Origin of the sequence: Nocardia sp. 852002-20019_SCH5090214 (assembly GCF_001665865.1) — a bacterium.
Lineage (GTDB): Bacteria > Actinomycetota > Actinomycetes > Mycobacteriales > Mycobacteriaceae > Nocardia > Nocardia nova.
In genome coordinates, this window is sequence record NZ_LZMK01000194.1 from 1 (window position 1) to 53,022 (window position 53,022).

The window sequence follows — 53,022 nt, forward strand, 5'->3', positions numbered from 1 at the left end:
GGCGGGGGAGCGGGCGGATCGGCTGCCGGGGACCGGGGCGGTCACCGACGCACCGGCGCTGCCCGGGATGAGCGAACTGGAAATGGCGGCCGCCGGTCGAGACCGTGGCCCGATGCGGACTCGATGCTGCCGAGCGCACCCGCGGTGGCCAGGGCCTCGGCCTGCGGCACCGTCAACTCGACCCGCCCGGTCAAATCCAGAAACGATCGATAGGGACCGGAAGACCGTGCGGCGACGATCTTTTCGGCCACGTCGTCACCGATGTGCCGGACCGCGGACAAGCCCAGTCGCACCTGGGTTCCGCACTGCTCGAGCGTCGCCCCGGCCAGGCTGTGATTGATATCCGGCCCGTGCACCACCACCCCGTGCCGGCGGGCGTCGGCCACCAGCGACTGCGGAGAGTAGAAACCCATCGGCTGCGCGTTCAGCAGCCCCGCGCAGAACGCCGCGGGATGATGCAGTTTGAACCAGGCCGAATAGAACACCAGCGCGGCGAAACTCTGCGAATGACTTTCCGGGAAACCGAAATTCGCGAAGGCGTAGATCTTCTCGTAGATGCGATCGGCCAGCTCTCCGGTGATTCCGTGCAGATCACGCATGCCCTGATAGAAGCGGCCGCGCAGCCGCTCCATGCGCTGCGGTGACCGTTTCGATCCCATCGCGCGGCGCAACTGGTCCGCCTCGGCGGCGGTGAAACCCGCGATATCGATCGCCATCTGCATGAGTTGTTCCTGGAACAGCGGAATTCCGAGGGTGCGGGCCAGCGAACTCTCGAGCGCCGGATGGTCGAGCGTCACCTCCTCCCGGCCGTTGCGCCGGCGGATATAGGGATGCACCGAACCGCCCTGAATGGGGCCGGGCCGGATCAGCGCGACCTCCACGACGAGATCGTAGAAGGCACGCGGGCGCAGCCGCGGCAGTGTCGCCATCTGGGCGCGCGACTCGACCTGGAACACTCCCACCGAATCCGCGCGCGCCAGCATCTCGTAGACGGCGGATTCGGTGAGATCGAGGGCGTGCAATTCCACGACCTCACCTTTGTGCTCGCGCACCAGATCGATCATGTAGTGCAGGGCCGAGAGCATGCCCAGACCGAGCAGATCGAATTTCACCAGACCCGCTGCGGCACAATCGTCCTTGTCCCACTGCAGCACACTGCGCCCGGGCATGCGCGCCCACTCCACCGGGCAGACGTCGGCGATCGGCCGATCACAGATCACCATGCCGCCGGAATGAATACCGAGATGTCGCGGCAGGCCCTCGATCTCACCCGCCAGTTCCAGGACCCGGTCCGGAATATCGGTATGCGTTTCGGATGCCACCCCGGTCCATCGGCTCACCTGTTTACTGAACGCGTCCTGCTGGCCGGGCGAGAAACCCAGCGCGCGAGCAGCATCGCGCACCGCGGACTTGCCGCGATAGGTGATCACATTGGCCACCTGGGCGGCGTATTCGCGACCGTACTTCCGGTAGACGTGCTGGATCGCCTCCTCCCGGCGATCGGATTCGATATCGAGATCGATATCGGGCGGGCCGTCACGTTCGGGCGCCAGGAAACGTTCGAACAGCAGATCGTTGGCGACCGGATCCACATTGGTGATGCCGATCGCGTAGCAGACCGCGGAATTGGCCGCCGACCCCCGGCCCTGGCACAGGATGTCGTTCTGCTTGCAGAAGTGGACGATATCGTGCACGACCAGGAAGTAGCCGGGGAAATTCAGTTCGGTGATAATCCGTAGTTCGTGTTCGATCTGCCGGTACGCCTTGGGATTCCCCTCCGGCGGGCCGTAACGATCGCGCGCTCCGGCGAGGGTGAGTTCCCACAGCCAGGAATTCTCGTCGTGGCCGGGCGGCACGTCGAACGGCGGTAATTCGGGGGCGATCAAGCGCAGATCGAAGGCGCATGCGCGAGCCAGATCGACCGCCCCGGCCACCGCCTGCGGGTATTCGGCGAAGAGCCGGGCCATTTCCGCACCCGAGCGCAGATGCGCGCCACCGGTGGGCGGCAGCCAGCCGTCGATGTCGTCCAGACTGCACCGTGCCCGGATGGCCGCCAGCGCCATCGCCCGGCGCCCCTGCGCCGGGGTGGCGAAATGCGCTGCGGTCGTGGCGATCACCGGCACGTCCAACCGGGTGGCGAGGGCGATCAACCGGGCATTGCGTTCGTCGTCGTCGGGCACTCCGTGGTGGGTGAGTTCGACGCTCACCCGGTCGCGGCCGAACAGATCCATCAGCCGGCGCAGCGCCGCCTCCGCCTCGGCGTCACCCCGCTCCAGCGCCCGGCGCACATGACCTTTGCGGCAGCCGGTGAGAATATGCCAGTGCCCGTCGGCGGCGGCGGCGAGCCGGTCCAGGTCGTAGCGCAGGATTCCCTTCTCACCGGCCACCATATGTGCCGCCGACATCTCCCGCGACAGCCGCCGATATCCCTCCTGCCCGCGCGCCAGCACCAGCAGATGCGGCCCGGACGGGTCCGGTTCCCCCGTGCGCGGTTGCGAATCGTCCATCGGAGCGGAGCCGAATATCGTTGTCGCGTCGCGAATTTCACCCAGCGACAATTCGGCGCCGAACACCGTCGGCAGCCCCCATTCGGCGGCGGCCTCGGCGAAACGCACCACCCCGTAGAAGCCGTTGTGATCGGTGAGCGCCAGGGCCTCGAGCCCCAGGCGCACCGCCTCCTCCACCAACTCCTCGGGTTGGCAGGCGCCGTCGAGAAAGCTGTAGGCCGAATGCGTATGCAATTCCGCATACGGCACCAGCGGACCGCTCGGCTCCGGCCGCGACCCCGCCCGGTATTCGCCGCGTGTATGCGACCACGCCGGGCTGTCTCCGCCGTCACGGGGCGGGGCGGCCCCGCGCCCAGGCAGACCGGAGAGCACCCGCTCCATTTCCGCCCAGGTGGGCGGGCCGTTTCCCCAGCCCATATCGGCACGCACCTTCGTAGATTCGAACGTATATTCGATACCGATGCTAACTCGTGGGCGCAACGTTCGGAAGGCGGCCCCGCTGCGATCAGCGGGTCCGGACGAATATCCCGCCGACCACCGCGGCGGCGAGCAGTGCGAGGACGGCGATCACCAGCGACGTCCGCAGGCCGCCGAGGAAGTCACCGGCCACCAGCGTGCCGAATACCGCGACCCCGACCGCGCCGCCGACCTGCCGCGCCGTGTTGAGCTGCGCGGACGCCACCCCTGCCCGGGCGGCCGGCACGCTCTCCAGCACCGCACTGGTCATCGCCGGCACGACCGTTCCCGCACCGAAGCCGACCGGGACGGTCGCCACCCAGATCATCCACAGCGGAGCATCCGCACCGGCCAGAACGAGCAGCAGCAGACCACCCGCGAAGGCGAGCTGCCCACCGACGATCGGCGAGCGCGGGCCGACCGCGGCGGTGATCCGGCCTCCGAGCAGATTCGCGGTCAGCGCGGCCAGGCTCATCGGCAGGAATACCAGCCCGGTCACCAGCGCCGAATCACCGCGCTGCTCCTGCAGAAACAGCGACAGCAGGAAGACGATGCCGTAGTAGGCGAAGTTCTGCACGAAGCCGACGACCGAGGCGGCCGAGAAGGCCGGGTGCGCGAACAGATCCAACGGCAACATCGGGTCCGCCACCCGGCGCTCCCACCGGACGAAGAAGACCGCACCGGCCGCCGCCGCGATCAATCCGGTCAGCACCGGCGCCGAGCTCCAGCCCCGGTGGCCACCCTCGATCAAGCCGTGGGTCGAACCGCACAGCACCACAACCACGGTGAGCTGTCCGACCGGATCCATGCCACGGCCGGTGCTCGCGGGCGTCGCCGCCGACCGGGTGGTGGCCAGCAGTCCGCAGGCGCCGATCACCAGATTGACCAGGAACAGCGACCGCCAGCCGAGCGTCGCCAGCAATACGCCGCCGATCACCGGTCCGGCTGCCACCGCCGCCCCGCCGGCCGCTGCCCACAGCCCGACCGCCCGCGCGCGCCGCCCGGGGTCGGCATAGGCGTGCCGGACCATCGCCAACGAGGCCGGCAGCTGGATCGCGGCTCCGAGGCCCTGCGCGAACCGGGCGGCGATCAACATCGCCGGCGTCGTCGCCAGCCCGCAGGCCAGCGAAGCCGCGACGAACACCGTGAGACCCGCGACGAACGCCCGCCGCGCCCCGATCCGATCGGACAGCGTGCCGCCGATCAGCTGGAAGGCGGCGAATACCAGCGTGTAGCCGTCCACCACCCACTGCAGCTGACTCAGGCCGGCATCGAGCCGGTGCCCGAGCGTGGGCAGCGCGACGTTCACGATGGTGGCGTCCAGGCTGACCATCAGGAATCCGAAGGAGGCCGCGAACAGCGTCCACCGGGCCCGCCCGGGCGCCTCGGTGATCTCGATGCCGGAAATCGGCTGGGTGACAGGTGTGCTCACGTCGTCAGCATCGATCCCGGGGCGACCGCCCGACAAGGGCCGAGGGTGCACCTGTCAGGGCTACCCTGAGCGAGGCGTGATGGTAGGAGGAACGGTGGCAGACACACAGGCGAGCGAGTTGGCTTCGTTCCTGCGCTCGCGCCGGACCGCGCTCGCGCCCGAGGCGGTCGGTATCCGCGTCGAGGGCGTGCGGCGCACGGCAGGGCTGCGCCGCGCGGAGCTGGCCCGGCTCGCGGGGGTCAGCCCGGGCTACTACACGCGGCTGGAGCAGGGGCGTGCCCCGCATCCGTCACCGAGTGTGCTTGCCGCGCTGGCGAATGCGCTGCGGCTGTCCGCCGACGAGCGCGAGCATCTGTTCGCGCTCGGCGGCGATGTGCGGCTGCAGCCGGCCGAGCCGGGCGAACTGTCGCTCGGCGCCCGCCGGATGCTGGAGCTGCTGTCGGAGCCGACGGCCGCGTATGTGATCGACCGCTACAGCGACGTTCTCGCATGGAATGCCGGCGCCGCCGCGCTCTTCGGCCACCTGGTCGAGGGCTCCGGCCATCCGAACAACGTCCGCTATGTCTTCACCGACCCTGAGGCGAGGCAACGCTTTTCGGACTGGGACGAGATAGCCGCCGACTCGGTGGCACATCTGCGTGCGGCCACCGGTCGGCGGCCGGACGATCCGACGCTGCGCCGGCTGGTGGCCGACCTGCACGCCCGGAGCGCTCCTTTCCGGGAACTGTGGGTCGATCACGAACTGCGGCACAAGGTCAGCGGGCACAAACGGCTGTACCACCCACTCGTCGGCGCCTTCACGCTCGACTACGTGGTGCTGGCCGTTCCGAATGTGCCGGGGCAGCGGTTGGTGGCCTACAGCGCCGAACCCGGCACGACCGCGTACGACGCGCTGGTACGGCTGGCGGCGGCTGCGCCCCGGGCATCCACTGTCGCGGGCTGACCAGGGAAGCGGTCGGCCCTAGGGGCAGAACAGGCCGCCGCTGGAATCTCGCTGATTCGAATCTTCTTCGCGAATATCGGCTCGCCCTAATGTCACTGGGCGAATCGACGGCGGGAAGGAAAGGGACCCCATGTCTGTCCTGGAGTCCGCGCCGGCGAGTACGCGCGCCGCGGGGCTCACCCCTGAGCCCGCTCATCCGCCGGTGTACAGGGCGCGACGCCGGCGCCGCGCACGCCGGACCGCCTGTTCCGCCGCGGCGGCGGCCTCTCCTTCGGATGCCCCCGCTGCGATCACCTTCGCCCGGGCGTCGGCCCCGGCCTTCTCGTCCCTGGCCGCCCTTCGCCGGCGCAACGCTGTCCACAGACTCACCGTCGTCTCCTCCCGCACCGATATCCGAACACCCAGCATGACGCGGGAGCGCCGGGCCGGCATCGCCCGTCGGAATGACCGGTACGGGGCCGATGTAGTCCTCGCGACCTACCCGGCTCCCCCGCGCCGATGTGCGCAGCCCCCTTGGCAGCGGAACTTACTTTGGAGTAAGTTCGGAGGAAATCGACCTGCAAGGGAGCAGCGATGTCGGATAACCACGCGGCCGAACACGGCTATCTGGCCCGTCGGCGGGCACGCCGGGATCTCGCCGGTAAACATGTCGTCATCACGGGCGCCTCCTCCGGTATCGGGCGGGCGGCGGCGACTGCGGTCGCCGCCAAGGGGGCCGTGGTGCTGCTGCTGGCACGGCGTGGCGAAGAACTGAACGCCGTGGTCGAGGAGATCACCGCCGCGGGCGGGCGGGCCTACGCCTACCAGTGCGACGTCACCGATTCCGACTCGGTGGACCGGACCGTGAAGTCGATTCTCGACACCCACGGCCACGTCGACATGCTGGTCAACAATGCCGGCCGCTCCATCCGGCGCGCCGTGCACCGATCCACCGACCGGCTGCACGACTTCGAACGGACCATGGCGGTCAACTACTTCGGTGCGGTGCGGATGACGCTGGCACTGCTGCCCCAGATGCGGGAGCGCAAATTCGGCCACATCGTGAACATCTCGAGCGCGGGTGTTCAGGTCGCCACACCGCGGTTCGCCGCCTATCTCGCCAGTAAGGCCGCCCTGGACAAGTTCGCGGAGGTCACGGCGGCCGAGATGCTCTCCGACAACATCACTTTCACAACCATCCACATGCCGCTGGTGCGGACGCCGATGATCGCGCCCAGCGGTAAACAGGGCCCGTCGGAATCTCCCGAATGGGCGGCGGCCACCATCGTGCGCGCGCTGAGCGAGCGGCCGCGGCGCATCGATGTGCCGGTGGGCACCCTGGCCGAATACGGGACGCTGTTCGCACCAGGAATCAAGGATCGGGTCATGCACCGGTACTACCGGGCGCTGCCGGACTCCCCCGCCGCCAAGGGCGAACTGCCGGTCGAGGACGAACCGGAGTCGGAAGTGCCCGCGCTGCAGGCGAAACCACAGCGCAAGCCGTCGGCGGCGGAGCGGGTTACCCGCTCGACACTGCGCCGCGCCGCCCGGTTGGTTCCCGGCACCTACTGGTAGACGCGGCTGCAGCCTCCACCCGCGTCGCTCCGTTGCCTCGCTCCCGCCGCCGGTCACCCGCGGCGAAATGTCACGTGGTCTCGTGGATTTCGTCCACGACGATCGCCGACGCCGGTTTCGGGGCGGCGCCGCAGCTCGCCTGGCGGGGCGGATAGCCGACGGTTCGCGTGGTGACCAGCCACCGGCGGCCGTCGGTATGGGTCACCTCGGCGGCGCCGGCGAAGGTCGCCGGATCCGAGATCGGGATGTTCGGCTCGACAGCCGTCACCGTCAACTGGTCGAGGGCGGCCGGCACCCGTTCCCGCACCGCGATCTCCGCCACCTGCTCGACCGGCGACAGGCCGCTTCGCCCACGAAACCCCTTCAGCGACAGGTGGTTACGCCGCACCTGCGCCACCGCTCGGACCGCGTCCTCGCCGTCGACCCGGCCGTAGGTCAACCCCTCGGGCAGGATCACCATGGCGGGCGCGAACCGGTGCCCGCCGGTATGCGAGCACTCCCAGACCTGATCCGGATATTCGGCCGCCAGCCGGGCCGCGATCGGACGTCCCAGCCGGGCGCAACACTGATCGCGCTTACCGTGTGCGCACACCAGGGTCAGCGGATCGGTCACGCGTTCACCGATTCCCGGCGCGGGACCGTTCAGCACGTGCAGATCGATATCGAGAAGTTGTTCCAGACCGGTGACGGTCAGACGTTCGCACCACGAATTCTGTGGCCGGGAGGCGGCGAGCAGAACCGTTCGCACACCGGTGAATTCGCCGCGACCGGGACGCCGGATGAGGGTGGGACGGACGCGCGCGGCCTTGGTGCGGGCGGCCAGTTCGGCGGTGAGCTCGGCACCGAGGACCGCATCGCCGATCACATCGCGGCCCCAGGCGCCGGGTTGTTCGATGCACAGCCAGCCGCTCACCCGGGTCGCGCTGCCCGGCAGGGGAATATCGGCCGCTGCCGCCGAACACGGCAGCCCGTCGAAATTGCTCGCGGGCGCCTGCGAGGTGGGTGGTGCGGAACGGGAATCGGCCCCCACGTTCAGCGCTCCAGGAACGGCAGCACCACCGAAGCGAACTCCCGATACCGGTCGCGGTGGATGCTGTGCCCGCAGGTGAAGGCCTCGACCCGGCAGTCCGGGACGCTGGCGCGGAAGATCTCCAACTTCTCCGGATCGACCATGCCGCCGGGACCGCCGCGCAACAACACCGTGGCTGCGGTGATATCCGCCAGCCGCTCCCACCATTCCGGATGCGGTTTGCGGAACTGCTCGAGCGCCGGAGTGGTCATCGACCGGTCGAAGGCCAGAACCGCACGCGGATGACGCAGCAGACTGGTGGTGGCATGCCACAGTTCCGGCACGGACGGCAGCCGCCGGGTGAGAGTGAGTTGTTCGTCACCGGAACGCAGCGGCAGCGGCTGTTCCTCGAGAACCAGCCGCCGGACCAGGGCCGGCCGTTCGATGGCCACCCACGAGCAGGCGTATCCGCCGAGCGAATGCCCGACCAGATCGACGGTGGCCAGTTCCAGCCGATCGCACAGGCGCAGCAGATCCGTGCCGAAATCCTCGAACCGGTAGGAGGCGGTGTGTTCGCTGCGGCCGTGTCCGCGCAGATCGGGAATGATCACCCGGCGTCCGGATCGGATCAGCGCGGTGGCGAAGCGATCCCAGGTGTGGCCGTCGCCACCCATCCCGTGCACCAGCACCACCGGGACCTCCGAGAGCGGATGCGGCGTCGGCGCGCTGCCCGAATCCCGATAGGCGATCTGCACCCCCGCCAGGGGCACCCGGATGACGTTCGACTCCACGATCAGCCAGGGTACGTCGCCGCGGGCGCCGTCGCCGCAGCCTGTGGGGTGTTCCATAGCCCGCGCCCAGGGGCATCGGCGGCGCCGGCGCTATTCGTAGAGTCCCTCCACGTGCCAGATGTGGTCGTAGCCGAGCAACAGTAGAGCACGCTCCTCCGTGTCGAGCAGGATCTGCGTGCGGACGGCGCCTCCGGAATCGCCGGTGGCCCACCAGCGTTCGTCCAGCAGCCAGGGACCGGCCCAGCCCGCGACCCGCCACGACTTGCTGCCCCAGTGCAATTCGGCCGGTTCGGCGGTGAACATGCCGCGGTCGGTGAGCCAGATCGGGCTGCCGTCGCCGGACTCCAGCCGGACCTCGGGATGGTTGACCAGCACCACCGCGGGAGCCGGTTGCGGCAGCCGGCCCGGCCACGGCAGGCCGGGATCGGCGGCGGGAACCGCTTCCTCACCGAAGGTGATCAAGGTGACGCGTTCGACGGGACCGCGGCCGCCGCTGAGGACACCGATCCGCACCGCCTCACCGCCCAGCAGACCCTGCACCCGGGTCAGGGCGCGGCGGGCGCGCTGATCCTCCTCGCCGACCCCGCCCCAGAGCCCGAGCTGCAGCGCACCGGCCGCAACCACCTCGACCGGCTCCAGGCGCAGCAGCGTGATCGGAGCGGACGGTGGCGGTTCGGAATCGCCCGTCCGCCCGCGTTTTCCGTTGGTCAGGGCGCGATGGGTGAGCCAGCCGTCCAGCTGCCAGCGCACCCGGTCCGCGGTGGTCTCCGGAGTGAGCGGCTGGGCACAGCGCCAGATTCTCGACAGCTGTTCCCCGGCCGCGGTTTCGGCGTGGACCGCCAGCCGGGTGCAGGCCACCGAGGCCGCCGCCAGGCGTTCGTGCAGCCGGGTGGCGAGCATGCGACCGGCGAAGGCGGCGGCATCGACCCGCTCGATCGGCGGATCGCACCGGTACTCCACCATCAGGTCCGGGGCGGGCGGGGCCGCCGAGGGCGGGCGCTCCGGTTCGGCACGGGCACACCGGTGCGCCCGGATCGCGTCGGCGCCGAACCGGGAGGCGACCTCGGCGGGCGTGAGGGCCGCGAAATCGCCGATTCGGCGTAAACCCAAGCGGTGCAACAGATCCACCAGTTCGGCACGCTCCGGTGGAGCCAGGCTCGGCTCCACGGCCAGTTCCCCCACCGGCAGCGGCGCCAGGAAATTCGCGGCGGCGCCCGGCGCGACGATCTGCGCCCGGCGCGCGGCTGTCACCGCGGCCGACAGTTCGTCGGCGATGCCGATCCGGCATTCCACACCGAGTGCGGCGACCGCGTCGACCAGGCGTTCGGCGGCCTCCTCCTCGGACCCGAAGTAACGAGCGGCGCCGCGGGCGGCGAGTACCAGCAGGCCGGGACGCAAGACCTCCACTCCCGGCACCGTCGCGTCCACGGCCGTCGCCACCGGTTCGAACAGACGCGCATCGCGGTCCGGATCCGCCTGCGCCACATGGAGGTCCGGGCAGCGCGCCTGCGCCTCGCGCCGGGTCAGACCGCGCCGCACCCCCGCATCGCGAGCCACCGCCGAACAGGCCACCACCCGATTCGCGTGCAGCACCACCACCGGTCGCAACGGTGAGAGGTCGGCCACTGCGGCCGCCGCCGCGGCCGGCCAGTCCGGACACCACACCGCCAAGACGCGGAACCCGGGTCGCTTCATCACGCCCCCACTGCCGACAGCGCGGTAGGCGGCGAATCCGATTCCGGTACAAGCCATTCGACCCGGCCGTCGCGCGGGCACAGGTCGAGCGTGCCGGTGCGCTCCGGTGCGGACCGGCCGCGCACGCAGACGTTCAAGCGCACCGATCGCAACCGGCCGCGACCACGCCCCAGGCCCGAATAGCCCGCGACCCGGGTGTCGATCCGCAGCGTCGGACCGCTCCAGGCGCCACCGGTCACCACGAGCGTGGCCCCTTTGCTGCGGGCGCGGGCGGCGAGAATTCGAGTTCGGCTGGGCGGCACCGATATACCGGCCAGGCCGACCACCACCAGATCAAGACCATCCAGCAACACTGCGGCGACCTCCACCGGGTCCGGGCCGGGTTCGGTCACCACGGCCAGCCGGCCCAGATCGGCACCCATCTCCGCGGCGGCGAGCAATCCGAGCCGCGGCAAGCCGACGGCCGCGGCGTAGCCCCCGCCGCCGGTCACCGCGGCCAGCAGGCCGGTCAGCAGCGAACCCGCGCCCGAGTAGGCCACCACCGCCCCCTTCGGCATCCCGCCCTCGGGCAGCAGCCCGGCCAGCGCGGGCGGTACGGGAAGAAGCTCTCTGCGCAGTTCAGCGCTTGTCGGCGGGCGTTCCACGACCTCGACCCCACGGGCCGGAACCGCGGCCATCCGCCGCCGCAGCTCCGCCAGCTGCACGGCCCGCGCGTCACCAGCCGAACCCATCTCGCCGACCACCTATCTCTCACCGAACGGACTCCACCGCACTCGATGCACCGCACCGCGGCATCGACTACATACCGCACCTCCTCCGCCTCACCCACCTGCGCCGGGGCTCGCATCCCCCGACAACGTCGGAAGCACCACCGAGTGGATTCAGCACCGATTCAGCTATCGATCGTAATCGAATATACGTTCGATCCGATGATCAGTAGAACCTTCCGACCGGTCTCCGTCAAGCCGCACCGGCCCAGGTGTCACATCAGTCCCACTGCGACTGTTCCGTCACCGGTCGCGGCTGTTGTCCCCACCACTCATCGGGGCCGTCCGGCGGGCCGCCCGCCGGGTTGTGACCGCCGCCAACCCCGGTCCGAAGCAGGCCGGTCGCCCTGGTTTTCGGCTATCCTCGCGCCGTGACCGAACGCGCCCGCCCCATCGTCGGCCCCGACTATCTCGTCGCCGGCCGTTACCGCCTGCAGTCCAAACTCGGAGGCGGCGGTATGGGTGCGGTATGGCTCGCCACCGATCGGCTGCTCAACCGCGAGGTCGCCATCAAACAGGTGCTCACCACCGCCGGGCTCAGCGAGGCCGAGGCGACCGAGGTGCGCAACCGGATCGTGCACGAGGGCCGGGTCGCGGCCAAGCTCTCGCACGAACACGCGATCGCCGTCTACGACGTGGTGCTCGAGGCGGGCGAACCGTGGCTGGTGATGGAGTATCTGCCCTCGCGCAGCGTCGCCAAGGCACTCGCGCTGGCCGACACCCTCTCCCCCATCGAGGTCGCGCAGATCGGCGCGCAGGTGGCCGACGCCCTGGCCACCGCCCATGCCGCCGGAATCGTGCATCGCGACATCAAACCGGGCAACATCCTCGTCGCCGATCGAGGCTCCGAGGTGGGGATGGCCAAACTCAGCGACTTCGGTATCTCCAGTGCGGGTGAGGCTTTCGACGAACCGGAAGACGTGATCACCGGCACCCCGTCCTATCTGCCGCCGGAGGTGGCGCGCGGTGCTCAGCCGGGCCCGGCCAGCGACGTATTCTCCCTCGGCGCGACGCTCTACACCGCGATCGAGGGACATCCGCCGTACGGATTCGACGACGACAACGACGTCATCGTCACGCGCGCGGCGATGGCACAGATCATTCCGCCCACCCGCAGCGGACCGCTCACCCAGGTGCTGCTGCACATGATGGAACCGGCGCCGCAGCGTCGCCCCACCATGGCCGAGGCCCGCGAGGAAATCCTCACCGCCGCCTTCGGTCCCGGCACCGGGCCTTATATTCTCGGCGCTCCGATCCGCACCGAGGACGGCACCATTCCGGCCTGGGCGGCCCGCAATTCGGCCGCCGGACTGCGCAGTCCGCATTCCGCGCCGCTGCCCCGCCCGCCGCGGGTCGCCGCGGCCGGTGCCGTTGCGCAGCAACCGAAATTGGGGAAATCGAAGCTCGTCGACATCGACTTCACGAAGTTCGGGCCCAATGCGGCGCCGCTCGCGATCGCGGTGGGCCTGCTGATCGGACTGCTCATCCTGATCGTGATCCTCGTCGCCGCGATGTAGGCGCGACTCAGTCGATGCGCCGGCGGTGCGCCCAGCGAGTCAGCGCATTGCGGTTGGACTGCTGGGTTTTTCGCAGCACGTTGGAGGCGTGGGTTTCCACGGTTTTCACCGAGATGAACAGGGTTTCGGCGATTTCGCGATAGGTGTAGCCGCGCGCCAGCAGGCGCAGCACCTCCAGTTCGCGCGGGGTCAGCGAATCCAGTTCCGGATCCAGCGGGGGTTCGGGGGCCGGTGAGCGCCCGGTGAACGAGTCCAGCACGAAACCGGCCAGCCGCGGACTGAACACCGCGTCGCCGCCCGCGACGCGCCGAATGCCTTCGGCCAGTTCGGAACCGGAGATGGTCTTGGTGACGTAACCGCGCGCGCCCGCGCGAATCACCGCGATCACATCCTCGGCGGCATCGGAGACGCTCAGCGCCAGGCATACCGGGCCGTTACCCGACGCCGAACCGTTCGGACGATCGTCGATGCCCTGCAGGACCGCGACACCGCCGCCGTCGGGCATGTGCACATCCAGCAACACCACATCGGGTCGCGCGGCGTCGATTCCGGCCACGGCCTCGGCCACGGTGCCCGCTTCCCCGACGACATCCATATCGGCTTCGCGGCTCAACTCCGCCCGCACCCCGGACCGGAACACGGCGTGGTCGTCGACCAGAAAGACCCGGATCGTCACAGTTCTCCTCACCTCGAGCCGGCCCGCTGCCGGGCGCGGCAGCGCCGAACTCCTCATCGGTACCACATCGGTGGCCGGGGTGCCGGAAACCGCATCGCGGTGGGCAGGGCCGGTACCGCTGCCGATGTGCCCGCCTCCCCCATCTCCGCACGCTCCGCCCGCTACCGCGACCTGCCCGGGCCGGTATCCGCGGTTTCCCCTCGCGGTTCGGTCGTCGCGGCGCTGTGCGAATCACCGGCGCGGCTCGCGTCGGCGGCCTCGGCCGCCGTGCCGGAGCGGTGTCCCTCCGCACTCGCGGACTCGGCATCCCCGGACTCTGCACGGTCGACGCCGGCTGCGGCGAATTCCTCTTGGCCCTCGGAATCCTTGCGAGGCATCATGATTCGCACCTCGGTGCCGCGGCCGGGTGCGGTCTGAACCTCGACGGTGCCGCCGCGGCGTTCGATCCGGGCGTGAATGGATTTCGCCAGGCCCTGCCGGTCCGCCGGTACCGAGGCGGGATCGAACCCGGTGCCGCGATCGCGCACGAAGATGCTGACCTGATGCGGTTCCACCTCGGCGAAGACGTCGATGGTCGGCACACCGGCATGTTTGGCGGCGTTGACCAGCGCCTCCCGGGTGGCGCCGAGCAGGGCGGTGAAATGTTCCTTCGGCAGGCCGAATCCGGTATCGCCGACATCCATCGAGACGTCGCCGACGGTCACCGGAGTCACCTGCACCCCGTACTGGTCCTCCACCTCACCGGCGATCGTGCGCAGTGCGGCGGCCAGGCTCGACTGCGCGGGCATGGAATCCTCGAACAACCATTTCCGCAGCTCCCGCTCCTGGCTGCGGGCCAGCCGGGCGACCTCCTGCGGATCGTCGGCCTGCCGCTGGATCAGCGCCAGGGTCTGCAGCACCGAATCGTGCAGATGTGAGGCGATCTCCTCGCGTTCCTCGTTGCGGATGCGGGCCGAGCGTTCGGCATTGAGGGCGCGCATCATGCGCAACCACAGCGGCACCGTCAGCAGTCCGACGCCGATCAGCGTGACCGCGACCGCGATCAGTGCCGAACCCAGCGAACTCAGGTTGATGCGGGCCAGCACCACCACGCCCAGCCCGACCACGATCAGCGTCGCCCCGGCCAGAATGCGCGTCCAGGTGAGCACGGTCGGCCGGGCGGGCAGGCCGAGAATGGAACGTGGCCCCTCGGCATCGAATTCGCGCCACACCAGCGCCGCACCGACGGCGACCACGATGATCGGCGCGACCACCCGCGCGGCGGTCCCGTTGAACAGCCACGCCATCGAGACCGACAGCGCCAGCCCGAGCAGCACCAGCCCGACGGCCTGCCGCCGCTCGGACGCCGTGGGCGGCGGCCCGTCCGCACCCGAGGACGTGAAGATCCACAGCAGCCCGTAGGCCACGATCCCCGCCCCCATCAAGGCCGACAGCAGGACGAACGCCATCCGCACCTTGAAGACGTCGACACCCAGATGGTCGGCGATACCGCCCGCGACCCCGCCGACGACCCGGCCACCGGATCGCCGCAGCAAACGCGGCTGTTCGAGCACCGGATCGGCGCCCCGGCCGTCCGGCCCGAGACCGTCCACACCGGCGCGAGGTTCGAACCCCACGCGACCGTCGAACCCCGAACGCGCGTCGAATGCGGGCATGGAGGGGTACATGCCTTCGATACTGGCACGTCACCCCGACAACCGACCATCGGGAAATACCCGGATTCCCGATCTCGGGGTCGCCGACGGCGCCGTGTTATCCGAGGCGGCGAGCACGCACCAGCGAGAGGCTACCCAGAACCACGCCACCCAGCCCGAGCACCACCGCGGCGATCGCGCCGGCCAGCCCGTTGCCGGTACCGAAACCACCGGCGGCATCGGCCCCGTGGATGGCGCCGACGACCGCGGCGACCGCTCCCAGCGCCAGCGCCGTGACGGCCCGGGACCGGCGGGTGCCGACGCGGTGGCCGCGGGCCGAGACCGCCGCCCCACCGGCGATCACGCTGATCAAGCCCAGGACGGCCGCGATGGTGGGAACGGTCCGGCCGACGCCGACCTCGTACCCGGCGGCCACGACTGAGAGGCGGGTGGTCGAGAGCGCGGCGAACACATCGAGTGCGGGCATCGCGAATCCTTTCGGTCGAGCGGCAGCCGGCTGCCGTGCGGGTCGCACGGACTCGGAATCGGCTGCGGACGCGACGATCGTCGCGCCGCGACCCGCTCGCGGGCATCGGCCCGGGATCGACGACGAATACGCCGTTCGGCGTAGCCGACCGCGCACCGCGACGTACGAAGTCGCGCGCTCGGCACGACGTCCCAGGCCGCCTCGGGCTCCTATGATCGCCACATGCCGGACCGCGTCACACCGCTGCGCCTGCCGGGCTGGTCTCAGGATCTGCTGTTGGCGGTATTCATCACCGTGATGCAGGTCCAGGGCACCGTCGTCCGCAACAGCGGCCGGCCCGAGGAGGTGCTGCGCCCGCTCTCGGACTTCGGATATCTCGGCTACCTCCTCTTGATCATCGCGGGCACCGTCCTGGTCCTGCGGCGCCGATATCCGGTCGCGGTATTCGCCGTCACCGCGCTCACCAGTGCGATCTACTACGCCCTCGACTTCCCGGACGGACCCGGATGGCTGGCACTGTTCGTAGCGCTCTACACCCTCACCGCACACGGTGACGGGCGGCGCTCGCTGGTGGTGGCCGGAGTGGGGATCGCCGTCCTTACCGCGATCTGGCTTCCCGCCGCATCGGACGTCCAACCGCCGGCCGCGATCGGCTGGGTCTATTTCCGGATAGGCGCCGCGGTGATGAGCGCCGCGCTCGGCGAGAGTGTCCGCTCGCGGAAAGTCATTGCGGCACAGGCGTTGGAGCGCGCCGAGCTGGCGGAACGAACTCGCGAGGAGGAGGCCCGCGCCCGGGTCGACGCGGAACGTCTCCGCATCGCCCGCGAAGTGCACGATACGGTCGCGCACGCCATCGCCGTCATCAACGTCCAGTCCGGTGTCACCGCGCACGTGCTGGACAAACGGCCCGAACAAGCGCGTGAGACCCTGAAGATCATCGAGCGGACCAGCTCTCGGGCGTTGTCGGAAATGCGGGCGGTCCTCGGAGTTCTCGACGACCGCGCCCCACATCCGGGTCTCGGGCAGATCCGGGAACTCGCCGCCGCGGCCCGCGACGCCGGGCTCGAGGTCGAATTCGGCACGCCCGCACCGCCTCCCGAGATACCCGGCGCGGTCGGCACCGCGATATACCGGATACTGCAGGAATCGATCACCAATGTGATTCGCCATGCCGGCGCGACGCGAGTCTCGGTCGAGGTGAACTACGGTGCCGACACGGTCGACATCAGGGTCACCGACGACGGGCGGCAGTCACCCGCCGCATCTTTCGCAGGTCCAGCGCGTACCGCCGGGCGCGGCATCCTCGGTATGCGTGAGCGATGCCGGCTCCTGGGAGGTGATCTGGACGCGGGCCCGCTTCCGCACGGAGGATTCGCGGTCACGGCCCGGCTGCCCCTGGCCACGACGGAAACGGTGAACCTGTGAGCAGTACGGCAGACTCGGACGGTGGCACCCCGATCCGGGTTCTGCTCGTCGACGACGAGCAGTTGGTGCGGTCGGGCTTTCGGCTCTTGCTCGATATCGAGGACGACATCACGGTCGTCGGAGAGGCCGCCAACGGCGCCGAAGCCGTGCGGAAAGCTCGTGCGCTGCGTCCGGATGTCGTACTGATGGATATCCGCATGCCGACGATGGACGGCATTCAGGCCACCCGCGAGATCGCCGCGACGACCGGGCTGCAGGATGTCCGGATCCTCATCCTGACCACCTACGACACCGATGCCTATGTCTTCGAGGGACTGCAGGCCGGCGCCGGCGGTTTTCTGCTCAAGGATGCCGGTCCGGCCGAGCTGCTGCACGCTATCCGCGTGGTCGCCGCCGGTGAGGCTCTGCTCGCGCCCCGGATCACTCGCCGGCTCATAGCCCAGTTCACGGCTCGCCGCGCCGCCGACCAGGCCGCCGAACAGCGGCTCGCGGTACTGACCGACCGTGAGCGGGAGGTGCTGGCCCTGGTCGGCCAGGGCATGAGCAATGCCGAGATCGGCGCCGAACTGTTCCTCAGTCCGGCGACCGCCCGCACCCACGTCAGCCGGGCAATGGTCAAACTCGGCGCGCGCGACCGCGCGCAATTGGTCGTCATCGCCTATCGAACGGGCCTGGTGGCACCGTAGATCGAACTTGTCCGACCGTGCCCCGAGCCGCCGTCGTCTGGCGGCCCGAGTCGAGTCGATTCCGTCCGGATGTAGTTCAGGTTCGTTTTCAGGGTGAACCCCGATGCCATTCGATGCTGCTCACGGCCACCATTGAGCTATGACCACAGCGAGCGGCGGGACCGGCGGCACGAGCCGGACGGGATTCAGCGAACAGCTCCAGCACCTGTGGCGGACGCGTCCGACACGGTTGCCGGGACAGAGTCCGGTCGCCGGCGTGGCGTCCGGATTCGGCCGGCGCTACGGCGTGGACCCGGTACTGATCCGGGTCGCGTTCGTGGTGTCGACGATCTTCGGTGGTGCGGGCATCGTGTTGTATCTGGCGGCATGGCTGCTGCTGCCTCCGGCGGGTGATGCGGTCTCACCCGCGGAGGGCCTGATCAGCCGCGGACGCAGTTCGCAGTCGTCGACCAAGACCATCGTGCTGATCGTCGCTCTGGCGATCGCGGTCACCACGATGGGCCCGGTGGGTGTCGGACTCGGCGGCTCGGGGGTGATCAGTTTCGCGCTGATGGTGGCCGGTTGGTGGTTGCTGTACATGCGGCAGCCGGAACCGCCGATCGACGGCTCCTATCCGCTGACGGCCGAGGGCGGGATCGCGGCGACGGGATATCCGGGGGCGAGCTTCCCGGGCGGGTCGCCGTGGAGCGGAAGCCAGTACGGACCCTTCACCAAGCTGCCCGACCACTACGAACCGGACCCGAATGCCTTTGCCGGCGGCCAGGTTCCGACCACACCGACACCGGCCTCGAACGACGCTGTTTCGACGGCGGACAACGCGTCGACGGCAACCGAACCGATCGTCGCAGCCGCCGCCACCGCCCCACTGCGGGTCGATCCGGCCACCGGGACGCCGGAAAGTGATCCTGGCGAAGCCTGCACCGCATCGCCGGACAGCACGAGCTCGGCACCCGAAGCGACCGAACCGACTGCGACCGAAAGCTCTGCCGCAGAAGGTGTTCCGACGGAAAATGCGTCCGAACGGCAGGCCGATTCGGACGCCGCGACCGATCCCGGTACCTCCGAACACGCTGCCACCGAGCCGGACTCGCTCACCGACGAAGCGCCGGCCGACGACCGACCCACGGTCGCGCTGACCCGGCCACTCACCGCCGAATCCGAATCGGCGGCACCCTCCGACGAACACCCGGCCGAGGACGAGTCCGGCCCCGACGATTCGCCCGGGCCCGGCGGGAGCACACCTCCTCGCCCGACGCCTCCTCCCGGCCCACGGCCGACCGGCAACCGTCCGATCCCGAACCCGGCGCATGTCGGCCCGACTGCGGCCGGCTGGGATCCGCTCGGCGTGGCGCCCATGGCCTGGGATCTGCCCACCCCGACGCAGCAACGCCCGGTCGCGGTCGTCCCCGCACAGCGGCCGCGCTCCCGGCTCACGCCGGTGGTGATCGGTCTGGCCGTCCTGGCGGCAGCGGCGGCGGGCGCGGTGGCCGCGGCCGGGGCGGACTGGATGACACCCGCGCGGATCGGCGCGGTCGCCCTGGCGGTGGTCGGCCTGGGCCTGATCGTCGGCGCGTTCCTGCGACGCGGCTACGGCTTGATGGTGGTGCTGGCGCCGCTGGCGGGATTCGTCATCCTCGCCTCGATGGTCGGTCCCGTCGAATTCGACCGCGGAGCCATGGGCGACCACGTCTGGACCCCGGCCACAACCGCCGATCTGGCCTCGGAATACCGGATCACCATGGGATCGGGCACGCTCGATCTGCGCCGACTGCCCCTCACCGAGAATCGCACGGTGCACGTGAACGTCCAGATGGGCGACTTCCGGGTGCTGGTGCCGGACTCGATGCGGCTACACGCGACCTGCAACGCCAGTATGGGCGACGTGTCGTGCCCGCAGGGGCCCACCGGACCGGCCGACGGGCCGATTCTCACTCTCGACGTCGATGTCCACGCCGGAAACGCGGAGGTGAAACGTGGCTGACAACGAAACGGCCGACACTCGGACCGAAACTGGGCGCGGACCGTCGTTCTCGCTGCTGCTGGCCGGGATACTCGCCCTGCTGGTCAGCGTCTGGGCCTTCATCGGCCCCACGTCCTGGCCCTTCCACAGTGCGGTGCCGGTGGGCTGGATCGTGGTGGGTGTGGCGGTGGTCGTGGGCATCGCCCTGGTGATCTCGCCGCGAAGGAAGAAATAGCCTCCGGAAGAGGCCGCAACAGAAAGAAGGGGCCTTCCAGCCGATGCTGGAAGGCCCCTTCTCCGCTATCCGTGACGACAGCCGCTCATTCCCATTCGATGGTGCCCGGCGGCTTGCTGGTCACATCGAGCACCACGCGATTGACCTCGGCCACCTCGTTGGTAATCCGGGTGGAGATGCGTTCGAGCACCTCGTAGGGCAGGCGGGTCCAGTCCGCGGTCATGGCGTCCTCACTCGACACCGGCCGCAGGACGATCGGATGTCCGTAGGTGCGGCCGTCGCCCTGCACGCCGACACTGCGCACATCGGCCAGCAGGACCACCGGGCACTGCCAGATCTGCGCGTCCAGACCGGCGGCGGTCAGTTCCTCGCGGGCGATCGCGTCGGCCTGCCGCAGGGTTTCCAGCCGGTCCGGCGTGACCTCGCCGATGATCCGGATCGCCAGGCCCGGCCCCGGGAAGGGCTGGCGCGCAACGATTTCCTCGGGCAGCCCGACCTCGCGGCCGACCGCGCGCACCTCGTCCTTGAACAGCAGCCGCAGCGGTTCGACCAGCTCGAATTCCAGATCCTCGGGCAGCCCGCCGACGTTGTGGTGGCTCTTGATGTTGGCGGTGCCGGAGCCGCCACCGGATTCGACCACGTCCGGGTACAGGGTGCCCTGCACCAGATATTCGACCGCGGGTCCGCCATCGCCGTCCTCGGTGCCGGTGGACTTCACGACCTCGGCGACCGCATCCTCGAAGGACCGGATGAACTCCCGGCCGATGATCTTGCGCTTCTCCTCCGGATCGGTGACGCCTTTCAGCTCACCGAGGAACTTCTCCACCGCGTCGACCGTCACCAGCTTGGCCCCGGTGGCGGCGACGAAGTCGCGCTGAACCTGTTCGCGCTCCCCGGCCCGGAGCAGGCCGTGGTCGACGAAGACACAGGTCAGCCGGTCTCCGATGGCCCGCTGCACCAGCGCGGCCGCCACCGCGGAATCCACGCCACCGGAAAGGCCGCAGATCGCGTGTCCGTCGCCGATCTGCTCGCGCACCTGCTCGACCAGCGCATCGGCGATATTGGCCGGGGTCCAGGACGCGGGGATGCCGGCGAGTTCGTGCAGGAACCGGCTCAGCACCTGCTGGCCGTGCGGCGAGTGCAGAACCTCCGGGTGGTACTGCACACCGGCCAGCCGCCGGGCGCGATTTTCGAAGGCGGCGACCGGCGCACCGGCCGTCGTCCCCGTGACCTCGAAGCCGGCCGGCGCGTCGGTGACCGCGTCGCCGTGGCTCATCCACACGGGTTGCACCGTCGGCAGTCCGCCGTGCAGCACGCCGCCGTCGATGTTCAGCTCGGTGCGGCCGTACTCACGGGTGCCGGTGTGCGCGACCGTGCCGCCGAGCGCCTGCGCCATCGCCTGGAATCCGTAGCAGATACCGAAGACCGGAATGTCGAGATCGAACAACCGCGGATCGAGCTGCGGCGCGCCCTCGGCGTACACGCTGGACGGCCCGCCGGACAGGATCACCGCCAGCGGCTGCCGATCGGCGATCTCCTCCACGGTCGCGGTATGCGGTACCACCTCCGAGTAGACGCTGGATTCGCGCACGCGCCGCGCGATCAACTGCGCGTACTGCGCCCCGAAGTCGACGACGAGAACTGGTCGCTGGGTTTCTGCCACCCGCACAGTTTAGTGAGGGCATCGGCGCACCTCGAGGGCGGGCGAGCCTGCGACTCGAGGCCGTGATCGCCCCCACTCCACCGGTTCGATGCCGGTCGTATCGGCCGGTGCCGGCCGGGCTTGCGAAACGGCCTATCCGCCAGCACATATCCATGCCCGCCTTCCTCCGCGGCGATCACGAAGGCGGAGCAGCGGCACTCGGCGACGGCTATCCTCGTGCTCGTGCCATTCGCCCGTGCGATCGATGCCGAAATCCATTACGAGGATTCCGGTGGCCGTGGCCCGGTGGTACTGCTGGGGCACGAATTCTTCATGGATCGAACGATGTTCGCATCGCAGGCGGCCGCATTGGCACCGGAGTTCCGCATCGTCACCTGGGATGCGCGCGGACACGGCCGCACCCGCGACGAGGGGCTGCCCTTCACCTATTGGACGGCGGCCCGCGACGCGCTGACCGTGCTGGATCAGCTCGGCGTCGAACGCGCGGTGGTCGGCGGCACCTCACAGGGCGGGTTCAGCGCCATGCGCACCGCCCTGCTCGCTCCCGAACGGGTGGAGGCGCTGATCTTGATCTCGACCGAGGCGCACAGCCCGACCCCGCAGGAACTCGTGACCTCGCGCCGCTTCCTGGACCACTGGCGGGAGCCGAATATCCGGCACGCCCTCGCCGAGCACATGGCGCACTGGCTGATCGGAGACGACGCCTGGTACCGGGCGGTGTGGACCAAGCGGTGGCTGGCGCGCGATCCGCACGAGCTCGAGGCCGCGGCCGGATGTCTGCTGGCCCGCGACTCGATCCTGGATCGGCTGTGCGAAATCACCTGTCCCGCATTGGTCATCCACCCGACGCGGGCCGGCATCCCGCGCGCGCACGCGCTGGAGATGGCACGGCGACTGGTCGGATCGCGATTCTGCGAAATCGAGGGCGCCCGTCAGGCGGTCAACATGACCCACCCCGAGCAGGTCAACGCCGCGATTCGCGACTTCCTGCGCGGGGAGGTGCTGACCCGGCTCAACTGAGCCGGGCCGCGGCGTGCGATCTCAGGCCCGCACGCTGAGACCGACCCGCTGGAATTCCTTCAGATCGCAGTATCCGGCCTTGGCCATCGAACGACGCAGGCCGCCAACGAGATTCACCGAGCCCCACGGATCGCTGGACGGTCCGTACAGCACCTTCTCCAGCGCCGGCTGCTCGTCCGGCTCGGCGAACTGCAGCAGCGCGCCGCGCGGGACCGACGGATGCGCGGCCGCCGAGGGCCAGTACCAGCCGTGGCCGGGCGCCTCCTGGGCCAGCGCGAGCGGCACACCCAGCATCGCCGCGTCGGCACCACAGGCGATGGCCTTGGCCAGCTGGCCGGAGGAGACGATGTCGCCGTCGGCGATCACGTGGACGTAGCGACCGCCGGTCTCGTCGAGGTAGTCGCGGCGGGCCGCGGCGGCATCGGCGATCGCGGTCGCCATCGGGACGCCGATACCGAGCACCTCACCGGTGGTGGTGGCGCCGGGCATCGAGCCGTAACCGACGATCACGCCGGCGGCGCCGGTGCGCATCAGATGCAGGGCGGTGCGGTGATCGCTGACGCCACCGGCCACGACCGGCACGTCCAGTTCGGCGATGAAGGTCTTGAGGTTCAGCGGTTCCACCGACGAGCCGGCATCTTCGACGGGCACCGCGCTCGCGCCGCCGACGTGTTCGGCGGAGATGATGGTGCCGTGGACAACCAGCAGGTCGATCCCGGCCTGCACCAGACTCGGGGTCAGGGCGCGCGCGTTCTGGGGGCTCACCCGCACCGCGACCGTCACTCCGGCGGCGCGCACCTGCGCGACCGCGGCGGCCAGCAGGTCGGGCTGCATCGGCGCGGCGTGCAGTTCCTGCAGCAGTTCGACCGCGGCCTCGGGACCCTTGTGCTCGGCCACCTCGACCAACTGCTCGATGCGTGCGCTCACATCGGCGTGCCGGGCCCACAGTCCCTCGCCGTTGATGACGCCCAGTCCGCCGAGGCGGCCCAATTCGATCGCGAATTCCGGCGACACCAGCGCATCGGTCGGATGCGCGACCACGGGGATGTCGAATCGGTAGGCATCCAGCTGCCATGCCAGCGACACCTGCTTCGACGACCGGGTGCGCCGCGAGGGGACGATGTCGACATCGTCCAGCTCATAGGTACGCCGGGCGGTCCGACCCATCCCGATCTCGACCATGTCCCGCACTGATGTCTCTCCTTAGTGTGTTCTGCCACGCCGGTGTGTGCGACGAACTCGCGCGCCGGCGCCACGACGTCGCGGCGATCTCACGCCGACGCGCGTCCATCCTCCCAGCTCCCGGCGTACGCCATACGCCGGGGGCGGTCCGTGTCGGACCGTGAGCATCGGGACGGGCCGGGCGCGGTCACACATCGACACGACCGACCGGTATCCCGGGACCGCGTTGGGCCGACGCGTCGCGATGACATGCCTTGTCCCGGAAGCATTTCCGTCACCCGCGACACAGCGGCGAGCCAACCGTGTCGCCGTGGCGAGGACTCGTCGCCCTCGCCCCGGCTCCTACTTGCCGCGGCCGGTGTAGTTCGGTGCCTCGACCGTCATGGTGATGTCGTGCGGGTGGCTCTCCTTGAGACCCGCCGCAGTGATCTGCACGAACTGCGCCTGCTGCAGGTCGGCGATCGACTGGGAACCGGTGTAGCCCATGGCCGCCCGCAGACCGCCCACCAACTGGTGGATGACCTGATTCACCGGACCGCGGAAGGGCACCCGCCCCTCGATGCCCTCGGGCACCAGCTTGTCCTCGGCCAGCACGTCGTCCTGGAAGTAGCGGTCCTTGGAGTAGGACTTGCCCTGCCCGCGTCCCTGCATGGCGCCCAGCGAACCCATGCCGCGGTAGCTCTTGAACTGCTTGCCGCCCACCAGGATCAGTTCGCCCGGGGATTCGGCGGTACCGGCGAGCAGCGAGCCGAGCATGACCGTCGACGCACCGGCGGCGATGGCCTTGGCCACGTCACCGGAGAACTGGATACCGCCGTCGGCGATCACCGGCACGTCGGCCGCGCGGCACGCGGCCACGGCCTCGAGAATCGCGGTGATCTGCGGGGCGCCGACGCCGGCGACCACGCGAGTGGTGCAGATCGAGCCGGGACCGACACCCACCTTGACCGCGTCGGCGCCGGCCTCGACCAGCGCCGCCGCACCCTCGCGGGTGGCGATATTGCCGCCGACGACCTGGATCCGGTCGCCGACCTCGTTCTTGACCTTGGCGACCATCTGCAGCACCTGGGCCTGATGGCCGTGCGCGGTATCGACGATCAGCACGTCGACCCCGGCATCTGCCAGGCTCATCGCGCGCGACCAGGAGTCCTCGCCGACACCCACCGCGGCGCCGACCAGCAGGCGGCCGTCGCGATCCTTGGTCGCGTTCGGGTACTGGTCGGTCTTGACGAAGTCCTTGACGGTGATCAGCCCGCGCAGGCGGCCGTTGCCGTCGACGATCGGCAGCTTCTCGATCTTGTGCCGGCGCAGCAGACCCAGCGCGGCCTCGGCGGTGACGCCCTCCTGGGCGGTGATCAGCGGCGCCTTGGTCATCACGTCGGCGACCCGGCGGTTCTGGTCGACCTCGAAACGCATGTCCCGGTTGGTGATGATGCCGACCAGCGCACCGGTCTCGTCCACCACGGGCAGACCCGAGATCCGGAACCGCGCGCACATCGCGTCGACCTCGGCGAGGGTGTCGGTCGGGCGGCAGGTGACCGGATCGGTGACCATTCCGGCCTCGGACCGTTTCACCGTCTCCACCTGCGCGGCCTGATCGGCGGCCGACAGATTGCGGTGCAAGACGCCCATACCTCCGGCGCGGGCCATGGCGATCGCCATCCGCGCCTCGGTGACGGTATCCATCGCCGAACTCACCAGCGGGGTGCGCAGCGTGATCTCGCGCGTCAACCGGCTGGAGGTCTCGACCGAGCTGGGGATCAGATCGGAAGCGGCCGGCAGCAACAGCACGTCGTCGAACGTGAGGCCGAGCATGGCGATCTTGTTCGGATCGTCACCACCCGTATGCGGGCGGACGGCTCGTTCGCCCATCACGGGACTACTCATCTGATCGACCCCTCCTGGACCTCGAAAGCACCGATACGGCACTTCGGCCCGGCATTCCGGGACCTCGGTACCGATCGAGAACAGCTGATGGATGGTGGAGCCGAAGCGTGCGACCCGGCGCCTGTGTATCCATGGTATCGGCCGCCTGTGGGGGCGACCTCGTCGCCTCCGACACAGTGGTGGACGAGGGTGACAGCCGCGCAACAAGCGCGTCAAAATGCCTTCAGCGCTGGCGCGGAGGGGGTGGTTCTGCGTACCGTGGGATTGTGCGTGACCATCTACCACCTGGCCTGCCGCCGGACCCCTTCGCCGGAGATCCCTCCGACCCGTCGGCCGCGCTCGATGCCATTGAGCCTGGGGAGCCGCTGGACCCCCATGAGCGCCTAGCGGTCGAAGAGGATCTCGCCGATCTCGCGGTGTACGAGGCGCTACTGTCCCACCGGGGCATCCGCGGTCTCGTGGTGAGCTGTGAGGATTGCCGGCAGGACCACTACCACGATTGGGACATGCTGCGCGCCAACCTGCTGCAACTGCTGGTCGACGGCACGGTCCGCCCGCACGAGCCCGCATACGATCCGACGCCGGAGGCCTACGTGACGTGGGACTACTGCCGCGGATATGCGGATGCCTCGATGAACGAAGCCCTGCACGGCGACGGATTCGACGGTTTCGACGCCTGACCCCTCAGCCGCGTAGCGCTCGGCTCGGCACAGCCGCGCGCGCTTTCGGCGTGTGAATTTCCACACTTCCGCCGCGACGTACCGCGCGCACTTCCCCCTGAAAACCCCTGAAAAACACGAATCCGACCGCCGGGATCGGCGATCGGTTCTCGTATTGAATATGTGGTTCTAGTTGATGCCGGTGTGCAATCCCCCACCGGCCGGCGGCACGACCACCGTCGGCACCGAGGGCACCGACGGATGGACCGGGGCCACCGTCTGCTGCGGCTGCGTCGGCGGGACCACCGCCCCTCCGCCGATGGTGGTCGGCGGATTGGCGGTGGGCTGGTTCGTCGGCGGCTGTTCGTGTGTGGGTGGCTGTTCGTTGGTCGGCGGCTGCTGCTGAGTCGGCGGCTGGTTCGTCGGCGGCTCGGCAGTCGTCGGCGGTTGCTGCTGCTGGTTCGTCGGCGGCTTGGAACCACTTCCCGGCTCGGTGCCCGGCGTTCCCGGTCCGGAACCGCTCGCACCGGTTTCGGGCGCGGTCTGGCTGCGCATGATCTCCGGGCCCGGGGTGCTCGGCTTGGAGCCGGTGCTCTCGTGCTGCCCTGGATTGGCAGACTGTCCCGGCGTCGTCGGCGCGACCACTGTCGGGGTGGCCGGCGTCGTATTCGCCTTCGGCTCCAGCGACTCCAGCGCGGCGGCCACCTCGGGTGCGGTGGTCTTCAGCTGATCCAGCATGTGCTGCCAGCGCACCTGCAGATCCTGCTTGCGCGAGTTGTCGTCGACCTGAGTCGTGTTGGTGGAAGCGCTCTCCAACAGTGCCTTGGCCTGTTCGGGGTGTCCCTGGTCGATCAGCGCCTGCGCCTTGGTCATATCGTCGTCGGCGCGCTGGGCGATCGTGGTCTGCGCCTGCTGGCTGAACACGACCTCCTTCACCCGCCACAACGGATCACCCGGCTGCGCGCCGTAGGAGAAGGCCGTCGTCCCGCCGGCGATCACCGCGACCGCGGCCGCGGCGCCCATCAGCGGACGTACCAATCGCAATCTGCCGCGGCGATGGGCGTTGACCCTCGCCTCCCGCGCTCCGATCTCCTGGTTGACGGCCGCTACCACGGCGTCCAGATCGGGACCGGCCGGCATCGGAGTGTCGACGATATCGGCTCGCCAATTCGCGAGCAGGCTCGCGAGTTGATACTCCTCGGCACTGTCGGTCGCTACGGGACCGTCGCCTGCGATGGCGTCGATCAGCGCATCGTCGCGTCGGACCGCTGCGATATCCACCGGCCCGGCGTCACCGGACTCCCCGGATGCCTCGGCATAGGGACCGCTGTTCGGCGATCCAAGCCGCGCCTTCCAGTCGCCCCGACCGCGCTCGCCATCCCTAGCCATACATTTCACCTGCCCTCGCCACTTGTGACTTGAGTTTCGCGAGCGCCCGATGCTGAGCCACTCGTATAGCTCCCGCCGTACTGCCCACGGCGACAGCAGTTTCTTCTGCTGACAAACCCATGACCAAACGCAGGATCAGGATCTCTCGATGCTTCTCCGGTAGCGTGGCCAGCAGACTGTTCATCTGCCGGCTCGTTTCGGATTCGAGAGCGCGCTGCTCCGGCCCCTGGTCGGTGGATATGACATCTGGTACTTCGGCCATCGCGTCCGCCTTGTTACGGGCGGCGTTGCGATGTGCGTCGGCGACCTTGTGCGAGGCGATTCCGTACACGAAAGCCATGAACGGCCGCCCCTGGTCCTGGTAACGCGGCAGGGCGGTCATCACAGCCAAGCAGACCTCCTGCGCCACGTCGTCCGCGGAGAGCTGCCCACGCTCCGCGGAACCGATCCGCGCACGGCAATAACGAACTACCAGCGGGCGGATGATTTCCAGTACCTGGGCTAAAGCCGAACGGTCGCCCTGAGCTGCAGCAGCTACGGCGGCGTCCAACTCCTCGCCCGAGTGCGTCATCGTCAGAGATATTCCTGGCGTTACAAGTGGCACGGCCGGATTTCGACCGGTGCTTCCACCGGTCGGTGGAACGAAACCAACAATAGCGGCTCAGCTATGTGAGTCGGACAACATGGGGGATCACTGCTCCCCGATTTCCGTCCCGATCCGCAGCCGACCGCCCCGACCAGCCAGAATGCTCGCGAACACAGCGGCTTCGGCTGCCGCGCGGCGGGCCTCGGCCGGCTCGCACACCCCCGACCGCAACATCGCGGCGGCCCAGCGCAGCGGCAGCAATCCATGTGCGGCGCAGAGGGAATCGACCAGCTCGGCACCGGCGCGACTGCGATCGATGTCACCCTCGGCCGCCGCCGCGGCGGCCAGCAGTAGCCGCGACTTCACTTGATGCCGAACCGATCCCATCCGCTCAGCCGCGGCGACAGCCGCCTCGGCGTGCGTCGACGCCGGCTCGGCGACCAGTCCCAGACCGGGTGCGGCGAGGGCGGTTTCGGCGCTGACCCAGTGCCAGCGCACCAGTGTCCGCAGGTCCGTGGGCGCGCGATCCAGTTCGCCGCGACAGCGCCGCAGCAACCGCGCGGACACCTGCGGCTGCCCGGTACCGAGTGCGTCCGCGGCCAATCCGGTCAGCGCGTCGCAGACCGCCGCAGCGCGCATCGGATCGGCGGCACCCACCACCGGCAGGTTCGCGACCAGCGCCGCTGCGCGTCCGTCCAGGATCGCGGCGCGCGCGTGCCAGCCGAGTTGACGGAGCAGCGACGCCTCGGTGGAGGCCACGAGCGAGCGGAATACCGGATCCCTGGTCAACCGGGCGGCCCGGAGCAATTCGGTGCGCGCGGCCGCATACCACCCCCGACCACCGAGGACGATTGCCCGCAACCGGGTTCCGGCGGGATCGGCGGCGACGGGCAGATCCGCGAGCGCGATGCCGGGGCGGCCGCCGAACGCCGCGTCGGCCAGTACGGCGGCGGGCCCGGGGTCCAGCAACCCGCGCACTCCCGGGGACAAATCCAACACCAGCGCACCTTATCCGGAGGCGGCCCGCGCTCCGCACCGCATACGGGCTATTTCTCAGCGAAAAGCGGAGGCGCCGTGTTTCCATCAGGTAAATCTGCAACGAGCTAACCGCCGGCGCACCGAAGCAGAATTCGCACGCTTTTCGGATTATTAACCTGCGCGCCCCGACGCGGCCATCCGGACTTCTTCCGCGCGCACGAGGCCAGTGTGCCGCATCACATATCACACTCCCCAGCGTTGGCAAGTACGACAGATCTTTTCTTCTGCTAAACACCCTGTGAACTGGGAAAACGCGGGAATCTACGGACACGTCGCAATACTCGCGAAACAAGTCAACCGGTCAGTATCGCTTTCCCGGTCCGGAAAGTAAACAGTGCGTAGGTTAAATCTGAGATCTGCCGGAATTGCGATCACTGTCGACGTATCTATTGACGTGATTTCACTGCGCGACCTAACGTACTTCATCGCCGTCGTCGGCGCCGCGCGAAATTGCGGCGACCGCGTACTGCGATCGCCGGAGATCGGCGATACGGTCCGAGCCCGATCTCGGCAAGGTCACTGTCGCCCCCGCCCAGGGTCCGGACAGACCGCTGCTGACAAGCACCGCTCGACAACGCCGACGAGCTCGCACCATGAGGAGTTCACCATGCCCATGCCCACCCACCTCCCCGGTCCCAACGCCGACATCTGGGATTGGCAGATGCGCGGCTCGTGCCGCGGTGTGGACTCCTCCGTCTTCTTCCATCCCGACGGCGAGCGCGGCCGCGCGCGCACCCAGCGGGAGTTGCGCGCCAAGGAGATCTGCCGGACCTGCCCGGTGCTCATGCAGTGCCGCAGCCACGCCCTGAAGGTCAGTGAGCCGTACGGCATCTGGGGCGGCATGTCGGAGACCGAACGCGAGCTCCACGCCCGGCGCAACCGCCGCCGGATGGCCGTCTGACCGGCGCTCGCGAAATTCGGTCGCACCCGACCGATCCGAACCAGCTGGGGCGCCGAATACCTAGCAAACACCCGGCCACTGAACGTGGCCGGCGACACCGGTACAGGCGCAGGTTCTCGGCCACCGCCGATTCGCCTGCCGCATGTTGACCAACGGCCGCACCCAAGCCCCAGCGTTTCGCGAAAGTCATCGGCGTGTCACGGCGTGTCTCCGCACACTCCTCGGCGTGTCGTCTTACGCGCGAAATCCGCTGGGCCACAGGTGCGTTGCCCGACGCACCCCACCTGAAAGGAGGTCATAGCGACGCGCTACGGTAGTGACCGATGACACAGAATGGAGCGTTGTGACAACGCGGCCGCCGGCCGCAGAGGACGACTCGTTCCAAGGATCCATCGGGGACGGTCGGGTGGCCACACCGAGTGTGGACTCTGCGATCACGGCACGCGCAAGCGAAAGTATCGAGCTGGCGGCACTTCTGGTGCGCTGCGGCCGGTCCGATCAGCAAGCATTCGCCGAGCTGTACGACCGCACGTGCGCCCGGGTATTCGGACTGGTGCTGCGTGTCCTCCACGATTCCGGTTACGCGGAGGAGACGACCCAGGAGGTCTACCTCCAGATCTGGCGCACCGCAGCCAATTTCGACCCGGCCAAGGGTTCGGCGGTGACCTGGCTGATGACGCTCGCGCATCGGCGCGCCGTCGACCGCGTCCGAGCCGAACAGGCGCACGCCCAGCGTGAGGTCACCTACGGCACCGCGACCCTCGGCCACGAATTCGACGAGGTCACCGAGGAAGTCGGCCGCCGACTCGAACAGCAGGCCGTACGCGAGAGCCTCGCCACCCTCACCGAAACCCAGCGCGAGGCCATCTCGCTGGCGTATTTCGGCGGCCGGACGTATGCCGAGGTGGCTGCCTACCTCGGAGTAGGGTTACCGACCGTCAAGTCCCGGATTCGGGACGGATTGACACGACTGAAAAAGAGTTTGGGAGTGACGTGAGATGAACGAGAGCCAGATCGATCTCGCGCATACGGTCGCGCTCGGATCGATCGGCGACGAGGACCAGCGCGCGGTGCAGGAGCTGTTCGACTCCGGCGACCCCGTACTGCGCGCGGACTTCGACACGGAAGTGCAACTGACCAGAGAAGCTCTTACCCTGTTCGCCTCGGCGTCGGCCGTCCAGCCACCCGCCACCCTCCGCACCCGGCTCCTGGCCGCGATCGCCGACGATCACGCCCCCGCCGCACGACACATTCGTCCCCCCGCGCACCGCAACGGTGAGGAAGCCGGTCCCACCTCTCTCAACTGAGCTCCGGCCTCAACCGAGCCTCGAGGTAGGCGCAAACGCTCCAGCGAGTATCCGCTCGCAGCCCCCTCACGAAAACGGCAACGGCCCGTTCACGTTCGAAACGTGAACGGGCCGTTGCGGTCACAAGGCTCCCGTCACCGAGACTCAGGCCCGACCCGATCTCACCGGGTTGCGGCCCGACCCAACCCCAACGGGTTGCGGCCCGGCTCGTCGATCGGTGCCCGTTGCGTACGCGACGAAGGAGCAAGCAACGGGTGCCGATCGACGAGCTCTAGGGGGCCACCGCGGCGGAGCCGCGAATTCGACACAGCCCCGCCGCCCGCTTCGATAACTCAGTGCGCGTGGCCGTGGTGGTTGTCGGCCTCGTCCTCGGCCGGCTTGTCGACCACGGCGCTCTCGGTGGTGAGCACCATGCGCGCCACGGAGGTGGCGTTGAGGACCGCGGAGCGGGTGACCTTGACCGGGTCGACGACGCCGTCGGTGATCAGGTCGCCGTAGGTCAGGGTGGCGGCGTTGAAGCCGTCCTTGCCCTCGCTGACCTTGCTGACCACGACCGCGCCGTCGATACCGGCGTTGGTGGCGATCCAGTACAGCGGCGCCCGCAGCGCCTGCCGCACGACCTCGACGCCGATGGCCTGGTCACCGGTCAGCGAGTCGCGCAGTTCGATCAGCTTGGTCGCCGCTTGCACCAGCGCGGTACCGCCACCGGAGACGATGCCCTCCTCGACCGCGGCCTTGGCCGCGCTGACCGCGTCCTCGACCCGGTACTTGCGCTCCTTGAGCGCGGTTTCGGTGGCCGCACCGACCTTGATGACCGCGACGCCGCCGGACAGCTTGGCCAGCCGCTCCTCCAGCTTCTCGCGGTCCCAGTCGGAGTCGGTGGCCTCGATCTCGCCGCGCAGCTGCGCGACGCGGGCGTCGATGGCCTCCTGGGTGCCGGCGCCGTCGACGATGGTGGTCTCGTCCTTGGTGACGACCACGCGGCGGGCGTGGCCGAGCAGGTCCAGACCGGCCTCGCGCAGGCTGATGCCCAGGTCGGGGTTGATCACGGTGCCACCGGTGACGACGGCCAGGTCGTCGAGGAACGCCTTGCGCCGGTCACCGAAGAACGGCGCCTTGACCGCGACGACCTTGAGGGTCTTGCGGATGGCGTTGACGACCAGGGTGGACAGCGCCTCGCCCTCGATGTCCTCGGCGATGATCAGCACCGGCTTGCCGGATTCGGCGATCTTTTCGAGCAGCGGCAGGAAGTCGGGCAGCGAGCTGATCTTCTCCCGGTGCAGCAGCACCTGGACGTCCTCGAGGACGGCTTCCTGCTTGTCGGGGTCGGTGACGAAGTAGCCCGACAGGTAGCCCTTGTCGAACTGCACGCCCTCGGTGATCTCCAGGTCGGTGCTGACCGTGGAGGATTCCTCGACGGTGACGACGCCGTCCTTGCCGACGGTGGTCAGGGCCTTGCCGACCATTTCGCCGATTTCCTCGTCGCGTGAGGAGACGGTGGCGACCTGGGCGATGGCCTTCTCGCCGGAGACCGGCTTCGCGGCGGCCAGCAGCGCCTCCGACACGACGTCGGCGGCCTTGCTCATGCCGGCGCCGAGGCCGATCGGGTTGGCGCCGGCGGCGAGGTTCTTGAGGCCGCCCTTGATGAGGGCCTGGGCCAGCACGGTGGCGGTGGTGGTGCCGTCGCCGGCGACGTCGTTGGTCTTGGTGGCGACGCTCTTGACCAGCTGCGCGCCGAGGTTCTCGAACGGATCCTCGAGGTCGATGTCGCGCGCGATGGTGACGCCGTCGTTGGTGACGGTGGGGCCGCCGAACGCCTTGGCCAGCACCACGTGCCGGCCGCGCGGGCCGAGGGTGACCTTGACGGCGTCGGCCAGCTTGTCGACGCCGCGTTCCATTGCCCGACGAGCCTTCTCGTCGAACTCGATCTGCTTTGCCATGGTTGAGATGTCCTTGGGGTGGGAGTGGTGGACGGGCCTGCGACGACCCGCGGCCTGGAGCAGCGACCTGGACGATCCCGGCCACAACGATCACTGCCCCGGCGCCCATGCGTGGGACACCGGGGCAGTGATCGTTACGGTGCGATCCGGATCGCGACGGCCGCGTGGGTCATCGGTCGGTCATCACTTGTCGACGACGGCCAGCAGGTCGCGCGCCGACAGGATCAGGTACTCCTCGCCGTTGTACTTGATCTCGGTGCCGCCGTACTTGCTGTAGATGACGACGTCGCCTTCCTTGACATCCAGCGGAATGCGCTTCTCGCCGTCCTCGTCCCACCGGCCGGGTCCTACGGCGACGACGGTGCCCTCCTGGGGCTTCTCCTTCGCCGTGTCGGGGATGACCAGGCCGGAGGCGGTCGTCGTCTCGGCCTCGTTGGCCTGGACGAGGATCTTGTCCTCGAGCGGCTTGATGTTCACGCTCGCCACGTTGAGCCCTCCACTTTCAGGGGATTCGGTCGTCCGGGGCTGTTCCCCGGACTCACGGTTTGGTCACGGTGTTGCTGCGGCGTTCGTGGAGCCTTACCACTACCGCCGTGCCGACCCTGCGCACAGCCCCGTCGTCGCGGGTGCCGGGACCCTTGCCCAAAGTCGAGCTGGCACCTGAGCACAACCAGTGCCGACTAGCACTCTATACACGAGAGTGCCAGCGCTCAAGGGTGGGCAGTGCTGACATCGCGACACGCCCGAGGGCGTGGCAATTGCTCCGAAAAATCTGTAACGTTCGGATAACGGATTGTGACAGTATGTAAGACGGTTCCGTGATCGGTCATGCCGTACGACAGTTGTGTCGTTACGGCGCGTCCATCGGCCGTAACCGTCACGCGATCCGTTGAGTACCACTGCTTCACCCATTCGCGCGACAACCTCGCGCACACCTGAGACGAGAACAAGACCGCACGTGATCGACGGCCGGTCCCGACCCTGAACACGGATCGCACCTGATGGGACCGAAAGCCTGACGGAATGGCGCCTCACCGGACCGCCCCCGACGGAGGAAGACCCGCCCCGATCCGCGCGCGGAGTATTCGCCGCACAGCGGATGCCCGTGATGTCCGTTCGAGATGGTCGGTTCCACCAAGGCCGTCCGCTCGACCAGCTCGAGAAGGGAGGTGAACATGCGAACATCCCTCGGTATCTCCGCCGGGAACGAGGTCGTCTGCTCGGCCGTCGTGACCACCACGCCCAACGGCGCCCAGAGCTTCGACTACCGCGTCGTGTCGGCGGATGTGGCACATTCCGATCCGGGTGATCTGGTCGCCTCGTCGATCGAGCTGATGACCACGCAGATGCCCCGCGACTACCTGCACCGGGTCGGCACGCACACGCCCGGCGCCTCGGCGCCCCAGACGCAGCCCGTCCCGGCCGGGGCCATCGCGGTCGCCTACCGCGATCGTGAGCAGGCGATGGCGATTCGCGCCGCGATCGGCAAGCAGCGCCGGGATGTGCAGCTCATCCCCGAAAGTACTGCGGCACTCACCTATTTGCGCGAGACCGGCCTCCTCGACCGCTACGAGACGGTGGCCGTGATCGACCTCGGCGCCTCCGGTACGACGGTCACCGTGGCCGATCTGGCCGACGACACCGTGCTGCGTTCGGAGCGCACCGAGACGATCAGTGGCGCCGCGGTGGACGAGCTGATCTATCACCATCTGCTGGACTGCCATTTCGCCCGCAGGGGCACCCGGCCCAACCGGACCATGCTGATCAACCGCAGCCGGGCCGCCAAGGAGCATCTGTCCATCGCCCCGGCGGTGACCATCGATCACGTCGCCGGGCAGCCGCTGAAGCTGACCCGCGCCGATTTCGGTGAACTGATCGCCGATCTGCTGCACGAGGCGGCCGACTACGCCCGCGCGGTCTTCGCACGAGCGCCGAAATCCCCGGAGGCAGTGGCGATCATCGGCGGCGGCGCCAATATCGCCTCGCTGGTCGAGGGACTCGACGCACTGCTCGACATTCCGGTGGTCTCGGTTCCGGAGCCGGAGGCGGTGACCGCGAAAGGCGCGGCGCTGGTGGCCGATTCGGCCCAGCCCTCGACCTTCTCCCCGATCGCGCTCGGTAGCGACGGATCGGCCGGAACCTTCACCAAACTGATCGGCACCCTCGTCGGTGCGGTCGTGGTGGTCGGTCTCGTGGTCGGCTACGGCGTCAAGGAACTCGTGCCGACGGCCCACCAGGATGTGACCCCGGCAGGGACGACCGGTACTCAGCTGACCACGTCGCCCACGTCGTCCCCGATGCCCACGGCTACATCGACGGACGGCACCGGGCAGAGCCGGACCGAGCGTCCGCCGACGAGCTCCACCCAGCCCGGCAGTTCGGCACCCGGCACATCGCCGGGCAGCTCGGTGCCGACCACCCATGCCGATCAGGTGCCGCCGATCACGCCGACGACCAGTGCGCCGGTCCTGCGGCCGGATCCGAATCTGCCGCAGATCCCGTTGCCCAACCTGCCGCATCTGCTCGGACCGCTGCTGGGAACCACCACGCCGCAACCGGTTACGCCCGAGACGACCACACCGGACAGTCCTACTCCGGGGGCCGCGCCGACCAAGCCGGGCAGTACCCGAATTCCGGTACCGCCGCACTCGAGTTCCGGGTCTGCGGAGACGGACCCGGCCCAGTCCGCCGAGCCGGGTGAATCCACTCCCTCCGGGCAGCCGACAGCGCCCAGCACAACCGTGCAGCCCCAGAACTGAGCCGGCGGAATCCTTTTCGGGACGGCCTCAGCGAATCTGGCTGGTGGACACCGAAAGACCTGGATCGGTCGCGACCGTCAACGGAGACGGTTCGGCGCCGCCCGCGATCACGTGGGCACCCAGGGTGGCGATCATGACGCCGTTGTCGGTACACAAGCGCGGCTTCGGCACCCGCAGGGTCAGACCGGCGGCCGCGCACCGCTCTTCGGCCATCGACCGGATCCGGGAGTTGGCGGTCGCGCCGCCACCGAGCACGAGCGTGTCCACACCGACATCCTGCGCCGCGCGCACGGCCTTCATGGTCAGCACATCGGCCACCGCCTCCTGGAACGAGGCCGCGATATCGGGGATCGGCAGTTCGGTCCCGTTGCGCTGGGCCGCCTCGACGTAGCGGGCGACGGCGGTCTTGAGACCGGAGAAGGAGAAGTCGTAGCGCGGATCACGCGGCCCGGTCATCCCGCGCGGGAATGCGATCGCGGCAGGATCACCGTGGACCGCAGCGGCATCGAGCGCCGGACCGCCCGGGAAGCCGAGGTCCAACAGCCGCGCCACCTTGTCGAACGCCTCGCCGGCGGCATCGTCGACGGTGCTGCCGAGTTCGACGATCGGCTCGGCCAGATCGGTCACGTGCAGCAGATGGGTGTGCCCGCCGGAGACCAGCAGGGCCACGCACGGCGGCATCGGTCCGTGTTCGAGAGTGTCGACGGCGACGTGCCCGCCGAGATGGTTCAACGCGTACAGGGGGATATCCCAGGCCGCCGCATAGGCTTTCGCGGCCGCCACGCCCACCAGCAGCGCACCGGCCAGGCCCGGTCCGATGGTGACCGCCAGCGCATCCGGCTTGGCGATGCCGGCCGTCGACAGCGCACGCCGCATGGCGGGCACGATGGCCTCGAGATGGGCACGCGAGGCGATCTCGGGAACCACGCCACCGAACCGCGCGTGCTGATCGACGCTGGAGGCGACCTCGTCGGCGAGTAGCTCGCAGGTGCCGTCCGGATGGCGGCGGACGATGCCGACACCGGTTTCGTCACAGGAACTTTCGACACCCAGGACGATCATGACAGGACCTCGGAGTCGTGGGCGCGCTCGACGCCCGGGTGCGGGAATCCGGTCATCGCCGGGCGGCGCATAGTGAACGCGTCGGCGCCGCTGGGCTGGTAGTAGCTCTTGCGCAGGCCGATGATGTGGAAGCCGTGCTTCTCGTAGAGCGCGATGGCCGGGGCATTGTCGGTGCGCACCTCGAGGAAGACGGGCCCACCGCGCCGGCCGGCCTCGGCCAGCAACGCACGCAACAGGGCGGTCCCGATGCCGCCGCGGTGCACATCCGGATCGACACCGATGGTGTGAATCTCGGCCTCGGGATGGTCGGGCGTGCCCAGCAGCGCGATGCCCGCGTACCCGAGCATGCGCCCCGCGTCGTCACGCGCCACCAGATAGCGATTGTGCGAACCGGCCAGCTCCGAGCGGAAGGCCACGTCCTGCCAGGGATCGTCCTCCGGGAACAGCAGCAGTTCCAATTCCACGCAGCGCGCGATATCGGCCGGGCCCATCGGTTCGATATGGACCACCGGCGAGGATTCGGTACTCATCGCACCGCCTGATAGCTGCGTTCGACCGCATCGGGACGGCGCAGATACAGCGGGACCAGCGGCTGCGGCGTCGCGCGCGCGAGGATGTCGTGGGCGGCACACCGCACCAGCCCCGCCGCCGACGGGGTCTCCACCGGCAGCACCGGAAGATCGAAAAAGTCCACGTGCGAGGGTGATCCGGCGATCGCGGTCGCGTCCCCGGAATCCAGATCGACCGGTTTGCACACACCGGGACCGTCGACGCGGCCGCCGCGGCGATACCGCGCCCAGTACACCTCGCGGCGGCGGGCGTCGGTCACCACGAGCAGTTCGGCGCCCGAGATCTCGTCCTGACCGGCCGGCACCTCGGGCCATGCCTCCGCGGCGATGGCGTCGAGACTGCAGACGCCGTGCACCGGCAGGCCCAGGGCGTCACCGAAGGCGGCGGCGGTCGCCATTCCCACCCGCAGGCCGGTGAACGGGCCGGGGCCGATACCCACCACGACCGCCCCGATATCGGTGCGCGTGCGGTCGGCCTCCTCGAGGCAGGCCAGAATCTGCGGGGTGAGCACCTCGTTGTGGGCGCGCGCGTCCACGGTCACCCGGGAGGCGAGAGTGCGGACCTGCGGCTGTGTGGCGGCCTGCTCCAGTTCCACCAGTCCTGCTGTAACGGCAGGCGTCGCGGTGTCGACAGCAAGTACAAGCATGATTGCCTCAACGATACCGGTTGGTCACCTCCTGTATGCCATCAGCGCCGTCGGCGTATTCGCATGTCGCAACCGCGGGGCAAACCGCTGCCGGCCGGATGTGCGCACGTCGTGACGAGGCGACCGCGTGGCGCTCGTCAACGACCAAGTGCCGCAACAACTGCCGGGGTGCCGGTGCGGAGGTCCGCGATCGGGGCCCGGGGGCCGGGCCGGATTCCGCGCTGCCGCGTATTCGCCCGCGGCGCATCGGTGGCGAGCATCACAACCGATCAGTACTGACCGACCCACTCCCAGGTGGCGGTGCGGGTCTCCGATTCCGCTTCCCGATGCAACCGCACCCGCAGATGACGGTCCGCGAGATGTTCGACGACGCCGAGGCCCCACTCGACGACCACCACCGCTTCGTGCAGATCGGCATCGAGATCCAGGGCGTCGAGCTCGTCGAGGTCACCGCCCAGCCGGTAGGCGTCGACATGCACCAGCGGTATCGATCCCGGCGCCGCGCCCGCGCGATGCTGCCGCGCGATGATGAAGGTCGGTGAGCTGACCCGTCCCTCGACCCCGAGCCCGGCCGCGATCCCCCGGGTAAGCGCGGTCTTCCCCGCGCCCAGCGGGCCGTCGAGCACCACCAGATCGCCGGGCCGCAGCTCGGCGGCCAGCTCCCGGCCCAGCGCCTCGGTATCGGCGACCGTGGGCAGTTCGCGGCTCTCGGCCTCGCCCTGTGCTTCCGGGGCTTGCTCGCGATGCTCAGCCATTGCTCGCCTCCCGCCCCGCGCCGTAGTCGACGGACGCGCCGCCGAATACGCCCGTGCGCAACAGCAATCGATCCAGCGCGGCATTGATCAGCTCGGGATATTGCAGATGCACCATATGCGCGGCGTCGGTGACCCGGATCAGATCGGCGTCCGGCAGCCGGGCGGCGAGTTCCCGCGAATTGCGGAACGGGATGATCAGGTCGTGGTCGCCGCCGACGACCAGCGCCGGCCGCGGCGCGAGCACCGGTAGCGCCGCCGATTCGTCGTGCACCTGCAGGGCTTCGAGAAATTTCACGATGGTCTCGACCGGTGTGCGATCGATCATCGAGGTGGTGAATCGCGACAGCGTGGGACTGACGTCGCCGTGGAACGAACTGACGTGCAGGACCGGGGTGATCAGCTGACGGGCCGTGACCCGTCCCGCCTGCACCAGCGCCGGGGAGGTGTGGGCGAGCACCCGGAACCCGTCGATCGCCGGACTGCGCAACAGCTGTGCCGCACCGGCGCGGGTCACCCCGGCCGCGGTGGTGGACAGCAGTGCGGAGGCCAGCACGCGGCGCTCGAACAATTGCGGATTCCGCGCGGCCGCCGCGAGAATCGCCATCCCACCCATGGAATGCCCCACCAGCACCAGCGGGCCGTCGGGCGCACAATCCTCGATCACCCGCAGCAGGTCGCGTCCCAGCTGTGGAACCGTGCAATTCGCAGTGCTCGACGTGCCGGAACTGCCGTGCCCGCGCAGATCGAAGAACACCATGCGGACCTGCGCGCCCCACTGCCTCGCGAGATCACGGCGCTGAAAGTGGAACGAGTGCATGCTGTTACAGAATCCGTGCACGAAAACGACGGTGGCAGCCGGGTTCTCGGCGCCGACGACGCGCGCGGCCAGCGGTACGCCGTCGTCGGCCACCACCCGGCGCGCGGGATCGCGGTCCAGCAAGGTGAAATCCTCGTCGCGCAGGTCGTCACCGCGAGCCGGCCAGGCGACGGCGGCGCCCATTCGCCGCAGGGCCTGCGCACCGGCCAGCGCGCCCAGCACACTCGCCGACGCCACCCCGCCACGCAGCAGTGTGGACCGTAACCGGCGCGCGCTCCGAAACTGATGTGCCCGTTCGGGTTCCATCACACCACCCCTGCCTGTCCGGTATAGCCTCGCACGACACGGCCGCGGGGGGAACACACGATCTCGTAGTGGATGGTGTTCATCAGTTCCGCCCACCGCTGGGCGTGCGGATCACCCGGGGCCCCGCCGAACAGCACCGCGCGATCCCCCTCCTGCACTCCCTGCCGGTTCTCGCCCAGATCCACGACCAGCTGATCCATGCACACCCGGCCGATGTTCGGATACTCCGCATCCCCGATCCGCAGCGCGATCCGACCACCCAGGCCGCGCGGCACGCCGTCGGCGTAACCGGCCGGAATCAGTGCCACCGTGGTGTCGTGCGGCGCGATCCACTCGTGCCCGTAGGACACGCCCTCGCCCTGCGCCACCCGTTTGACCAAGGCGACCCGGGCCCGGAAGGTCATGGCCGGGCGCAGGCCGAAGTCGGAGATCTCCGGAATCGGACTCAGGCCGTAGACGGCGATACCGGGCCGCACCATGTCGAACGCCAGATCGGGCCGGGTGAGCGTGGCCGCGGAGTTGGCCAGGTGCACCACCTCGGGCTGCAGCCCGTAGTCCTTGGCGAGAGCGATGGCCTCGACGAATCTGTCCCGCTGCGCGTCGATGACCGGATGCTGCGGCTGATCGGCGTGGGCAAGGTGGGAGAACATCGCCCGCAGATGCACCACGCGCTCGGCGACCAGCTCCTGCAGCAGGGTCAGCACGTGCGGATACTCCGTGGAGGAGACACCGTTGCGGTTCAGGCCGGTATCGAGCTTCAGCGTGACGGTCGCGGTGGTTCCGCTCGCCCGCGCCGCGCGCTCCACCGCCCGCAGGTGGGCGGTCGAGGAGACTCCGATCTCGATATCGGCGGCGATCGCGGCGGCGTAATCCGCGTCGGAGGTGTTGAGCCAGCTGAGGATGGGCGCGGTGATACCGGCCGCGCGCAACTCCAGCGCCTCGGGAATGGTGGTCACGCCGAGTTCGGCCGCGCCCGCGGCCAGTGCCGCCCGGCCGACCTGCACCGCTCCGTGGTTGTAGGCGTCGGCCTTCACCACCACCATCACCGCGGCATCGCCCGCGTGTTCGCGCAGTATCCGCACGTTGTGTGCGATGGCATCCAGATCGACGACGGTCTCCACCTGCGGATCAGCGCTACTCACGGCTACCGATCCTGCCACGCGGCGCGTCGCGCCCACCCGGCGCGCCCGGGTGATATCGGATCGAGCCGAAATCAACCCTTGCTTGGAGTGCACTCCAGCTCATTAGCGTGGTTCACGCGGGCACACGCCGCCCGCCACCACCCATCGACCAGAGGGGTTTCATGAGCAAGGTTTGGTTCATCACCGGCGTCTCGCGCGGATTCGGCCGCGAATGGGCTCTGGCGGCCCTCGAGCGCGGCGACCGGGTCGCCGGAACCGCGCGCAAGCTGGAGACACTCGACGACATCGTCGCCGCCTACCCCGACACCTTCCTGCCGCTGCAACTCGACGTCACCGACCGCGCGGGCGACTTCGCGGCGGTTGCGGAGGCCGCCGAGCGGTTCGGCCGCCTGGACGTCGTGGTCAACAACGCCGGGTACGGGCACTTCGGCATGATCGAGGAACTGACCGAAGAGGAGATCCGCGCTCAGCTCGAGACCAACGTCTTCGGGGCGCTGTGGGTCACCCAGGCGGCGCTGCCGATTCTGCGCGAGCAGGGCAGCGGCCACATCATCCAGGTGTCGAGCATCGGCGGGATCAGCGCCTTCCCGAATCTGGGCGCCTATCACGCGTCGAAGTGGGCGCTCGAGGGGTTCTCGCAGTCGCTGGCGCAGGAGGTCGACGGTTTCGGCATCCACGTCACATTGATCGAGCCGGGCGGGTTCAGCACCGATTGGGCCGGCCCGTCGTCGGTGCACAGCACGGAAAACCCCGCCTACGACGAGGTGCGGGCCGCGCGCACTCGGACCCGTTCGGCCCAGCAGCCCGGCGAGCCGACGGCTACGCGGGCGGCGATCCTGGCCGTGGTCGACGCCGACAAGCCGCCCTTGCGGCTGTTCCTGGGGACCGCACCGCTGCAGATCGCGACCGCCGACTACGAGTCGCGACTGTCGACCTGGCGCGAATGGGAGTCGGTCACGCTGGCCGCCCAGGGCGACTGACCGGGCACGTACCGGGAGGACGGGCTGCCGGCGCTTCGGTCCCGGCACCCGCCCGTCCACCGTGGTTCCGCCGCGGCGAAGATGGCGCGGTCAGAACGAATCGGCCGGCAGTCCGTCCGCGGCATCGGCGAGACCACGCAGGGTCCGCACCGCGGCTCGTAGGCGATGCAGCAGCGGAGTAGACGAAATAGGCGCTGCCGCATCACTGTCGGCATGGGCGGCGAGATTCGCGGCGAGGGCGTGGACACGCGCGGCGGCCGCCGCCGCCCACCCCGGGACCCGTCCCGCCGCCAGCAGTGCGCCGATGACGCCGGACAGTACGTCCCCGGCGCCCGCGGTGGCCGCCCAGGAACCACCCGCCTCGTTGACCAGCGTCGGCTCGCCGGGGGTGGCGACCAGCGTGGACCGCCCCTTCAGCAGGACCGTGACCTGCCACTTCTCGGCGAGTTCACGCACCGCCGCCACCCGGTCGGGGCCGAGTTCACGGCCGGTCAGACGCGCGAATTCGCCTGCGTGCGGTGTCAATACGGTCGGTGCGCCGCGACCGGTGACCAGCTCCGGCGTGGCGGCCAGCAGGGTCAACCCGTCGGCGTCGACCACCACGGGCAGATCGGTGGCCAGGACCTCCGACAGACGCTCGCGCGCGGCGTCGTCGGTACCCGCCCCCGGCCCGAACACCCAGGACTGCACCCGCCCGGTTCCGGAAATACTCTCGGCCGCAATGACTTCCGGGAATTGCGCGAGAACCTGTGCGGCTGCGGTTCCGGCGTAGCGGACCATGCCGGAGGTGGCGGCCACCGCGGCGCCGGTGCACAACACCGCGGCACCGGGATAGGTGTCGCTGCCGGCGTGGATGCCGGTGACACCCTGCGTGTATTTGTCGTCGCGCGGTCCGGGCACCGGCCAGTCGCGACCGATCGACACCGGCTCCAACGCGGCCAGCTGCGGCTCGGGCAGGCGTAACCCGATGGGAACCAGCTGAATTCGCCCACACCACGGCGCGGCCAGCGCGTGCACCGGTTTGTAGGAACCGAAGGTGACCGTCACCGCGGCCCGTACCGCCGGGCCGTCCACCGCACCGGTATTCGGATCGACACCGCTCGGCAGGTCGACGGCGACGATCGGTGCCTCGATCGCCGCTACCAACTCGGCGGCCCGGGGTCGCAGCGCACCCCGGCCGGAGATTCCGATGATGCCGTCGACCACCAGGTCCGGCGTGCCGAGCAGTTCCGCGGCCGATCCCGCCCCGGCCTCACGAATCCGCCCGCCCGCCCGGCGCAGCGCGGCGAGTCCTTCCGCATGCGCTCGCTCGGGCGACAACAGCACGGCCGTCACCGCCGCCCCGCGCCGGCGCAGCGCCGCGCCCGCCCAGAGCGCATCGCCGCCGTTGTCCCCCGATCCGACGAGCAGTGTCACGGACCGCCCGGCGACGCCGCCGGTCCGTTCCCGCAGTTCGGCCGCAACCACATTCGCCAATCCGTACGCGGCACGGCGCATCGGCACCCCCGCGGCGACCCGCTCGAACAGTTCGGCTTCGGCAGCTCGCACCTCGTCGACGGTGAAATATCCCCGCAGGGCCGGTGCCATCATTCGCCTCCTCGTAGGGATCGCACAGGGATCGCGCTCGAATCGGAACCTCCAGCAGATTACGCCCGGGATCTTCGGTTCCCGCATGCCCGCGGCTCCGCCGCCGGTGCGACGCGGCCGGATCGCACGCGGGTGCCGCGAACCGGATGCCACCATTCGGACTAGGCTCGTGATCATGGCCCACAGCACCGTACGCAGCCGCGCAGCGCGTCTCCTCCCGATCGCCGGAGCGCTGGTGGCTGCCGTGCTGATCGCCGGATGTGGTTCGAACACAACGACATCCACTCCCACGACCACGACCGCGGCCACGCCGCCGGGTACCGCGGCTGCCTCGCCGACCGTGGCCCAACCGGCCTCGGTCACCGTGCGCGTCGAGGATATGAAGTTCTCCCCCGACGCCGTCACGGTCCAGGCGGGCGACACCGTCACCTGGAAGTTCTCCGACAAGGTGCCGCATGCCGTGCAGGGCATCGGCGATGCGGCGATGGGCATCAACAGCCCGATTTTCACCGGCGGCGAGTGGAGCCATACCTTCGCCGTGCCCGGCGTCTACCGCTACCTGTGCCCGCTGCATCCCGAAATGCGCGGCACCGTCACGGTGCGGTAGTCGCGACGCCGTCTCCTACCCGCATCTCGCGGCGGTTCAACGCCTCCACGGCCGTCACCAGTGGGGCCAGTTCGGGATCGGCCGCGGCCTCGCGAAGCGCCTGCGACAGGGCGGCGTCGTTGGTGGGCCGCGCCTGTTCGAGGAGGGCAAGACCAGCGGGGGTGACGTCGGTATAGATGCCCCGGCGGTCGTCCGGGCACAGATAACGCTGCAGGAGACCGCGGTCCTCGAGCCGGGTCACCAGCCGCGTGGTCGCGCTCTGACTCAGCGCCACCGAGTCGGCGACCTGGTTCATCCGCAGATGGCCACCGGGCCCGTCGTGTTGGCGGCTGAGCACAGTGAGAAGTGAGTATTCGCGCACGCTGAGCTCGTGGCCGGCCTGCAGGGCGCGTTCGATCCGTGCCTCGATCCGGTCGTGCAGCACCGAGAGCGCATACCAGCCATCCGCCAATCCGGTCAGCGCGGCTTCCGCGGTCATCGGCCCTCCTCATGTCGTCGCCGTCCCCAGGATAACGCGCTCCCGCAATAGCAAGCGTTTGCAATTAACACGCGTATGCAATTATTGTCGACGCCTGTAACGCTCGTCTACAACACCGTGTGGAGGCCTGCACCCATGCCACTCGCACTTCTCGCCCTCACCCTCGGCGCATTCGCCATCGGGACGACCGAATTCATCGTGGTCGGATTGCTGCCCGGGGTCGCGGACAGTTACGCGGTATCGATCCCGACCGCCGGTTGGCTGGTCACCGGCTACGCCCTCGGCGTGCTCGTCGGTGCGCCGGTGATGACCGGACTCGGCACGCGTGTATCCCGCAAGCGCATGCTGCTGATCAGCCTGTTGCTGTTGATCGCCGGCAACGCATTGTCCGCTGCCGCACCGACTTTCGGCCTGATGCTGACCGGCCGCATCATCGCCTCACTGGCGCACGGCGCCTTCTTCGGCATCGGGGCGGTGGTCGCCGGATCGCTCGTCGCCCCGGACCGACGCGCCGGTGCGATCGCCATGATGTTCACCGGGCTCACCGTCGCGACCGTGGTCGGCGTTCCGCTGAGCACTCTGCTGGGGCAGCATTTCGGTTGGCGGCTCGCCTTCGCGCTGGTCGCCGCCGTCGGCGCGCTCGCCTTCGCCGGAGTGCTGGCGCTGGTGCCCGATCGGCCGGCACCGCGCGACGCCCGGTTCACCCGGGAGCTGGCGGTCCTGCGCAATCCGCAGGTACTGCTCGCGATGGCGATGACCGTGCTCGGCTTCGGCGGTGTCTTCGCCGCCATCACCTACCTCGCGCCGATGATGACCGAGGTCACCGGATTCGCCGAAACCTCGGTCACCTGGATCATGGTGTTGTTCGGCCTCGGATTCCTGATCGGCAATCTGGTCGGCGGCCGTTACGCCGATCGCCATCTGCTGCCGATGCTCTACATCACGCTGGCGGCGCTGGCCGTCGTCCTGGCCCTGTTCACGCTCACCGCGCACAACAAGGTCGCGGCGGCGATCACCGTCGTCCTGATCGGAGCGCTGGGCTTCGCCACCGTGCCGCCGCTGCAGAAGCGGGTCCTCGATCAGGCCGCCGCGGCGCCGACGCTGGCCTCCGCGCTGAATATCGGGGCCTTCAATCTGGGCAACGCGCTCGCCGCATGGCTCGGCGGATCGGTCATCGCCGCGGGTTTCGGTTACACGAGCTCCAGCTGGGTCGGCGTGGTCCTGGCCACGAGCGCACTCGGCTCGGCCGTCTGGTCGGGCGCACTGGAACGTCGCACGACACGCTCCAGCACGGCACCCGAAGAGCTTGTGGCAGTGGGAGATTGACCGGCGCGCCCGCCGCTATTCGACGGTGACCGACTTCGCGAGGTTGCGTGGTTTGTCGATGTCGTAGCCGCGGGTCTGCGCCACCTCGGCGGCGAAGATCTGCAGCGGCACAGTCGACAGCAGCGGCTGGAAGAGGGTCGGGGCGGCCGGGATCTCGATCAGATGATCGGCGAACGGGCGGACCGTATCGTCGCCCTCCTCCGCGATCACGATGGTGCGGGCACCGCGGGCCTGGATCTCCCGGATGTTGCTGAGCAGCTTCGAATGCAGCACCGCGCGTCCCTTCGGGGAAGGCATCACCACGATCACCGGCAGACCCTCCTCGATCAGCGCGATCGGGCCGTGCTTGAGCTCACCGGCGGCGAAACCCTCGGCGTGCATATAGGCGAGCTCTTTGAGTTTGAGCGCACCCTCCAGCGCGACCGGATAGCCGACGTGGCGGCCGAGGAACAGCACCGTCGACTGATGCGCGAACCGGCGGGCGATCTCGCGCACCTGCGGCGCGGTCTCGAGCACCCGCTCCACCAGCTTCGGCATGGCCTCCAGTTCACCGAATTCGCGAGCCACCTCGTCCGGATACTTGGTGCCGCGCGCCTGCGCGAGGGCAAGGCCCACAAGGTAATTCGCGGTGATCTGGGCGAGGAAGGCCTTGGTCGAGGCGACCCCGATCTCCGGGCCGGTGCGGGTGTAGACCACGGCATCGGATTCACGCGGAATCTGCGCGCCGTTGGTGTTGCAGATGGCGAGCACACGCGCCTTCTGCTCCTTGGCGTGACGCACCGCCTCCAGCGTGTCGGCCGTCTCACCGGACTGCGAGATCGCGACGACCAGCGTGGACCGGTCGAGGACCGGGTCGCGGTAGCGGAATTCACTGGCCAGCTCCACCTCGACCGGAACCCGGGTCCAATGTTCGATCGCGTACTTGGCCAGCAGTCCGGCGTGATACGAACTGCCGCAGGCCACCACGAACACCTTGTCGAATTCGCGAAGTTCCTGATCGGCGAGGCGCTGCTCGTCCAGCACGATGCGGCCGTTGTCGAAATGGCCCATCAGCGTCTCGGCCACCCCGGCGGGCTGCTCCTCGATCTCCTTGAGCATGAAGTAGTCGTGGCCGCCCTTCTCGGCGGCGGCCAGATCCCAGTCGATGGTGAACGGCCGGGTCCGCGCGCCCTCGGTGGCGCCGGCGAAGTCGGTGACCACATAGCTGTCCGCGGTGATCACCACGGCCTGGTCCTGACCGAGCTCGACCGCTTCGCGCGTGTGCTCGATGAACGCCGTCACATCCGAGGCGATGAACATCTCCCCCTTGCCCACACCGACCACCAGCGGCGTCGAGCGACGCGCGGCCACGATCGTGCCCGGATGATCGGCATGCGTGAACACCAGCGTGAACGCGCCCTCGAGCCGGCGCAGCACGGCCAGCGCACTGCCGACGAAATCACCGGCCGTGGGTCCGGCCGCGTAGGCCTGGGCAACCAGGTGCACGGCGACCTCGGTGTCGGTATCGCTGCGCAGTTCGACCCCGGCCTCCTCGAGTTCGCGCCGCAACGGGGCGAAGTTCTCGATGATGCCGTTGTGCACGACCGCGACCCGGCCCGCGAGGTCGCGATGGGGATGCGCATTGCGGTCGGTGGGCGCGCCGTGCGTGGCCCACCGCGTATGTCCCATACCGGTCGTACCGGCGAACGCGGCGGGACCGGCCTCGGCCAGCTCGGCCTCCAGATTGGCCAGCCGACCGGCCTTGCGCTCCACCGCGATAGTGCCCGCGCCGTCCAGGATCGCCACGCCCGCGGAGTCGTAGCCCCGGTACTCCATGCGGCGCAGTGCGTCCACGACGACGCCGAGCGCGTCCCGGTACCCGACGTAGCCAACGATTCCGCACATGGTGTCCCAGCCTACTTGGGCCGCGTGGACACGCGAATCGGCCTGCTATCGAAGCAGGTGGGGGCGTGTCCGGGCCGCTCCGCTCGTGACAGTGCCGCATTCCGGGCGACTCTCGGTAGAGTTCACCCCCGTGTCGGTGTCTGTGAAATCGCTTCTGAGCATTCTGACCAGCCCTGGTCCGCACCGGGTGATGCGCGGCAACCTCGGCATCGCCGGGCAGCCCGGCGTGGTATACACCCCCGAAGAGGGCCACAACCTGCCCGCGGTCGTCTTCGGACACGGCTGGCTCGCCGGCGCCGGCAACTATCGCCGACTGCTCGAACACCTCGCGTCCTGGGGTTTCGTCGCCGCCGCACCCGACACCGAACGCGGCCCGCTGCCCTCGCACCTGAATCTGGCCACCGACCTGCTGACCACGCTCGACATCTGCGCGGGCGTGCGGCTGGGCACCGGCGCGATCAGCGTGCACCCGGACAAGCTCGCCCTGGCAGGGCACGGGATGGGCGCGGGCGCCGCCGTCATCGCCGCCTCGCAGCGCAAGGTCGGCGCCGTGGCGGCCCTCTATCCGGCACCCACCGCCCCGAGCGCGGAAGCGCTGGCCGCCCGGATCGACACCCCGGCCCTCATCGTCGCCGGCGGTGTCGACATCTCCACCGGCAACTGCACCGCGCAGGCCCTCGCCACCGCCTGGGGCGGGCCGATGTCGCTGCGCACCGTCGACAAGGCCACCCACAACGGCATCGTCGAGGGCCGCCGCGCTCTCGCCGCGCTCGGCGCCGCCAAGTACGAACCCAAGACCGAACGCATCACCCGAGCCCTCCTGGTCGGCTACTTCAGCTACCAACTCCTGGGCGACAAGAAATATCAGCCCTTCGCCGACCCGGAAGCCGACATCCCCCACACCTCGGCCGTCGACCCCGAAGCCACCGAAGAGCCGGAGCCCGAACACGTTTCGCCCTTGCAGCTCGTGCAGGTAGCCCGCGCCCTGCGCAAGTAGAAGGCCGTCGCCCGGGAGCGCACGAGAACGGTGGGAACCGATCGTCGCCGGGCCGCGTCGGATATGTTGACGGCTGGTTTTCGACGGAGGGGTGGACAGATGGCGGACGCCGAGCAGGAGGCCGCGCGGGCGCGGAACGAGGCGTTGCGACTGGAGGTCGATTCCCTTCTGGCGAGCTTCGAACAGCAGAAGCGCGAACTCGCCGACGTACAGGAGCGGTTGGCCGCCACGACCGCCGAGGCCTGGTCCGCGGACAATCTGGTCCGGGTCGTCGCCAATGTCGCGGGCGTGGTGGTGGAGGTCCATCTGGAGCCCGAGGCGTTCAAGCGGTCGACCCCGGAGAAACTCGGCAGGTCGATGGCCGAGGCCGCACAGGCCGCAGCTCGCCGGGCCGGCGAGTTGTCGCAGCAGGCGCTGGCACCCATCCAGGAGGTCGCCGGTGACGTGCCCGACCTCTCCGACATCCTCCCGGGTGCACCCAGCATCAAGGATCTGATGAACACGCTGCTGCCCGATCCGGCGGGAAGCGCACCGGCGCAACAGGGCTCGTCGGAGCCGGGGGCGTTCGACGACGAGGACGAGGACGACTACTACCGCAACCGCGGCTACCTGCGGGGGGAGCGATGAGCGCGTTCAAGGTCGATCCGGCCGCTCTGCGGGCGACCGAGCCCCGGTACAACGACGTTTCGGACCGGGTGATCACCGCGGTGCAGAACCTGAAGCGGATCGTCGAGGCCGAGGGCCAGTGCTGGGGTGACGACGAAATCGGCGAGAAGTTCGCGAAGGGGTACGTCGATCCCGCCGGTAAGGCCGTCACGACCGGCAGTAATCTCGGCGCGATCCTCACCAGCATGGCGGGCAATATGCGCTCCGCGGCCGAAACGCTGCAGGCGCAGGACCAAGCCAACGCCGGCGCGATCGCCCAGACCCAATTCTGATTCCGCGCCGCACATGGGTATCGAAATCCCCACCGAACTGCAGTGGGTCGCGAAATATGTTGTGGGTGCCGGTGATTGGCCCCAGGGTGACGAAACCGCGATGCGGCGGCTCGCCCACGGCTGGGACCAGCTCGCCGACGCCCTGACCGAAATTCAGACCGACGCGGGTTCGGTCACCACCTCCGCTTTGGCCGCCGTCGACGGGAAGACCCACGAGGCGATCAAGGAGTTCTGGGATCAGGTCGCGGGCGACAAAGGCCTGTGGCCGGGGCTGATCGAGGAAGTCAAGGGCCTGAGCAAGGACCTCGACGACACCGCCACCGATATCGAACATACGAAATACGTCATCATCGCGACCCTGGTGATCTTCGCGATTCAGATGATCCAGGCGATCGCCACGGCATGTACGGGTATCGGCGCCCCCGCCGCCGCGGCGGAGGAGGCTGCGGCGCAGGTCGCCGCGCGCCTGACCATCCGCCAGATCATCAAGTGGCTGATCCAGAAGATCTCCACCCGGGCGCTGGCCAAGGCCGCGATCATCGGTGTGGCGCAGGGCGCCGGTGTCGACGCGGGCGCCAGTCTGCTGCAGATGGCGCAGGGTAAGCGCGGTGGTTTCACCGGCGAGGAAGTGAAAGGGCTGTTCGCCGATAGCGTTTCAGGCGCTGTCGGTGGTGCGGTGGGCGCGAAACTGGGCTCCGACGGGCTGGCCAAGGGCCTCGTCGACAAGGCCGGGTCGACTGCCGGAAAGTTCGCCGCGCGCACGGCCGCCGATGCTGTCGGTGGCGCGGCCGGATCGGTCGCCGGAACCGCCGCGAGCGTCCCGTTCGGCGGGAAATTCGAGGTCGACCCGACCACGCTCGCGACATCGTCGGTCGCCGGCGCGGCTCAGGGTGCGCTCGGCCAGGTGCACGAAGGGCGGACCACGCCCGCGAGCCACGAATCCGGAACGACGGACGCCGGGGAGGCTGGCAGTTCTGATTCCGCTGCGGGACAGAATCATTCGAGTGGTACGCACGACAACTCGACCGGCACGCCTTCGAATGACGGAACGAACCCGGCGCGGCCGGGACCGTCGTCCCCAGCGCACGACAATGCACCCGCACCATCCCCGGCTCACGATGGCCCGCCGGCCGGTCCCACACATGTCGGCGACACCAGCGCACAGCCGTCGCCCCACACCTCGGAGCCCGCGCCCGCCGGCACCGAGACCGGCACGACCGGACACAACACCGATTCGGCGCCCGCACCGGACCGAACCGCCCAGCCGGATCACGGGAACGGACCTCCGCAACATACGGAAAACACTGCGCCGCAACACGACACGCCGACGACGGATGGGGCGCCGGCGCCGCACACCGCCGGCACGGAGAACGGGCCGTCCGGCCATCCCGCACCGGTGGAGCATTCCGTTCCCGAGCAGTCACCGCGCCCCGGGTCGAGCCTGAACTGGGACACCGACTCGCCGGCACCCGCCGGGACCACACATCCGGGCGCTTCCGAGACCTCGTCGCCCTCCCACGACACACCGCCGGGCACCCCACCGGCGCCGGACCATGCCACACCTCAGCATCCGGATGCGAGTTCGCCCCCACATGATGCGCCGACGACGACTCGGCCGGGATCCGACCAGCCGGGCTCACCGCATTCGGATCCGGCGACGCCGCCTTCCGCTGCGCACCCCGATTCCCCTGCGGCAGCACCGGATCCGTCGCGACACCCGGATGCCGGAACGCCGGTGGGCCGACACGAGTCACCATCACCGCAACCCGATCCGGCACAACCCACGGCAACGCCACACGGCAGTTCGGTCGACCCGGCCGCAGTGCCGCACCCCGGCGGCGATCGGACGCCGACTCCGGCCGAGGACACCCCGGCAACCACACACGCCGCGACCGCCGACACCCCCGCTGCCACAACGCCGTCGGCGGCCCCCTCCATGGGGTCGCTGGGATCTCTCGGTTCCGCCGGTGGTGAAGGCACGCATCGCCCTAACACTCCGGCTCACACCCCGACTCACGCGGATACACCGCACTCCGACCCCCGATCGGCAGGCCCGCACATCGGGCCCGAGACCGCGTCTCGCCCGGACAATTCCCGTGCCCCGCGCGACAACGCGCGACCCGACACTACCCCGGCGAGCAGGACCGAGTCCCCGCGTCCGGCGCCATCCGCGCCGCGCACGACGGCCCGCCCGGAGCCGGCTCGTCACGCACCCGGCTCGACCGCCGCCGACCACGCTCCGGCCCGCCTCCGACCGGAGCCGGCCCGCACTCCGGAGCCGAGCCGCACACCGGTTTCGCATGACCGAAACGGGCACGCGCAGAACAGGAATACCGCCGAACCGGCTGTCGAACGACCGTCCGACGCTGCGAATGATTCGGACCCTCGAACTCCGAACGGAACTCGGAACGGGTCACCTGAGTCGGCCGATGCGCCGGGTCGTGGTTCCGCACACCCGGGTGCCGCGGAAACCCCGGCCCACCGAACCGGCGAGCAACACCCGACCGACGATGCGATCGCCGCACCCCACGACCGTTCCGATACGGAACCGGCCGAGCCGGCGCGGACCGACACCGACCGCAGCGCGGAGGCGAAACCGCCCGCGGCGACGCCGCAGCCGCCCCCGCACCGCCCGGGTTTCGACCCCGCGGCGCACGCATACGTCGCCCGCCACAACGACGGCCGGATGATCCACATGGATCCCTTCTACTCCGGCCGATACAACCCCCACATCGACCGCTACCAGCCCACGAGATCAGAATCGCGTTCCGCGCCTCGCCCATATTCGTGTACAGGACGGCGGAGAGTTCGACACACTCAAA

Annotated in this window: 46 protein-coding genes and 1 pseudogene; 20 read left to right on the forward strand and 27 right to left on the reverse strand. The window is 69.3% G+C overall.

Annotated features, from left to right (window positions below; genetic code table 11):
* Positions 1 to 89 precede the first annotated feature (89 nt).
* Together A5780_RS15840 and A5780_RS15845 are read right to left on the reverse strand one after the other, a co-directional pair.
* Positions 90 to 2,924: pseudogene (locus A5780_RS15840) on the reverse strand (error-prone DNA polymerase); the annotation flags it as partial.
* 88 nt (positions 2,925 to 3,012) lie between these two features.
* On the reverse strand, positions 3,013 to 4,395 hold the full coding sequence (locus A5780_RS15845) for an MFS transporter (protein WP_197521764.1): 1,383 nt from the start codon (positions 4,393 to 4,395) through the stop codon (positions 3,013 to 3,015).
* Between the two features lie 94 nt (positions 4,396 to 4,489).
* Between A5780_RS15845 and A5780_RS15850 the strand changes: the two genes are divergently transcribed.
* Positions 4,490 to 5,338, forward strand: a complete 849-nt coding sequence (locus A5780_RS15850; protein WP_181068662.1) for a helix-turn-helix transcriptional regulator — start codon at positions 4,490 to 4,492, stop codon at positions 5,336 to 5,338.
* A gap of 192 nt (positions 5,339 to 5,530) precedes the next feature.
* On the opposite strand, the gene A5780_RS15855 is transcribed toward A5780_RS15850, so the two are convergent.
* Positions 5,531 to 5,707, reverse strand: coding sequence for a hypothetical protein (locus A5780_RS15855; protein WP_156769515.1), 177 nt, complete (start codon positions 5,705 to 5,707; stop codon positions 5,531 to 5,533).
* 204 nt (positions 5,708 to 5,911) lie between these two features.
* Here A5780_RS15855 and A5780_RS15860 point away from each other — a divergent pair, with 204 nt between their 5' ends.
* Positions 5,912 to 6,892, forward strand: a complete 981-nt coding sequence (locus A5780_RS15860) for an SDR family NAD(P)-dependent oxidoreductase (protein WP_063012671.1) — start codon at positions 5,912 to 5,914, stop codon at positions 6,890 to 6,892.
* A 70-nt stretch (positions 6,893 to 6,962) separates the two neighbouring features.
* Here A5780_RS15860 and A5780_RS15865 read toward each other — a convergent pair whose 3' ends face one another.
* From A5780_RS15865 to A5780_RS15880, 4 genes are all read right to left on the reverse strand, one after another.
* Positions 6,963 to 7,859: a sucrase ferredoxin gene (locus A5780_RS15865; protein ID WP_064908839.1), complete on the reverse strand. Its 897-nt coding sequence runs from the start codon at positions 7,857 to 7,859 to the stop codon at positions 6,963 to 6,965.
* A gap of 65 nt (positions 7,860 to 7,924) precedes the next feature.
* Positions 7,925 to 8,692, reverse strand: a complete 768-nt coding sequence (locus A5780_RS15870; RefSeq protein WP_063012707.1) for an alpha/beta fold hydrolase — start codon at positions 8,690 to 8,692, stop codon at positions 7,925 to 7,927.
* A 90-nt stretch (positions 8,693 to 8,782) separates the two neighbouring features.
* The gene (locus A5780_RS15875; protein WP_064908840.1) at positions 8,783 to 10,387 is read right to left on the reverse strand and encodes a DNA polymerase Y family protein; all 1,605 of its coding nucleotides are present in this window, start codon (positions 10,385 to 10,387) and stop codon (positions 8,783 to 8,785) included.
* Positions 10,387 to 11,118, reverse strand: coding sequence for a hypothetical protein (locus A5780_RS15880; RefSeq protein WP_063012704.1), 732 nt, complete (start codon positions 11,116 to 11,118; stop codon positions 10,387 to 10,389). The genes A5780_RS15875 and A5780_RS15880 overlap by 1 nt, the downstream gene beginning before the upstream one ends.
* 407 nt (positions 11,119 to 11,525) lie before the next feature.
* On the opposite strand from A5780_RS15880, the gene A5780_RS15885 reads away from it, so the two are divergent.
* Positions 11,526 to 12,671, forward strand: coding sequence for a serine/threonine-protein kinase (locus A5780_RS15885; protein ID WP_030513526.1), 1,146 nt, complete (start codon positions 11,526 to 11,528; stop codon positions 12,669 to 12,671).
* Positions 12,672 to 12,678: 7 nt separating this feature from the next.
* Here the strand turns inward: A5780_RS15885 and A5780_RS15890 are convergent, their stop codons facing one another.
* From A5780_RS15890 to A5780_RS15900, 3 genes are all read right to left on the reverse strand, one after another.
* A complete protein-coding gene (locus tag A5780_RS15890) occupies positions 12,679 to 13,341 on the reverse strand; it encodes a response regulator transcription factor (protein ID WP_036498325.1) in 663 nt (220 codons plus the stop codon).
* Between the two features lie 167 nt (positions 13,342 to 13,508).
* Positions 13,509 to 15,014 carry an ATP-binding protein gene (locus A5780_RS15895; RefSeq protein WP_181064153.1) on the reverse strand — a complete coding sequence of 502 codons (1,506 nt, stop codon included), beginning with the start codon at positions 15,012 to 15,014 and terminating at the stop codon, positions 13,509 to 13,511.
* 85 nt (positions 15,015 to 15,099) lie between these two features.
* Positions 15,100 to 15,468 carry a DUF6223 family protein gene (locus A5780_RS15900; RefSeq protein WP_064908829.1) on the reverse strand — a complete coding sequence of 123 codons (369 nt, stop codon included), beginning with the start codon at positions 15,466 to 15,468 and terminating at the stop codon, positions 15,100 to 15,102.
* A gap of 222 nt (positions 15,469 to 15,690) precedes the next feature.
* Here A5780_RS15900 and A5780_RS15905 point away from each other — a divergent pair, with 222 nt between their 5' ends.
* From A5780_RS15905 to A5780_RS15920, 4 genes are all read left to right on the forward strand, one after another.
* On the forward strand, positions 15,691 to 16,893 hold the full coding sequence (locus A5780_RS15905) for a sensor histidine kinase (RefSeq protein WP_064901644.1): 1,203 nt from the start codon (positions 15,691 to 15,693) through the stop codon (positions 16,891 to 16,893).
* Positions 16,890 to 17,579, forward strand: a complete 690-nt coding sequence (locus A5780_RS15910) for a response regulator transcription factor (RefSeq protein ID WP_064908830.1) — start codon at positions 16,890 to 16,892, stop codon at positions 17,577 to 17,579. Before A5780_RS15905 ends, A5780_RS15910 begins: the two co-directional genes overlap by 4 nt.
* Positions 17,580 to 17,718: 139 nt before the next feature.
* Complete coding sequence (locus tag A5780_RS15915) at positions 17,719 to 19,560, forward strand: PspC domain-containing protein (protein WP_064908831.1); 1,842 nt, start codon at positions 17,719 to 17,721, stop codon at positions 19,558 to 19,560.
* Positions 19,553 to 19,774 carry a hypothetical protein gene (locus tag A5780_RS15920; protein ID WP_030513518.1) on the forward strand — a complete coding sequence of 74 codons (222 nt, stop codon included), beginning with the start codon at positions 19,553 to 19,555 and terminating at the stop codon, positions 19,772 to 19,774. Before A5780_RS15915 ends, A5780_RS15920 begins: the two co-directional genes overlap by 8 nt.
* Before the next feature lie 85 nt (positions 19,775 to 19,859).
* Here the strand turns inward: A5780_RS15920 and guaA are convergent, their stop codons facing one another.
* The gene (gene guaA, locus A5780_RS15925) at positions 19,860 to 21,437 is read right to left on the reverse strand and encodes a glutamine-hydrolyzing GMP synthase (protein WP_030513517.1); all 1,578 of its coding nucleotides are present in this window, start codon (positions 21,435 to 21,437) and stop codon (positions 19,860 to 19,862) included.
* 222 nt (positions 21,438 to 21,659) lie between these two features.
* On the opposite strand from guaA, the gene A5780_RS15930 reads away from it, so the two are divergent.
* Positions 21,660 to 22,457, forward strand: a complete 798-nt coding sequence (locus tag A5780_RS15930) for an alpha/beta fold hydrolase (protein ID WP_030513516.1) — start codon at positions 21,660 to 21,662, stop codon at positions 22,455 to 22,457.
* 21 nt (positions 22,458 to 22,478) lie between these two features.
* Here the strand turns inward: A5780_RS15930 and A5780_RS15935 are convergent, their stop codons facing one another.
* Together A5780_RS15935 and guaB are read right to left on the reverse strand one after the other, a co-directional pair.
* Positions 22,479 to 23,648, reverse strand: coding sequence for a GuaB3 family IMP dehydrogenase-related protein (locus A5780_RS15935; protein WP_063012661.1), 1,170 nt, complete (start codon positions 23,646 to 23,648; stop codon positions 22,479 to 22,481).
* Between the two features lie 333 nt (positions 23,649 to 23,981).
* Positions 23,982 to 25,526 carry an IMP dehydrogenase gene (gene guaB / locus A5780_RS15940; RefSeq protein ID WP_227463190.1) on the reverse strand — a complete coding sequence of 515 codons (1,545 nt, stop codon included), beginning with the start codon at positions 25,524 to 25,526 and terminating at the stop codon, positions 23,982 to 23,984.
* Positions 25,527 to 25,792: 266 nt separating this feature from the next.
* Here guaB and A5780_RS15945 point away from each other — a divergent pair, with 266 nt between their 5' ends.
* Entirely contained in the window at positions 25,793 to 26,206 is a 414-nt protein-coding gene (locus tag A5780_RS15945) for a DUF5319 domain-containing protein (RefSeq protein ID WP_025347353.1), read from the forward strand.
* A gap of 168 nt (positions 26,207 to 26,374) precedes the next feature.
* Here the strand turns inward: A5780_RS15945 and A5780_RS15950 are convergent, their stop codons facing one another.
* The 3 genes from A5780_RS15950 to A5780_RS15960 form a co-directional block, all read right to left on the reverse strand.
* Complete coding sequence (locus A5780_RS15950) at positions 26,375 to 27,574, reverse strand: anti-sigma-D factor RsdA (protein WP_082940783.1); 1,200 nt, start codon at positions 27,572 to 27,574, stop codon at positions 26,375 to 26,377.
* A complete protein-coding gene (locus tag A5780_RS15955; protein WP_030513512.1) occupies positions 27,567 to 28,145 on the reverse strand; it encodes a sigma-70 family RNA polymerase sigma factor in 579 nt (192 codons plus the stop codon). Before A5780_RS15955 ends, A5780_RS15950 begins: the two co-directional genes overlap by 8 nt.
* Before the next feature lie 120 nt (positions 28,146 to 28,265).
* The gene (locus tag A5780_RS15960; RefSeq protein WP_231982971.1) at positions 28,266 to 29,159 is read right to left on the reverse strand and encodes a hypothetical protein; all 894 of its coding nucleotides are present in this window, start codon (positions 29,157 to 29,159) and stop codon (positions 28,266 to 28,268) included.
* Between the two features lie 646 nt (positions 29,160 to 29,805).
* Between A5780_RS15960 and A5780_RS15965 the strand changes: the two genes are divergently transcribed.
* The 3 genes from A5780_RS15965 to A5780_RS15975 all read left to right on the forward strand — a co-directional run bounded on the left by A5780_RS15965 (position 29,806) and on the right by A5780_RS15975 (position 31,406).
* Positions 29,806 to 30,099 carry a WhiB family transcriptional regulator gene (locus A5780_RS15965; protein WP_030513510.1) on the forward strand — a complete coding sequence of 98 codons (294 nt, stop codon included), beginning with the start codon at positions 29,806 to 29,808 and terminating at the stop codon, positions 30,097 to 30,099.
* 421 nt (positions 30,100 to 30,520) lie between these two features.
* Positions 30,521 to 31,096, forward strand: coding sequence for a sigma-70 family RNA polymerase sigma factor (locus A5780_RS15970; RefSeq protein ID WP_063012702.1), 576 nt, complete (start codon positions 30,521 to 30,523; stop codon positions 31,094 to 31,096).
* Position 31,097: 1 nt separating this feature from the next.
* Positions 31,098 to 31,406 (forward strand): hypothetical protein, encoded by a 309-nt coding sequence (locus A5780_RS15975; protein ID WP_227463192.1) that lies wholly within the window; start codon positions 31,098 to 31,100, stop codon positions 31,404 to 31,406.
* 332 nt (positions 31,407 to 31,738) lie between these two features.
* Here A5780_RS15975 and groL read toward each other — a convergent pair whose 3' ends face one another.
* Together groL and groES are read right to left on the reverse strand one after the other, a co-directional pair.
* Complete coding sequence (gene groL, locus A5780_RS15980; protein WP_030513507.1) at positions 31,739 to 33,346, reverse strand: chaperonin GroEL; 1,608 nt, start codon at positions 33,344 to 33,346, stop codon at positions 31,739 to 31,741.
* 183 nt (positions 33,347 to 33,529) lie between these two features.
* Positions 33,530 to 33,832, reverse strand: a complete 303-nt coding sequence (gene groES, locus A5780_RS15985; protein WP_030513506.1) for a co-chaperone GroES — start codon at positions 33,830 to 33,832, stop codon at positions 33,530 to 33,532.
* A gap of 689 nt (positions 33,833 to 34,521) precedes the next feature.
* Here groES and A5780_RS15990 point away from each other — a divergent pair.
* Entirely contained in the window at positions 34,522 to 36,105 is a 1,584-nt protein-coding gene (locus tag A5780_RS15990; protein ID WP_156769516.1) for an Hsp70 family protein, read from the forward strand.
* 27 nt (positions 36,106 to 36,132) lie between these two features.
* On the opposite strand, the gene tsaD is transcribed toward A5780_RS15990, so the two are convergent.
* From tsaD to alr, 6 genes are all read right to left on the reverse strand, one after another.
* Positions 36,133 to 37,167: a tRNA (adenosine(37)-N6)-threonylcarbamoyltransferase complex transferase subunit TsaD gene (tsaD, locus tag A5780_RS15995; protein ID WP_030513504.1), complete on the reverse strand. Its 1,035-nt coding sequence runs from the start codon at positions 37,165 to 37,167 to the stop codon at positions 36,133 to 36,135.
* Positions 37,164 to 37,697 carry a ribosomal protein S18-alanine N-acetyltransferase gene (rimI, locus tag A5780_RS16000; RefSeq protein WP_063012650.1) on the reverse strand — a complete coding sequence of 178 codons (534 nt, stop codon included), beginning with the start codon at positions 37,695 to 37,697 and terminating at the stop codon, positions 37,164 to 37,166. The genes tsaD and rimI overlap by 4 nt, the downstream gene beginning before the upstream one ends.
* Positions 37,694 to 38,383 (reverse strand): tRNA (adenosine(37)-N6)-threonylcarbamoyltransferase complex dimerization subunit type 1 TsaB, encoded by a 690-nt coding sequence (gene tsaB, locus A5780_RS16005; protein WP_063012648.1) that lies wholly within the window; start codon positions 38,381 to 38,383, stop codon positions 37,694 to 37,696. The genes rimI and tsaB overlap by 4 nt, the downstream gene beginning before the upstream one ends.
* A 269-nt stretch (positions 38,384 to 38,652) precedes the next feature.
* Positions 38,653 to 39,138, reverse strand: coding sequence for a tRNA (adenosine(37)-N6)-threonylcarbamoyltransferase complex ATPase subunit type 1 TsaE (tsaE, locus tag A5780_RS16010; RefSeq protein ID WP_063012646.1), 486 nt, complete (start codon positions 39,136 to 39,138; stop codon positions 38,653 to 38,655).
* Complete coding sequence (locus tag A5780_RS16015; RefSeq protein ID WP_064908834.1) at positions 39,131 to 40,261, reverse strand: alpha/beta fold hydrolase; 1,131 nt, start codon at positions 40,259 to 40,261, stop codon at positions 39,131 to 39,133. Before A5780_RS16015 ends, tsaE begins: the two co-directional genes overlap by 8 nt.
* On the reverse strand, positions 40,261 to 41,403 hold the full coding sequence (gene alr, locus A5780_RS16020) for an alanine racemase (protein ID WP_227463193.1): 1,143 nt from the start codon (positions 41,401 to 41,403) through the stop codon (positions 40,261 to 40,263). Before alr ends, A5780_RS16015 begins: the two co-directional genes overlap by 1 nt.
* A gap of 161 nt (positions 41,404 to 41,564) precedes the next feature.
* Between alr and A5780_RS16025 the strand changes: the two genes are divergently transcribed.
* The gene (locus A5780_RS16025) at positions 41,565 to 42,383 is read left to right on the forward strand and encodes an SDR family oxidoreductase (protein WP_064908835.1); all 819 of its coding nucleotides are present in this window, start codon (positions 41,565 to 41,567) and stop codon (positions 42,381 to 42,383) included.
* A gap of 90 nt (positions 42,384 to 42,473) precedes the next feature.
* On the opposite strand, the gene A5780_RS16030 is transcribed toward A5780_RS16025, so the two are convergent.
* Entirely contained in the window at positions 42,474 to 43,958 is a 1,485-nt protein-coding gene (locus tag A5780_RS16030; protein ID WP_064908841.1) for an NAD(P)H-hydrate dehydratase, read from the reverse strand.
* A 187-nt stretch (positions 43,959 to 44,145) separates the two neighbouring features.
* Here A5780_RS16030 and A5780_RS16035 point away from each other — a divergent pair, with 187 nt between their 5' ends.
* Complete coding sequence (locus A5780_RS16035; RefSeq protein WP_063012638.1) at positions 44,146 to 44,577, forward strand: plastocyanin/azurin family copper-binding protein; 432 nt, start codon at positions 44,146 to 44,148, stop codon at positions 44,575 to 44,577.
* On the opposite strand, the gene A5780_RS16040 is transcribed toward A5780_RS16035, so the two are convergent.
* Positions 44,564 to 45,055, reverse strand: coding sequence for a MarR family winged helix-turn-helix transcriptional regulator (locus A5780_RS16040; RefSeq protein ID WP_051755315.1), 492 nt, complete (start codon positions 45,053 to 45,055; stop codon positions 44,564 to 44,566). The genes A5780_RS16035 and A5780_RS16040 overlap by 14 nt on opposite strands.
* A gap of 135 nt (positions 45,056 to 45,190) precedes the next feature.
* On the opposite strand from A5780_RS16040, the gene A5780_RS16045 reads away from it, so the two are divergent.
* Positions 45,191 to 46,381, forward strand: coding sequence for an MFS transporter (locus A5780_RS16045; protein WP_064901763.1), 1,191 nt, complete (start codon positions 45,191 to 45,193; stop codon positions 46,379 to 46,381).
* 15 nt (positions 46,382 to 46,396) lie between these two features.
* On the opposite strand, the gene glmS is transcribed toward A5780_RS16045, so the two are convergent.
* Entirely contained in the window at positions 46,397 to 48,265 is a 1,869-nt protein-coding gene (gene glmS, locus A5780_RS16050; protein WP_063012634.1) for a glutamine--fructose-6-phosphate transaminase (isomerizing), read from the reverse strand.
* 130 nt (positions 48,266 to 48,395) lie between these two features.
* Here glmS and A5780_RS16055 point away from each other — a divergent pair, with 130 nt between their 5' ends.
* The 4 genes from A5780_RS16055 to A5780_RS16070 form a co-directional block, all read left to right on the forward strand.
* Positions 48,396 to 49,262: a dienelactone hydrolase family protein gene (locus A5780_RS16055; RefSeq protein ID WP_064908842.1), complete on the forward strand. Its 867-nt coding sequence runs from the start codon at positions 48,396 to 48,398 to the stop codon at positions 49,260 to 49,262.
* A 99-nt stretch (positions 49,263 to 49,361) separates the two neighbouring features.
* Positions 49,362 to 49,889, forward strand: a complete 528-nt coding sequence (locus A5780_RS16060; RefSeq protein ID WP_064908836.1) for a YbaB/EbfC family nucleoid-associated protein — start codon at positions 49,362 to 49,364, stop codon at positions 49,887 to 49,889.
* Positions 49,886 to 50,200 carry a WXG100 family type VII secretion target gene (locus A5780_RS16065; protein WP_063012630.1) on the forward strand — a complete coding sequence of 105 codons (315 nt, stop codon included), beginning with the start codon at positions 49,886 to 49,888 and terminating at the stop codon, positions 50,198 to 50,200. The genes A5780_RS16060 and A5780_RS16065 overlap by 4 nt, the downstream gene beginning before the upstream one ends.
* Before the next feature lie 13 nt (positions 50,201 to 50,213).
* Positions 50,214 to 53,022: hypothetical protein (locus tag A5780_RS16070; protein ID WP_231982973.1), on the forward strand; the 2,809-nt coding region annotated here is incomplete at its 3' end.

Coding starts and splice junctions, on each gene's coding strand:
- A5780_RS15860 (WP_063012671.1), top strand. CDS start 5,912: ATGTCGGATAACCACGCGGCCGAACACGGCTATCTGGCCCGTCGGCGG.
- A5780_RS15875 (WP_064908840.1), bottom strand. CDS start 10,387: ATGAAGCGACCCGGGTTCCGCGTCTTGGCGGTGTGGTGTCCGGACTGG.
- A5780_RS15880 (WP_063012704.1), bottom strand. CDS start 11,118: ATGGGTTCGGCTGGTGACGCGCGGGCCGTGCAGCTGGCGGAGCTGCGG.
- A5780_RS15895 (WP_181064153.1), bottom strand. CDS start 15,014: ATGTACCCCTCCATGCCCGCATTCGACGCGCGTTCGGGGTTCGACGGT.
- A5780_RS15900 (WP_064908829.1), bottom strand. CDS start 15,468: ATGCCCGCACTCGATGTGTTCGCCGCGCTCTCGACCACCCGCCTCTCA.
- A5780_RS15905 (WP_064901644.1), top strand. CDS start 15,691: ATGCCGGACCGCGTCACACCGCTGCGCCTGCCGGGCTGGTCTCAGGAT.
- A5780_RS15915 (WP_064908831.1), top strand. CDS start 17,719: ATGACCACAGCGAGCGGCGGGACCGGCGGCACGAGCCGGACGGGATTC.
- guaB (WP_227463190.1), bottom strand. CDS start 25,526: ATGAGTAGTCCCGTGATGGGCGAACGAGCCGTCCGCCCGCATACGGGT.
- A5780_RS15950 (WP_082940783.1), bottom strand. CDS start 27,574: ATGGCTAGGGATGGCGAGCGCGGTCGGGGCGACTGGAAGGCGCGGCTT.
- A5780_RS15955 (WP_030513512.1), bottom strand. CDS start 28,145: ATGACGCACTCGGGCGAGGAGTTGGACGCCGCCGTAGCTGCTGCAGCT.
- A5780_RS15965 (WP_030513510.1), top strand. CDS start 29,806: ATGCCCATGCCCACCCACCTCCCCGGTCCCAACGCCGACATCTGGGAT.
- A5780_RS15975 (WP_227463192.1), top strand. CDS start 31,098: ATGAACGAGAGCCAGATCGATCTCGCGCATACGGTCGCGCTCGGATCG.
- groL (WP_030513507.1), bottom strand. CDS start 33,346: ATGGCAAAGCAGATCGAGTTCGACGAGAAGGCTCGTCGGGCAATGGAA.
- A5780_RS15990 (WP_156769516.1), top strand. CDS start 34,522: ATGCGAACATCCCTCGGTATCTCCGCCGGGAACGAGGTCGTCTGCTCG.
- tsaD (WP_030513504.1), bottom strand. CDS start 37,167: ATGATCGTCCTGGGTGTCGAAAGTTCCTGTGACGAAACCGGTGTCGGC.
- rimI (WP_063012650.1), bottom strand. CDS start 37,697: ATGAGTACCGAATCCTCGCCGGTGGTCCATATCGAACCGATGGGCCCG.
- tsaB (WP_063012648.1), bottom strand. CDS start 38,383: ATGCTTGTACTTGCTGTCGACACCGCGACGCCTGCCGTTACAGCAGGA.
- tsaE (WP_063012646.1), bottom strand. CDS start 39,138: ATGGCTGAGCATCGCGAGCAAGCCCCGGAAGCACAGGGCGAGGCCGAG.
- A5780_RS16015 (WP_064908834.1), bottom strand. CDS start 40,261: ATGGAACCCGAACGGGCACATCAGTTTCGGAGCGCGCGCCGGTTACGG.
- A5780_RS16025 (WP_064908835.1), top strand. CDS start 41,565: ATGAGCAAGGTTTGGTTCATCACCGGCGTCTCGCGCGGATTCGGCCGC.
- A5780_RS16035 (WP_063012638.1), top strand. CDS start 44,146: ATGGCCCACAGCACCGTACGCAGCCGCGCAGCGCGTCTCCTCCCGATC.
- A5780_RS16040 (WP_051755315.1), bottom strand. CDS start 45,055: ATGACCGCGGAAGCCGCGCTGACCGGATTGGCGGATGGCTGGTATGCG.
- A5780_RS16045 (WP_064901763.1), top strand. CDS start 45,191: ATGCCACTCGCACTTCTCGCCCTCACCCTCGGCGCATTCGCCATCGGG.
- glmS (WP_063012634.1), bottom strand. CDS start 48,265: ATGTGCGGAATCGTTGGCTACGTCGGGTACCGGGACGCGCTCGGCGTC.
- A5780_RS16060 (WP_064908836.1), top strand. CDS start 49,362: ATGGCGGACGCCGAGCAGGAGGCCGCGCGGGCGCGGAACGAGGCGTTG.
- A5780_RS16065 (WP_063012630.1), top strand. CDS start 49,886: ATGAGCGCGTTCAAGGTCGATCCGGCCGCTCTGCGGGCGACCGAGCCC.